This is a genomic window from Serratia sp. BIGb0163 (assembly GCF_024809935.1).
GTDB lineage: Bacteria > Pseudomonadota > Gammaproteobacteria > Enterobacterales > Enterobacteriaceae > Serratia > Serratia quinivorans.
The window spans coordinates 57,672-115,342 of the sequence record NZ_JANUDZ010000007.1 but is presented as its reverse complement, the minus strand read 5'-3'; the positions used below and the strand labels follow the sequence as shown (position 1 = coordinate 115,342).

Sequence of the window (57,671 nt, the reverse complement as noted above, 5' to 3'; positions counted from 1 at the left end):
CCGGATCCAGATAACAGCAAACTGCTGGCTCTGAGCGGCACCGCAACCGGCGCTGGCATCATGATCTATGACAACCTGCACTCCAAAGACGTTGAGCTGGGCACCGCGACCGATGGTCAGGGCCTGACCGAAGGCAATAACTCCCTGAAATTCGCCGCCTATCTGCAAGGCAGCAGCGCTTCTGGCGCCGTGGTTCCAGGCGAATTCACCAGCGTTGCAAACTTCACTCTGGCCTACCTGTAATCCCTCGCTGGGGATATCACTGCGGTATCCCCGCTTTACCTGCACGGATATTGGGTAACGGCACCAACGGCAACAGGGAGAGCCAGCATGACCAAGCGGATTTGGGGCGTAGTGCTTATCGCGCTCAGCGTTTGCAGCGCCGAAGCGACGGCAAAAAATCAGGGCCACGGCACGCTCAACCTGGGCGGCGAGATCGTCGAAACCCCCTGTGGGATTGCCAGCGAAAGCCTGGACCAGACCGTTGATTTCGGGTTGATATCCATGACTGATGCCGCGTTGGATACGCAGCCGGTGCTGATTGGCAGTCGCCGCAACTTTGAAATCAAGCTGGTGAATTGCGAATTGGCCAGCCAGGTAAAACCCGACTTTATCTACCGCGCAGCCACCGTCACCTTCGACGGCACGGCTGACAGCCGGGATCCCGAGTTATTGGCCGTTTACGGCGAAGCGCAAGGCGTGGCCATTGAGCTGCTGACCGCTGCCGGTATCCCGATCCCGCTGGGTAGCACCACGGCGGATTATCAGATTGTCGCCGGCGACAATACGCTGCGCTTTAGCGCTCAGCTACGTATTCACCCTGACAGGGCCCGAGCCGGCGGATTCAGCTCTCTGGCGAAATTCACCCTGTCTTATCTGTAACGCCTCGTTAGGCGGGTGCCTGCATAGGGCACTGAATGACATCACGTATTACGTATTCAGGTCGTACAGGATGACCTGCTATTGGGCGCGGATTTGCCATGAGTGATTATTCTATGACGTCATTACTGACACGGAAAAAAATACCCCTCACCGTCATTCTATCTTTCCTCTGGGTGCATTCGGCTTTTTCCGCCACGGAATTTAATACCGACGTATTAGATATTGGCGATCGCAGCAAAGTGGATTTATCGCGTTTTTCCGACGCCGATTACGTCATGCCCGGTGCCTATCTGCTGGATATCAAGATCAACCAGAAAACCCTGCCGCAGCGCAGCATCCAGTATTACCCGTCGCCGGACCAAAAGGATCGTTCCCGTGTCTGTCTGCCGCCGGATCTGATAGAGAAAATGGCGCTGAAAGAAGAAGTCGTCAAAAAAATCACCCTGTGGCACGACAACAGCTGCGCCGATATCAGCGGCATCAAAGGAGCGACCATTTCCGACCGCATCGGCGGGGGCGTGCTGGCGATCACTATTCCACAGGCCTGGATGAAATATTCCGATCCGGACTGGACGCCACCGGAACAGTGGGATGACGGCATCCCTGGTTTGTTGCTGGACTACAGCATCAGCGGCCAGGTCGGTAAGCAAAGCCACAATAACAACACCGCAGAAAACCTCAGCAGCTACGGGACGGTCGGCGCCAACCTGGGAGCCTGGCGTCTGCGCGCCGATTATCAGGCCACCTACAATCAGCAGGCCGGTCAGCGCGACAGCAATTTCGACTGGAACCAGATTTACGCCTATCGCGCGCTGCCAATGCAGGCTGCCAAGCTGACGCTCGGCGAAATCTTCCTCGACTCGGGCGTGTTCGACTCCTACCGCTTCACCGGCCTTAACCTGGCCAGCGACGAGCGTATGCTGCCGCCAAACCTGCAGGGTTATGCACCGGAAGTGCGCGGCATTGCCAAAAGCAACGCCAAGATCACCGTGTCGCAAGAAGGCCGCACGCTGTACGAAACCACCGTGCCCGCCGGGCCGTTCGCCATTCAGGATCTCAACAGTTCGGTACGCGGTCGGCTGGATGTGAAGGTAGAAGAGCAGGACGGCAGCGTATCGACCTTCCAGGTAGACACTGCCACCATTCCTTACCTGACGCGCCCCGGCTATGTCCGCTACAACGTCGCCGTGGGCAAGCCCTCGGCTTACGATCACCGAACGCAAGGGCCGCTATTCTCCGCCAGTGATTTCTCCTGGGGATTAACCAGCGCCTGGTCGCTGTACGGCGGCGCGTTGCTTGGCGGCGATTACAACGCCTGGGCACTCGGCCTGGGTCGTGACCTGAACGTGTTTGGCGCCATGTCGGTGGACGTGACGCAGTCTATCGCTCGTTTGCCCAATGAGCCGACCGCCAGCGGCCTGTCGTTCAAGGTCAACTATGCCAAGCGGTTTGATGAGATGAACAGCCAGATCACCTTTGCCGGCTACCGCTTCTCACAGCGTAAGTTCATGAACATGTCGCAATATCTGCAGGAACGCTACAACGATTACGACGAGCGCTACGACGGACGGCAAAAAGAGCTGTACACCATTACCGCCAGCAAAACCTTTATGGCGGAAGACAGCGCCAAGGCGATCACCGCTTACCTGACCTATTCGCACCAAACCTATTGGGATGCCAGGGCGCAGGATCGTTACGGGTTGTCTGCCAGTAAACTGTTCAACGTCGGCAATGTCAGCAACATCACCGCCTCGTTGTCGGCCTATCGCACCACTTATCACGGCCGCACCGACGACAGTGTGATGGTGAATTTCAGCGTGCCGATTGGCGATCGCCGTCGGGTAGGCTACTCGTTGCAAACCAGCAACAGCGACGTGACGCAGATGGCGTCCTACAACGACTACACCGATCCGAACAACACCTGGCAGGTCAGCGGTGGCTTTAACCAGTCAGGCAAATCACTGGCCCGTGGTTACTACAGCCATAACGCTTCGTTTGGTTCGCTCAACGCCAGCGCCTCTTATCAACAGGACAGTTATTCGTCGATCGGCGGTACCTTCCGCAGTGGCATTACCGCCACCCGACACGGCATAGCCGCACACCAAAACTCCAGCAACGGCGGCAGCCGGATGATGCTCGATACCGACGGCATTGCCGGGGTGCCAATCAACAACGGCCGCGCCTACAGCAACCGTTTCGGCCTGGCGGTGATCTCCGACATCACCAGCTACTACAACACCGACACCCGCATCGACGTCAATACGTTGGCGGACGACGTGGAGGCCACCCGCGCCGTAGTACAGGGCACGCTGACCGAAGGTGCCATCGGCTACCGCCACTTTGAGGTGGTGAAAGGCAGCAAGCTGCTGGCCACCATCAAACTGGCCGACGGCAGTGAACCGCCGTTTGGTGCCACGGTGCTGAGCGAAAAAGGCCGCGAAGTGGCCGTAGTGAACGACGGTGGCTCGGTCTACCTGACCGGCGTACAGCCGCAAGAGCAACTCGACGTCGCCTGGGAAGGCCAGCGTCAGTGCCGCATTGTCATACCGGGCGCCGCCAAGCCGCTGGATCAGCTCTTGCTGCCGTGCGCCAAACTGTAATCCGTAACGCAGAGAATTGAAGATGATGAACCACTTTCCGTTAGCAAAAATGGCCTCGCTGGGCCTGGCATTGGCCGCCGCAGCCCCCGTCGCCAACGCGGCGATATCGCTGGATCGCACCCGCGCCGTTTACCTCAGCGACGCGAAATCGATCAGCCTGAATATCGTCAATGAAAATAAGGAACTGCCCTTCCTGGCGCAGTCCTGGCTGGAAAACGAGCAGCACCAGAAAGTCACCTCACCGCTGGTGGTGTTGCCGCCATTGCAACGGGTTGAGGCCAGCGAACGCAGCGTGGTGCGTATCACCAAGACGCCGGAGGCCGATCGCCTGCCACAGGATCGCGAATCGGTGTTCTATTTCAACCTGCGAGAGATCCCGCCGAAAAGCAGCAAAACCAATGTGATGCAGTTGGCGTTGCAAACCCAGATCAAACTGTTTTATCGCCCGAAGGCCATCGTCGCGCCTAAAGGCGAAGTGTGGCAGGAGAAGCTGGTGTTTCACAAAAACGCCGGCGGTTTCACCGTTGAGAACCCAACGCCGTTTTATATCACCCTGACCGGTATGACCCGTCAGACGCAGAAACAGGGCGGCGGTGCACTGGCTGGCTTCCAGCCGGTGATGCTGAAGCCGAAATCCAGCGAGCCCCTCAGGCTGAGCGACACTGGCCTCAGCGGCTTTGTCGTCAGCTATATCAATGATTACGGCGGCCATCCGGAGCTGCGCTTCGCCTGCAACGGCAGCGTCTGCAACGCCGTGCCCGATAGCAAAAAATAAGGAGATAGCGCATGGCTGAATTCACCGGCGGCCGCCTGCGGCCCCTGCTGCTCGGCGCGTTGCTGTTCACCGGCAGCGCAACGGCGGCGACGCCACTGGGCGTGATCCAAGGCACCACCGGCACCGTCAGCTTTCATGGCGGCCTGCTCAGTTCCCCCTGCAGCCTGACGCCGGACAGCCAGGATCAGGCGATTGATCTGGGTGATGTTAACGCGCGTGACTTCCAGAATGCCGGCGACCAAAGCACGCCGGTGCGCTTTCGCCTCTCTTTCCGCAACTGCCTGCTGGGTGCCAAAGCGCTGGCGGATAACCCGGCAGGGCAGCGCAACGGCGATGCCGCGCAGCTTTATTTACAGGGTGAGCAGGCTGCCACGCTGGTGTTTCTCGGCGACAGCGATGTCAACAACCCGGAGCTGCTGAAACTTAACGGCGGCGTACAGGGCATCGGCCTGCGGTTGAAGGATCAACAAGGCCGTGCGCTGGCGCTCAACCAACAGAGTCGGCCTTACATTCTGCAGCCCGGCAGCAATACGCTGTGGTTCAGTGCCAGCGTGGAATCCACCCAGCGGGCGGTAATGGCGGCCGGTTTTTCCGGCGTGGCACATATTCAGGTGATTTACCTGTGAGGTTCACAAACACGATGAAAAAAACCTACCTGAGCCACTGCTTGCCACTGGCGTTGCTGCTGTCAGCCCCTGCCGTCTGGGCCAACGGTTATGTAACCCCGGATGGTGGCCCGAAGCAGTTTTATATCGACCTGAATGAAAGCAACATTACCAATACCGTCGGCTTTACCAAGCAGTTTCTCTATGATCTCGGCGGTACCTATACCGGCAAAGTCTATTGCGATACGCCAATTCCTACCAGCCCGCACTTTTATAAATCGGATTCGGCGTTACCGCCTTCCGAATACGGTAACGGTTATTTAAAACTTAATGATTTCCTGGATTTAAAAGCCGAGGTTTGGATCGCCGGTAATAAAAACGCCTATATCACGGTGCCGTTTTATAACGAGTCCAACCTGTTAAGCCAACATTCCTGTCGGCCACCCTATTTGCAGGTCAATAACTACGGCAGCGGATCTAAAGGCAAGATCACCTTCCGGGTGCGCAAAAAAATCATCAACGGCGTACAGATTAATGACCGCCAAATCATCGAGATGTATGGCCGCTTAGGGTCGACCGACGGCGGTTTCGGCCCCAACCCTATGGCGCAGGTATTTATTCAGTCCGCCATCCTCTACGTACCGGACAAATGCGTGGTGAACGAAGGGCAGTTGATCAACGTTGAGTTCGGTGAAATCAGCGGCAGCAACCTGGACGGCAAAAGTTATCCGCAAAGCATTCCGGTGCGCTTCCAGTGTGAAGGCGGCAGCTTTGAGGACGGCACGCTGAATATCAAACTGGCGGTCTCCGGCACCCCGGCGCCCTTCACCAATAACGCGTTTAAGACCGATAAAACCGATCTCGGCATCGAGATCAAACATAACGGCCAGTTGGTTATCCCGAATGAGTTTTACCCGGTGCCGAATATCGGTAACGGCGGCAGTTGGAACCTGGTTGCCGCCCCCTTGGCCAACGGTAGCAAGGAAATCGCAGAAGGGGAATTTAACGCCTCGGCCACCATTGTGGCGGCCTTCGAGTAATTCAGGGAGAAACAGACGATGCGTTTACGCGCTTTAGCGATGCTCAGTTGCACGCCCTTTTGGTTTACAACATTGCCGACTCTGGCGGATACCGAGTTGGTCGGGTCTCCGCTGCAGTTCCACGGCACCGTGGTGAGCCGGCCGTGCAACATTGAGCCGCAATCGGCCGATCAGGTGGTGGAAATGGACACGGTGATCGTCAAAACCCTGTACCGCTATGGGCATAGCAACCCGGTACCGTTCAACATCAAGCTGACCGACTGTAAAACGTCGGTATTCAAATCCGTCAACGTTACCTTCAGCGGTACCGAAGACAGTGAACTGCCGGGCAAGCTGGCGATCAATAACGGCACCAACGGCGCCGCTATCGCCCTGTTTGACAGCAAGGGGGCCGATATTGATTTGAACCAGGCCACCAGCGCGGTGGCATTGCAGGATGGCGCCAACATTCTGAACTTTACCGCCTATGTGCAGGGCCACCCCAGCGCGATACAGAATAAAACCATTACCGAGGGTGAGTTCAGCTCGGTGGCCAATTTCGTGCTGGCCTATCAATAAGCCCGGCATCTGCAGGAAGAAGTGATGATATCCAAATCCAAAACAGCCTGGTTATTCGGGCTGGCGGCGTTTTATTGCCTGATTGCCATGCATATTTACTGGCCCAATCGCGGCGGCAGCGGTTTTTATCTGCCGTGGAATCTGGTTGGTGGGATATTTATCGCCCTGACGATCCTCGGCACCCTGCTGTTTTGCCGACCGCCGCTGGCGGTCTCCGGCTTTTTTAACCGGCTGGCGCTGGGGGGCCTGATTTTATTTTTGCCGCTGCTGTGGGCGCAACAACCCTGGCTAAGCGAAGCCCTACCGCGCCTGATGGGTCTGGCACTGGGCATCATGGCCTACTTCGCACTGCTGCAGATCCCGCTCAGCCGCCAAGGGCGGCGCAGGCTGCTGACTCTGTTATTGGCGGCAACGGTGATCGAGGCCCTGTTCGGCCTGGTGCAATACAGCCTGCTGCAGCCGGGCAACTGGATCGGCTATAACAGCCTGAAAAACCGCCCTTACGGCATCTTCCAGCAGTGGAACCTGATGGCCAGCTTTATGGCGACCGGTCTGGCGCTGGCGCTGTATTTGCTCAGCAGTCGTCGCCCCTTGTCGCGTAGCCTGCAATGGTTGAGCGCCACCATGTTGGTACTGGCACCGCTGTTGCTGGTGGTTATTGCTTCGCGCGTCGGGCTGCTGGCTGCTCTGCTGCTGTCACCACTGCAACTGTGGATGCTATATCGCCTTAATCGCCGCCGCGCCACCCTCTCCCTGTTGCTACTGCTAGCCGGGGTAGCCGCCGGGGTACTGTTGGTGCTGCTCAACGGTGCGACACGGGCGGTCACAGTGACAGAACCGATTTTCTACCGGTTGGCTTACTGGCAAGAAGCACTGCGCATGATCGCCGAACGCCCGTGGTTTGGCTGGGGTTACGGCCATTTTCAGCACGATTTCCTGCATCATTTCTACACCACCCATAGCAGTGGAATGGAAAGCGTCGCCATCAGCCACCCACACAACGAAATTTTGCTGTGGGGCATCGAAGGTGGCCTGCTCGGCCTGAGCGGCATTGTCATGGTCGGTTGGGGATTATGGTGTTTGCTGCGGCGCACTCGAGTACTGCCACTGCGCCCTGCCCCCTGGATGGCTGCGCTGCCAATCTTGTTGCATATGATGGTGGAGTACCCACTTTATCTTTCCGCCGCCCACGCCGTGCTGCTGCTGGCAATCTTGCGCGCGGGTGACGTACGCCGCCGCTGGCGGTTACCTCGCTGGCCGCAACAGACACTGCGTCTGCTTATCGGTGCCGCTGCCTTACTGATCCTGCCCTATCTGTTCAACGGCCTGCACAGCGCACTGATCGTTACCGCAGTGGAGAAGAGCGGCCTGCGGCAGTTTGGCCCCATGAGCCGGGTGATAACGCCGACGCCCTGGCAGGTACGTTATGACTACGACGTCCAGTTGCAGCGGCTGCTGCAATATCCGCAAACCCGCGATACCGCCACGCTGTTGAGCTACCGGCAGTGGGCAGAAAACGAAATCCGCGTGCGGCCGGACGCCAATATCTACATCAACCTGATAGCGGTCAGCCGCTTACTGCAACAGCCCCAGCGGGCCGCCGAACTGCAACATCAGGCTCGTCGACTGTTCCCGCACGATATGCGTTTTGAGGAGTAATCATGCTTAATATTCGGTTCACCCTACTGGGCAGCGATAACTTTTATCAATTCGGCTTACGGCTGCTGCTGGAAGAGTATCTGCATGACCTGAACACCAGCAGCCGTAGATATCAGGTCGATCTGCAAAATCTGGAGCCGATAGAAATCGTGTTTCGTACTCTGGAAGATGCTTGCGGCTGTGCACGATGCTATCAAAGCCCGCACCAGACGCCGCGCCACCGGCAAATGACCGTGTTGATCCTCGACGATCGCGACACCCGTTATTCGCACGCCCATCCGGCGTTGTTCAGTATTAATCGCCGCGACGCCACCGCGACTGTCCGCAACAAGTTGCAGATGGCGCTGGAACAGTTTTGCCAGCAGCCCTGGGTGGCACTGCACGCCAGCGGCATCTGGAAATGCCGGCAGTGCCGCATCGCCGCCCTGAGCAGTTGCGAAAAGAAGGTGCTGAAACTGATGAGCACCGGCATGTCCGCCTGCACCATCGCCGGTATGTTGCACCGCAGCCAGAAGACCATCAGTGCCCATAAACGCTCGGCGATGCGCAAACTGAACGTGCATAAAAGCACCGAGCTGAACAAAATGCTGTTAAATCAGATGGGATTAAATTGACAGCGGTTTCTTTTGCAGGAAGATCTCCGCCAGCATGCAGCGTGCGCCACCACCGCCAAGATCTTCAATAATGTCGATCGATCCTAGCGCCAGCCGGGCATAATCGCCGATCAGCGCCTGCTGCTGCGGGGTGAAACTGGCCCAGGCGCGGGTCGACATGGCATAGACCGGGCTGCCGTCCCCGGCTCGCAGTTCCAATACGTTGCAGGCGAAAGCTTCCATCTGAGCGAAACTGACGTCAATAATGGTTTTTCCGCTGCGTTCCAGCGTGGCGATCAACCTGCTTTTTTGCGCCTCGTTGCGGATGCTTTCAAGGCAAATAATGGCGTATTGCACTCCGACGCTCATCATCACATTGGTGTGATAGATCGGCTGATTATTAGCATCTACGGCGTCAAACCAGACAATCTGATAACCCGAATGGCGCTCAAATTCGCCACCTACCTCCGGCGAGCTGCGGGACGACTGGCAGCAGTAAGCCAGCTGGTGTTGACGATCCAGGATCAGCGAGCCGGTACCTTCCAGAAAGCGCCCGGCCAGTTCGTGGGCTGAAAGATCGACACATCGTTCAACCACAAAGTCATTGGCGAGCTGCGCGATAATGTCCTGTCGGCGTTCCCGTCGTCGGTTGACGGCTTCCATCGGAAAGGTGAACAGGGTGCCGTCCCCCAACAGGGCAATCCAGTTATTGGGAAATAACGCGTCCGGCGTTTCCTGCCCGTCAATCTCATCAATCACCCTGACGTCGACACCGGCCTGCCGTAATGCATCGACGTAGCCGTTAAAGGCAATGACGGCCCCAGCCTTGTGATCCTCATTCTTCTCGGTGATTTTCTGGAAAAAATTGCTGTGCCGGGTTTCCGGATTAGCGGTAAAGCCAGACGGCCTGATCATAAAAACGGACTGGGTGGTTTGCATGTTATTTTTCACCGGTTCAGGATTAGCCAGGGGCTGGCGCGACACCATTATGGATAATCAATTTGAAACCTGTCAGTGTGAAAAATGATTAAATTGCTCTATATTTTGACAAATCGCCACAAATCAGTGACACATTGACAACATGAATGATACCGATCGCCAGATCCTCGCGCTGCTGCGCGAAAACGCCCGTGCCTCCATCACCGAGATCGCCAACAAGGTGCGGGTTTCACGCGCTACTGTACAAAAAAGAATTGAGGCGCTGGAAGCACAGGGGATCATTACCGGCTATACCATCCGCATCAAACCGGGCGTGGAGCATAACCGCATCCGCGCCTGGATGTGTGTGGCGGTAGAAGGCACCAAGGCGCCCAGCGTGTTGCAGCAACTGCGTGGCGAACCTTCGGTCTTCACCCTGCACACCACCAACGGCAAGTGGGATATTCTGGTGGAGATACGCACCGACAGCCTGGAGAGCTTCGATAAAATTTTGGGCCGCATCCGGCGTATTGCCGGCATTGCCGGCACCGAGACCAGCATCCTGCTGTCGACGCACAAGGCTTAACGGCTCACGGGAGGTTTGAGTAGCCCAAATTTTGCACAGGCAATATCGCAGACGAAGTTATGACGAAAACGAGGCGCCAAGTGATGGCCGTTATTTAAACTCTTTATCATTACACCAATAGTATAAAGCGAAGATACTCATCCACAGGGTATAAAACCCGACAAAAGAAAGAACTGCGACAATAACGTCAATCAGCTGCCCACAGGGCTGGACAATCTGCAATGATGACTTATTGATTAACCATAGATTAAAAAAACTGGCAGCCGCAGCTAGCGGCCTACAGGATTTTCTGCTTGCCATGTCACTCTCCCTTTTCGAGTTATATTAAAACGAAACGGTAATTGATAGCTGTTACTTAAACTCTTCCCCCTTATGCCAAAAGTACAAAGCAAATACATTCATCGACAAGGTATAAAACCCGACAAAAGAAAGAACCGCGACAATGATATCCAAGACACCCCCACAAAACTGGGCGATCTGCAATGATGATTGATTGACAATCCATAGATTAAATATACAAGAACCTACAGCGGACGGCATCCAGGATTTCCTACTTGCCATGTTATCCCTATTTTTATTTCATACATTTTCAACTCAAATTATTTTTAACCCGCAAAGTACTTAAAATCAATCCAATACCCATAAAATAAAAACACGGAGATCACATATTTTCAACGCCATATCTAAATCCATATAATTTTTTAATCATTAAGCAATGAGTCATCAATGCAGCAAGGGGAGTATTGATTGAAATTTTTTCAGTTTGATCACACGTGAAAATACTTTTTCACTTACCGATTCATTTAAATCTTATAACTGATATATAACGCACGCGGCCACTGCCGGGGAAAGCAGTGGCCGCAATTATTTTTATACTAGCGAAAGATTCAAAACTTAAACTACATGGTTACCTGCGGTGATACCACCGTCGATAAACAGGGTTTGCCCGGTCACGAAGCGGCTGCCTTCACCGGCCAACATATCTACCCAGGCAATAATGTCTGATATTTTGCCCAGTTTGCGTAGTGGATGCAGGTTAGCCAGCGCGCGGAACGCCTCTTTATCCATCAGGTCGTCGTACAACGGGGTTTCAATGACGCCCGGTGCGACAGTGTTAACCCGGATATTGTCTTTGGCAAACTCGATGGCCAGATGACGGGTCAGGGTATGCATGCCGCCTTTGGCCACCTGCGAAGCGGAACTCGGTGTCGCTTCCAGCGGGTGCTCTACCCACATTGAACCGATATTGATAATGGAACCACCACCCTGCTTGATCATGGTGGGGATCACCGCCTGTGACGCAAAGAACGGCCCCTTGACGCCACTGGCGTAATAGCGATCCAGATTTTCTTCGGTCTCGGCGAGAAATGGCTTAGGCACAAAGATACCGGCGTTATTGATCAGCACGTCCATGCTGCCGAATTTATCCAGCGCGGCCTGGGCCATACGATCACTGGTGGCTTTCAGGCCAATATCCCCGGCAACCAACGCAATGCGATCTTTATCGGCAAGGTGTTCTGCAAGAAATTTGTCTAACTTCGACGCGGTCAGGCCATTAATAACAATATTGGCACCTTTAGCCAAAAAGTGTTCGGCCATCGCTTTTCCCAAACCGGAGGAAGCGCCAGTGATCAATATCGTTTTTTCTGCAAACATAGTATTTCCTTACTCAAGAAACCGAACTTATTAAGCGATTTATCGCGGAATATCATCTCTGAAATATAAATAATGAAATGGGCCGCTGACTTTATGCGGCCCCGATTAAATTCAAATTACGCGAATAACTCTGTTATACGCGCTGCGGTGCAACCTGCGGTTGACAGAAAGGAGGTGACATTGGGTAAGCCGAAGGCGCGCCATGCAAATGACGTGACAGCGGTAACCACATCGTCAGGATCGGCGTAGTGCGTTCAAATACTTTCTGCACGTTCAGCTCTAACGGCAGCAATGGCTCTGCTGACGGAATTAACGCCAGACGATCGATAGAACGTGTCGCAACCTCCAGCGGCTGGTCTCCTTCCACCTTGTCGGCAACGGACAAAATGGCTATTTGCTTTTCATCCGGCTGGTACATTAACCAAACCGCCGCCAGCCCATGCTTTGCGGCGTGCTTACGCACGGTTGGCCAGATGCGAGTCAGCAGCTGCTCCGGGTTGTCGCCATTAAATGTCCAGCGCTCAAAGCGATTCACATGGTGAGTGGTCGCTAATGGCGTAAAGTCGTGGGCGCCGATCACTTTCCAAATGTGACGATCCACCGGGCCAAAAATATCGCGATCCCAGAATTTAACGCCCGGTTCGAACTCCAGCTCTTCGCTGGTAAAACGTGCGTAGTCAGAAACATTTTCCCAGGTATCAAACAGGTATCGCCCGCCGTTGGTCTGAACACCCGTGGCGGCGTGGTAACCCAGCGGTGAATACTTACGGTTCATGCCAGGACGAATATCCATGCTGCGACGTTCTATTTCCATCTGATCAACCAGCACCTGGTTTGGAATATCACCCACTAATTCAAAATCGGAAGTCATTGCCGCTTTGGCGAGGATCTCGCCCGTTTCATAACCCAAAATAGTCATCAGTTCTCTCCGTTAAATATCCCGTGCTTCCTAAGAGAAAGCCACTGTACTTCCCGACGGTGGGATGATAAATAAGGTGGAGAACACATGGCTTATTACATGGAGTAATAGATTGCAGAGAAAATTTGACGATCTCCAATTAGGCACGCTGGAGCTATTTTGCCTGGTTGCAGAGGTGGGCAGTTTTTCGGCCGCCGCCGTCTCTTCGGGTATTACCCCCGCAGCGGTCAGCCGTTCCATCGCCCGGCTGGAGGATCGGTTAGGGGTCCGGCTGTTTGTCCGTTCCACCCGTCATATTCATCTGACTGATGCAGGTAAGAGCTTTGCCGAGCAATGTCGGGAGGCGATCGCCCTCATTGATAATGCGGAGCGTCAAATACAAGGCCAGCAGTTGGAGCCTGCCGGGATGCTGCGCATCAGCATTCCCACCCCCTACGCCCACTACCGCCTGTTGCCGGTCCTGGCCGCCTTTAGCCAACGCTATCCTAAAATTCAATTGGCGCTGAATCTCAATAACGCTAACGTTGACCTCACTGATGGGGGATACGACCTGGCCATTCGCGGTTACCACCCTGCAGACTCAAACTTGATTGCCCGCAAGCTGGAGGATGCCGAATTGGTGGTGGTTGCCGCACCGGATTACCTGACGCGAGCGGGTACCCCCGTTCACCCGGAAGATCTGGCCCAGCATAACTGCATTCAGTTTGAGCTACCCAGCACCGGCAAAAGCGCCCCATGGACGCTTAGGCACCATAACAAATCGATAGATGTCACCACGCGCGGCAACGTGAGCTGCAACGGGGATTTTTTGGGGGGGTTAACGCTGGCAAAACATGGCATGGGCGTCTTTCAAACTTATCGCTTTACCGTAGCGGACTTACTGGCGAGCGGTGAACTGGTGGAGGTTCTGACAGAATATGGCGGCACCACGCGGCCCTTTATTATGGTCTATCCGCATCAGCGGCATAAGTCACTGGCGCTGCGCAGCCTGATGGACTTTTTAGTCGCCACGTTGCAGCCGGCTGCGCCACAATAACCTTCGGCCGTGAAGCCGGCTCCCATGGCCGTTGAGGAGAGCCGGCACGCTGCCGAGAATAAAGCCTGACGTTAAAGAGTGAGCAATATTGAAACGATCCTCAGAGCATTTTTCATACTCCATAGCCGGCAAGATAGCCTTCGTGCATGGCAGCCAGGCCGTTGCGCACCTGTTTGGCATCACCAATCACCTGGGTTAACAGCCCCGCCTCGCGCAGTGGGGTTTCCAGCAGGTTGATAGAGCGGGAGCCTGCCGCGACCACCAGGGTATCGACCTCATCGAGAGTGATCTGTTTACCGTTTTTCTCGATAATCACATGATCCTCACCAATACCCACCACTTTTGCGGACTTTATAACGTTCATACGGTAATGACGAATCGCCTCTTTGAGGCCGATTTTCGTTTCTCGCTCCAGGCCCGGTAGAATTTCATTTCTCATTTCCACCAGGGTAATAGAACTACCGCAAAAGGCCATATACTCAGCCGTTTCTACACCTACAGATCCACCGCCGATAACCACAACGTTTTCCCCGAATGGCGCATCCTGCGTTAATATTTTATTGGCCTGCACGACAATTTTACTCTCAATCCCTTTAATCGGCGGTAAAATAGGCTGGCTGCCGGTAGCAATAATTACCTTATCCGGGCAAGACGCCACAATTTCCTCCACCGTAGGGGAAGAATTAACGCATAGATGAATATTCAGCCGTTTCATTTCACTGATTTGCCATTTAACCAGAGAAACCAATTCCCCTTTAGATAAAGGCAAGCTGGCTATTAACCAGGTGCCCCCCAGCCGATCTGATTTTTCGTGCAAGGTGACATTATGGCCTTTGCGTGCGGCGGCAATAGCGGCTTCACAACCGGCAATGCCTCCGCCAATAATGGTGACGTTCTTTTTCTCTACGGCGGGATTCAGATCCAGCAGATATTCGCGATTGATCTCCGGATTAACCATACAACGGCAAACCTCCCCGCGCATGTTGTTACCGATACATCCCTGATTACAGCCGATACAGTGCCGAATTTCATCCCAGCGCCCTGCCAACACTTTTTTCGGCAGATCAGGATCCGCAAGTGAGGCCCGCGCCATGCCAATAAAATCACTTTTCCCTGCCAATAGGGTTGTTTCAGCAAGGTCCGCATCGTTAATTCGCCCGGTCGTGATCACCGGGATGCTGACGATTTTCTTGATTTCCTCAGCAATATCCACAAAAGGCGCATTCCCCACCTGGAAGGGTTCAACGATATTATTGGAGACGGTGACAATGCCTTGAGAGCAATTAATGGCATCTATGCCGAGCTCTTCCATCCTTTTGACGATGACCCGGGTCTCTGCCAGCGATAGTCCCCCAGGCACGAACTCCTTGGTGGATAGTCTTACCAATACGGGGAAATCGGCGCCCACTTTGCTTCTGACGTCCTTAACGATCTCCTCCAGAAACCGCATGCGATCTCTCAAACTGCCGCCATACTCGTCAGTTCTATGGTTAGTATATTTCGATAAAAAATTTGAAATAAGGAAACCATGCGCCGCATAAATTTCCACCGCGTCAAAATTGGCCTTTTTAAGATTTTTGGCCGTATCGCCATACTGCGAGACGATTTTCTTGATTTCTGGCAGGGTTATTTCTCGCGGTCTGAACTCGCCGTAGACGTCTTTCAGCGCCGAGGAACTGACGGCATTTTCTCTTGGGTGATCGCGATAAATCTCCCTGCCGGCATGGGATATCTGTGCGGCAATTTTCGCCCCGGCACCGTGTACTCGCCGAGTCAATTCACTATGATTTTTTATCAGATCATCATTCCAAATCCCTAACGCCCGGGGGAAAAAACCGACATGAGGCGCTATGGCGTAATATTCCGTAATGATCATTGCCCATCCCCCCTGGGCCTTGCGTTCCAAATATGCCATCAGCTGCTCAGTCGCATAACCTTCATCAGTCGCCGTCAAGGTAGAAATAGACGTCACAATCATCCTATTCTCTAACGTGAGCTTTCCAATACGCCCAGGTGTAAATAGTTTCTTGAACATAAGATATCTTCTTAATTTAATTATTCTTGCCGACATTTAACCATAATGGGTTATTTTTATTTTTGATTATCTGTGCCTGTTCTTAAATGTGTTATTTTGGCTTTTATTGGTTTTATTTTGTTAACGAACTGATGGAGATGGGTATTATTGAAAGGAGTGACGAATATAATCTGTTATGACTCTTGTGAAATAATAGGCAGGCACCCCATAAACAGGGATAAATAGTTCCAAGAATAAATATAACCAGCATGAAATTATTTTAAACGCGCGCTAGTTGTCACCATAGCGCGCTTTATGAAGAGATCAGGCTGTCTTCACCGTGACCATATCGAACACGGTCAAAGCATAGAACGGATCCCAATACTCGCAAAAATGTGAAATTTTGCCGTGCGTTATTTCCACAAATGCGTGTATATCCTGATGATAAGGCTTGTTCCCCGGCACCGTAGTGGCATCCCCGGTATACTCGAAGAGATAGGTTTTTGTACCGCTCAAGGTGTAGCGACCCCAATCGCTCAGGGGGTTTATTTTGTAATCGCGCAAGGATAGCCCTAAGCTTTTGGCATAGGTTAAAATAGCGGCTCTCCCAGTCAATTTTTTAGGGAAACCTAACGCTTCTCCCGGGGCATAAGGAAACTCAACCACAGCATCCTCGGAAAACAGATCGATGATTTTTTCCGGATTATTAGCAAAATTGTCCAACATTTTTTTCATCAGCTCAGAAGCATGATTTAAATCTTGATGGTGCATGATTCGCTCTCTCTATGATTGAAAAGAAGAGTTATCTAAAAGTTTCCAGGTATGACTTCACGCTGCACACCGAGAAATTTCAGATACGTTCCCTGTAGTTCACAGCAGCAAAGCTATATTTTAAAAAAAACGTTGTAAACGCCCTCGTGGTAAAATAAGAAATTACATCATGTAATCCATTCCATCAGTATCAATTCACTTTTTTTGCGGTATATCATATTGACATGGGTTATTGATTATCTCGTCAAAGAATATGTGCATAATCGCCCCATAGCGTTGTTGAGCGAAGCCTATTTATAATATGCAATAGGTTTCCATTGATTAGGAAGGTTAACCATGGGCTCTGATGGATTAGTCTATTCGGACGAAAAAGAATTACAGCTATCTTCCTGTTGCTGGGACTATGGTCGGGTCGATCGCGTGCGAGTCAGCGGCCCCCATCAGGCGCGTCTGGTTCGTCCGGCGCACACGCTAATCGTCTATGACGGTTACCACTCGGCCGATGGCAACACCACCATCAACGGGGATGTCTGGTTTGACCAAAAACGCACGCCGGCAACCCGAGTGATAGGCCAGGTTGCCGATATCATTCCATCCGGATGCGATTTTGACGCCATCAGCTATGCCGAAGGTACCCTGAGTTATACGGCAATCTCCATTTCCCCGCGGCTGATTGAACAAATGCCGGGTGGGAAGGCCGGCCTGATTATCGAACCCGGAGCAAATCTGCGTAATCCGCTACTTAAACAACTGTGTCTTGGCCTGCAGGAAAGTGACAGCGAGTTGCATGCTTCATCACTGATGATGGCGATGCTGGCAGAAGCGGCGCGTTATCAGCACGCGGCAACGCCTGATGGGTTACACCGGGAAACGCTTTCCCGGCCAGTGCGCGAACGGTTGGCCAGTTATATCGAGGACAGTCTGGGGGAGAATATTACCTTGCAGGCGATGGCGCAGATTGCCGAACTGAGCATCTTTCATTTTTCGCGTGCTTTCCGGCAACACTTTGGTTTACCGCCCTATCAATACGTCTTATCGCGGCGCCTGGAACGGGCCAGGCAGCAAGTGACCCAAACGACGCTCACGCTGACCGCCATCGCGCTGCAATGCGGATTTAGTTCACCGGGGCAATTCAGTACCCAATTTCGTCGCTATTTTGGCCTGACGCCGTCCGCCATGCGGCTGACTCTCGGGAGATAGCGGCTTAGTCTTCGGCTGCCAGCGCCTGAGCACAGGCCCAGGCCGAGCTCCAGGCCCACTGGAAGTTATAGCCCCCCAGCCACCCTGTCACATCCACCACTTCGCCGATAAAGTACAGGCCCGGCACCTTGGCGGCCTCCATGGTCTTGGAGGACAACTCTTTGGTGTCGACCCCGCCGAGCGTCACTTCCGCCGTGCGATAGCCTTCGGTGCCGTTCGGCAGTACCCGCCAATTTTGCAATGTTTCGACCAGCGCAGCCTGCTGTGTCGGGTTCAACTGCTTCAAGGTAACTTCCGGCAATTGCCCCAGCGTCTGTAAACATTCCACCAGACGCTTTGGCAGGTGCAGCGCCAGGGTGTTTTTCAGGCTTTGATTCGGATGAGCCTGGCGTTGCTCATTGAGGAAGCCCGCCAGATCGAGCGCAGGAAGTAAGTTAACGCTTACAAACTCACCGGGTTGCCAGTAGCTGGAAAGCTGCAATACCGCCGGGCCGGACAGGCCACGGTGGGTGAAAAGCAGGCTCTCACGGAAGCTAACGCCGTTTTCGGCAGTGATCACCGCCGGTACAGAGACGCCAGACAGGGTTTGCAGGTGTTCCAGCAACGGTTTATGCAGCGTGAAAGGCACCAGCGCGGCGCGCGTCGGCAGAACCTTCAGGCCAAACTGCTCCGCCAGCTTGTAACCGAACGGGGAAGCGCCCAGCCCCGGCATTGACAGACCGCCGCTGGCCACCACAAGTGAGCGAGTGCTCACTTTCTCGCCATTCAGCACCAGCTCGAAGCCTTCGTCCGTTTTTTCCACCGCCAGCACTTCGCTGCGCAGACGTGTCGTCACCTGGCCCAGCTCGCACTCTTTAACCAACAGTTCGACCACCTGCTGCGCCGAGTCGTCGCAAAACAGCTGCCCGAGCGTTTTCTCGTGATAGGCAATACCGTGGCGATTGATCAGATCGATAAAATCCCACTGGGTGTAACGCGCCAGTGCAGATTTACAAAAATGCGGGTTATTCGACAGGTAAGCGGCCGGTTCGGTGTACATATTGGTAAAGTTACAGCGTCCGCCGCCGGACATCAGGATTTTGCGGCCCGGTTTTTTGCCGTTGTCGAGCAGTAGCACCCGGCGACCGAGTTGCCCTGCCTGCGCCGCGCAAAACATACCCGCTGCGCCCGCACCTATTACCACGACATCAAACTGTTCCACCTGCGCCTCTCTATAAAAACCACAATCGCGACAAAAGGCCGCCATATTACGCCGAATCGCTACCGGTAACCGGCAACTTTACGGCGGCAGATTGTAAAGCCATGACGCTGACAACGCCATAGTAAGAAAATATTACAACGGACCAGGCAGCATAACGCGCTGATATTTCATATCTTTGTCATGCCATCGCCATCATTTCGTCATGTCCAAATCAAAAAAACGTCATATTTTCCTTTTCCCCGGGCCCGGTTGTCACGGATAATGCGCGGCGTTCATGTCCACAAACTGGCGTAACGCTTATGCTGCATTTGTTCGCTGGCCTGGATTTCCATACCGGCCTGATGTTAATTCTCGCATTGTTGTTCGTGTTGTTTTATGAAGCCATTAATGGTTTTCATGATACGGCCAATGCGGTTGCTACAGTAATTTATACCCGTGCCATGCGCTCGCAACTTGCGGTCGTGATGGCTGGTTTGTTCAACTTTCTTGGCGTGATGCTCGGTGGTTTGAGTGTTGCTTACGCCATTGTTCACCTGTTGCCAACAGATCTGTTGTTGAACGTCAGTTCAGCACACGGATTAGCCATGGTCTTTTCCATGCTGCTGGCGGCTATCATCTGGAACCTCGGCACCTGGTATTTCGGTCTGCCGGCCTCCAGTTCTCATACGCTGATTGGCGCAATTATTGGTGTGGGTTTGACCAACGCACTGATGACCCACACTTCGGTGGTGGATGCGCTTAACGTCCCGAAAATGATTGGTATTTTCCTGTCATTGCTCATCTCGCCACTGGTTGGCATGATGGTCGCCGGGTTGATGGTGTTTGCCTTGCGCCGCTATTGGAGTGGCACCAAGAAACGCCAGCGTATCCACATGACCCCTGCTGAACGTGAAAAGGTCGACGGCAAACGCAAGCCGCCGTTCTGGACCCGTATCGCTCTGATCCTGTCGGCTATCGGCGTTAGCTTCTCGCACGGCGCCAACGACGGCCAGAAAGGTATCGGCTTGATTATGCTGGTGCTGATCGGCGTTGCGCCGGCCGGCTTCGTGCTCAATATGAATGCAACCGGTTATGACATCACCCGTACTCGTGATGCCGTGGCCCACCTGCAGCAATATTATGAGCAGCACAGCGATGCCCTGTCGCACGTGGTCGCTCTCACTCCGTTGGTGCCAAGCCCGGATGAGGACGTCTCGCCGGATAAACCCGTCGAGTTCCACTGTGACAGTGCCCGCGCCATGCCGGCAATTCAGCTTGCCTCCGGGTTGCTGAACAATCTGCAAAGTTACGATCAACTGTCGGTAGATCAGCGCAGCCACCTGCGCCGCCTGCTGATGTGCGTAACAGACACCGCAGACAAGATTGCCAAGCTGCCGGAAACCTCAAGCCAGGACCAACGTTTCCTGAAAAACCTGCGTCAGGATCTGCTGCAAACCGTTGAGTATGCACCGATCTGGATTATCGTCGCGGTTGCTCTGGCGTTGTCACTCGGCACCATGGTCGGCTGGCAGCGTGTAGCCACCACCATTGGCGAGAAGATCGGTAAGAAGGGCATGACCTACGCTCAGGGCGTGTCGGCTCAGATGACCGCAGCCTTGTCGATTGGTGTCGCCAGTTATACCGGTATGCCGGTTTCCACCACCCACGTGCTTTCTTCGGCAGTAGCCGGGACCATGATCGTGGACGGCGGCGGCGTACAAAGCAAAACCGTGAAGAATATCCTGTTAGCCTGGTTGTTAACCCTGCCGATTTCGATTCTGCTTTCCGGTTCGCTGTACTGGTTGGCGCTTAAGGTGATCTAAGCAGTTTGCTCCATATGAAAGGCGGCCCTGGTGGCCGCCTTTTCTTTATCTGTTACAGGGCAAACAGGCCAGGCTTAATACCAGATCATCAACGCCAGCAGGCTGATCACCACCAGCCCGCACAGGGCGGAAGTCAGCATAAACTGCCCGCGCACCCGTTCGCAGCGGCGGATAAACTCCGGATCGTGATGCTCGATATAGCGCTGTGAGAAGATATAACGCACCAGCCGTATCTGCTTGCTCGGCTGACCATGGGCGGTAAAGAAACCACCACCGTCAACATACTGGTACAGCAGCGGGTCACAGCCGCGCAAAACCACCAACAGCGCGCGCAGAGAAGAGTAATACCGCACCATGTTTAACACACACACCACACACAGAGCCCAAAACAGCGCGACGGTACTGATCATGATTGCCTCCTCAAGGCGTTGTAATCCACGGCGCTCCGCCGGGTCCAACTGCCCTACCTCTATTACCCATTACTGCGGGAGCCTACCGCTCCGATCCCCTTGGCACCGCACAGGCCGCGCATAACCCACCGCCACTGAAAGCAAACCCTCGCCACGCAGAGACTCAACGCAGGGTTTCACTCAGTGGAGTAATGATAAGGCCCATATTCATTATTGTAGGTTAATGAAACGCAAACTGGCCTGAGCAGTAGATAAAATTTACCGCATCCCGCCGATTTGTCAGCGACTCATTAGTTATAACTGATTACCGCGCTGAATAGCCCACCGGGGCTTTTCTCCTGTCCGATGGGACATTTGGGACTATACTCTGTTTAAGAATGCTTATATTTCAAGCGGTCAACACGCCAATAGCACCACGAGCGATAGGATTTTCCGGCTGGCGGGTGTAAAACTGACCGGGTTGAAATAAAGAGATTTTTTGATGCGATGCAGTGTGATCGCCTCAACATATCATTGCGTTAACTGAATGATAAAATGAAACCTAAAGCGCCAGGCTGGTACGCTGAATGCCTGCTAACCTTTTAATCGGCATTATATGGAAGGAGTATTCTCATGGCTTACAAACACATTCTGATCGCGGTAGACCTGTCCCCGGAAAGTAAAATCCTGGTGGAGAAAGCCGTATCTATGGCGCGTCCGTACAACGCCAAAGTTTCCCTGATCCACGTAGATGTTAACTATTCCGACCTGTATACCGGCCTGATCGACGTTAATCTCGGCGATATGCAAAAACGTATCTCGGAAGAAACCCACCATGCACTGACCGAGCTGTCACAAAATGCCGGCTATCCGATTACCGAAACCCTCAGTGGCAGCGGCGATTTAGCGCAGGTGCTGGTCGACGCCATCAAGAAGTACGATATGGACCTGGTTCTGTGCGGCCACCACCAGGATTTCTGGAGCAAGTTGATGTCCTCCGCGCGTCAGTTGATCAACACCGTGCACATCGACATGCTGATCGTACCGCTGCGCGATGAAGACGAAAAAGCTGAAGACTAAGTAAGCGCCTACCAACTAAATTCCCCAACGCCCGCTACTGCGGGCGTTTTTCATTCTGCCGCCATCATTAATCGCTTGATAATCAACCGCCCTCCGATGATATAGTCGCTAAAGACACAACATCATTCCCCACGCTTTACCTAAACCTATAGCTATAAAAATGGTGGGGGAAATTCAATGCTACAAGGAGTTATCCATGGAATCGGTAGAATCATTTTTGTCCTCACTACAACAGCATAATCCTCATCAGCCGGAGTTTCTGCAGGCGGTTAGAGAAGTTTTCACCTCGCTGTGGCCGTTTATCGAGCGTAACCCGCGCTACCGTGAATATGCCCTGCTGGAACGCCTGGTGGAACCGGAACGCACCATCCAGTTCCGTGTCAGTTGGGTCGACGATCGTGGCCAGGTGCAGGTTAACCGTGCCTGGCGCGTGCAGTTCAACTCCGCGATTGGGCCTTATAAAGGCGGCATGCGTTTTCATCCGTCGGTCAATTTGTCGATTCTGAAATTCCTCGGCTTCGAGCAGACCTTCAAAAATGCGCTGACTACGCTGCCAATGGGCGGCGGCAAAGGCGGTTCGGACTTTGATCCGAAAGGTAAAAGCCAGGCGGAGATCATGCGTTTCTGCCAGTCGCTGATGACCGAGCTGTACCGCCATCTGGGGCCAGACACCGACGTGCCTGCCGGGGATATTGGCGTTGGCGGCCGTGAGGTCGGCTTTATGAGCGGCATGATGAAGAAGCTGTCCAACAACACCGCCTGCGTGTTTACCGGCAAGGGTCTGTCATTCGGCGGCAGTCTGATCCGCCCCGAAGCCACCGGCTATGGCCTGGTGTACTTCACCGATGCCATGCTGCAACGTCACGGGTTGGGTTTTGAAGGCATGCGGGTGGCGGTTTCCGGGTCAGGTAACGTGGCGCAGTACACCATTGAAAAGGCGCTGGAACTGGATGCACGGGTGATCACCGTCTCTGACTCTGGCGGTACGCTGGTGGATGAGGCAGGTTTCACCACCGAAAAACTGGCCCATTTGGCAGAGATCAAAAACCAGCGTTATGGCCGGGTAGAAGACTATGCCCGTGAACGCGGCCTGACCTATCTGGCCGGCCAGCAGCCCTGGAGCATCCCGGTAGATATCGCCCTGCCGTGCGCCACCCAAAACGAGCTGGATCTGGAAGCGGCACAAACGCTGATCCGCAACGGCGTCAAAGCCGTGGCCGAGGGTGCCAATATGCCCACCACCATTCAGGCGACCGATGCGTTCCTGGATGCCGGCGTGCTGTTCGCGCCGGGCAAAGCCGCCAACGCCGGTGGGGTGGCAACCTCCGGGCTGGAGATGGCGCAGAATGCCGCGCGCATCGGCTGGCGAGCGGAAAAGGTGGATGTACGTTTACAACATATCATGGCGGATATTCATCAAGCCTGCGTGGAATACGGCGGTGAGGGCAAGCAAACCCACTACGTACAGGGTGCCAATATCGCTGGATTCGTCAAGGTTGCCGACGCCATGCTGGCACAGGGCGTGCTGTAACCGCCGCATAAGGTGATCTTGTTCACACATCGATAAAATGCTTCCATGCCGGCGCTCAAGCCGGCATTTTTTCCGCCGAAAGCCCTCGTCCTCCCATTCTGATTGTTTATGTATTGTTAATAACTGTGATTTATTATGTTAATTTAATGATGTTTTTAGGTGGTAAAATTACCACCACCGAATTATTAAACATTTAATTAACATTAAAACCGTCGTAATTTTACTTCAATGTGCACAGATCACAATTTCTCTACTCTCGTTACGCTCCCTCTTCCTTTCCTTTGTAATCTGCTCAGGTGGAAAAACAACCACCCCTACAGATAAAAAAGGTACAGCGAAATGAAATTTAACCTCGCATTATTAAATGCATGTGTGGTTTCTGCGTGCATGTTATCGACAACACCTGTTCTGGCTGCTGAAAAGTACGAAATTGCCGTGGTCGCTAAAGTGACCGGCATTCCCTGGTTCAACCGTATGGAAGTCGGCGTCAACGAAGCGGCGAAAAAGCTCGACGTTAATGCCTATCAGACCGGGCCTGCGACCCCAGATCCCGCGGCACAGGTCAAAGTGATTGAAGACCTGATCGCCAAGAACGTTAACGCCATCATCGTGGTGCCTAACGACGCCAAGGTGCTGGAGCCGGTGCTGAAGAAGGCGCGTGATAAAGGCATCGTGGTGCTGACCCATGAATCGCCGGACCAGCAGATTGGTCAGTGGGACATTGAAACCATCGACAGCGAGAAGTATGCACAGGCCAACGTCGATGAACTGGCAAAAGACATGGGCGGCAAAGGGGGCTACGCCATTTACGTTGGCTCGCTGACCGTGCCGTTGCATAACGCCTGGGCGGATTCCGCCATCAAGTACCAGAAAGCCAAATATCCGGATATGTTCGAAGTGACGTCACGTCTGCCGGTGGCCGAAAGCATTGATAAATCCTACGCCACCACGCTGGATTTGATGAAAACCTACCCGCAGATGAAAGGCATTATCGGTTTTGGCTCCCTCGGCCCAATTGGTGCCGGTCAGGCGGTCGCCAAGAAACGCGCCAAGGACAAAATTGCCGTGGTCGGTATCGCCATGCCGGGGCAGGCCGCCCCTTACCTGATGCGCGGCGACATCAAGAAAGCGCTGCTGTGGGATCCGAAAGACGCCGGTTACGCGCTGGTGACGGTGGCCGATCAGCTCTTGCAGGGCAAAGAAGTGACCAAAGACTTGTCGATCGAAGGTTTGGGTAAGGCCGACGTCGATATGGATAAGAAAGTGATTCGGTTTAATAAAATTCTTGAAGTGACCAAAGATAATGCCAAATCGCTAGGCTTCTAACCTTAAGTAATATTGCTCCACACCGGGAAAATCATTAAATAACGTCGGCGCGCAGCTTACCGCGCCCGACGATAATAAGAACCTGCACAGGTTACCGCTATGACCACATCCACCGCATTTATCAGCCTGGAAAATATCAGTAAAAAATTTCCGGGCGTGCTGGCACTGGACCAGATCAACCTGACCCTGAATATTGGCGAAGTGCACTGCCTGGCCGGACAAAATGGCTGTGGCAAAAGCACCATAATTAAAATTATTTCCGGCGTTTATCAGCCGGAAAAAGGCGCCAATATTTCGCTGGAAGGCAAACTCTTTCATTCACTGACGCCGCAGCTGTCCGGTTATTACGGCATTCAGGTGATTTATCAGGATCTGTCGTTATTCCCCAATCTGACGGTGGCGGAAAATATTGCCATTCACCGCTACCTGCCCGGCGGTCATTTCTGGGTACGCAAACGGGTGATGCGTCAGACGGCGCTGGCTGCCATGGCGCGCGTCGGCGTGCATATCGATCCCGACAAGAAAGTTGAAAAACTGTCGATTGCCGATCGCCAACTGGTGGCGATTTGCCGCGCCATCGCTGCCGAAGCGCGTCTGGTGATTATGGATGAACCTACCGCCTCGCTGACGCGTCAGGAGGTCGACGGCCTGCTGCGGGTGGTTAACGAGCTGAAAGCGGCCGGCATCTGCGTGGTGTTTGTCAGCCACCGGCTGGACGAGGTGATGGAAGTCGCCGACCGTATCAGCGTGATGCGCGACGGCAAGCTGGTCGGTACTTACCCGGCAAGTGAACTCGACAGCCATGAGCTGGCGTTCCTGATGACCGGCCAACGCTTCCACTACAGCCAGTTACCCCCACGGCCCGCCGCCGAGAGTGCGCCGCTGCTCGAAGTGCGCAATCTCAACCGACGCGGGAAATATCAGGACATCAATCTTTCACTGCACGGCGGCGAGATCGTCTCGATCGTCGGCTTACTGGGCGCAGGCCGCACCGAGCTGTGCCTCAGCCTGTTCGGCATGACCCGTCCGGACAGCGGTGAAATCAGGATCGACGGCCAACCGGTGCGGCTGCATAACAACCGCGAAGCGGTGCGCCAGGGCATCGGCTATGTGTCGGAAGATCGTCTGACGCAGGGATTGATCATGGAGCAGTCGATCTACGACAACACCATTGTCACGGTGTTTGATCAACTGCATACCCCGTTCGGGCTACTGGATCACGCCAAAGCGACCGCGTTGGTGAACCGGCTGATCCGCGATCTGAACATTAAGGTTTCCGACAGCGCGCTACCGGTCAAAACCCTGTCCGGCGGCAACGCGCAGCGCATCGCTATCGCCAAGTGGGTGGCCACGCAGCCGAAGATCCTGATCCTCGACTCGCCGACCGTCGGGGTAGATATCGCCAACAAAGAGGGGATCTACCAGATCGCCAAAGATCTGGCGGCGCTCGGCATGGCGGTGTTGATGATCTGCGACGAGATCCCGGAAGCCTATTACAACAGCCATCGGGTGTTGGTGATGCGCAAGGGCGAGCTGATCGCCGAGTTTTCGCCGCACCAGAGTACCGAACAACAGATCGCCGAGGTGGTGAATGGATAAGTCATTACTGGCCCGCCTGGCCGGGCGGCACGAATTTTACCTTGGCCTGCTGGTGTTGCTGCTGGCCATCGGCCTGAGCGTTAGCACCAGCGAGTTTCTGACGCTGGGCAACCTGACCGACGTCGCCACCAGCTATGCCATTCTCGGCATTCTTGCCTGCGGCCTGTTCGTGGTGCTGATTGCCGGTGGCATCGACATTTCGTTCCCGGCGATCACCGCTATCGCCCAGTACGTGATGGCCAGTTGGGTGATCCAGCACGGCGGCGGTTTCCCGCTGGCGTTCGCTCTGGCGATAGGCGTCGGTCTGCTGCTCGGGCTGGTGAACGGTTTTCTGGTCTACTGGCTGAAAGTACCGGCAATCATCATCACCATCGCCACGCTGAACCTGTTCTACGGCCTGCTGGTGTACGCCACCAACGGCACCTGGCTGTACGGTTTCCCCGACTGGTTTATGGACGGCATCAGTTGGTTCTCGTTCCAGGGCGCCGACGGCTACGACTACGGCCTGACGCTGCCGCTATTGTGCCTGCTGGCGGTGATTATCGTCACCGGCGTGCTGATGAACTTCACCCGTCTTGGCCGGCAGATTTTCGCCATGGGCGGCAACCGCGATGCGGCATCGCGTCTGGGGTTGAACCTGCTGCGTCTGCACTTCTACGTTTACGGTTACATGGGCATTCTGGCGGGTATCGCCGCCGTGGTGCAGGCGCAGATCACCCAGTCGGTAGCGCCCAACTCCCTGCTCGGCTTCGAACTGACGGTGCTGGCGGCGGTGGTACTGGGCGGCACCAGCATGACCGGCGGCCGCGGCTCGCTGACCGGTACGCTGCTGGGCGTGGTGCTGCTAGCGTTCCTGCAGAACGGTCTGACGCTGCTCAGCGTATCGGCCTATTGGCACCAGGTGTTCAGCGGCGCGATCATTTTGATCAGCATCAGCAGCACCGCCTGGAATGAAAAACGCAAGCTGGCCAAGGAGCTATGAGATGACCCAGTTAACCCGTCTGATCCCAAGCGATCGGATCATCCGCCTGCAAAGCGCGATCATTATCGTCGTGGCGCTGCTGTTCGCCGGGCTGCTTGGATCGCGCTTCTTCAGCCTGGGTAATTTCCAGTCGATCGCCTCGCAGTTGCCGATCCTCGGCATGTTGGCGCTCGGCATGGGTATTACCATGCTGACCGGCGGTATCAATCTGTCGATTATCGCCGGGGCCAACGCCTGCTCGCTGGTGATGGCGGCAATTATCGTCAGCCACCCGGACCAACCGCTGTTTCTGGTACTGGCGCTGCTGGCCGGATTGCTGGTCGCCGTCGCCATTGGCGCGCTTAACGGCGTGCTGGTCGCCTGGGTCGGCGTTTCGCCGATCCTTGCCTCTCTCGGCACCATGACGCTGATCACCGGCCTGAATATTCTGTTGTCCAACGGCGCGGTGATCTCCGGCTTCCCGGCGGCGATTCAGTATCTCGGCAACGGCAGCCTGCTCGGCATTCCGGTGGCGCTGCTGCTGTTCCTGCTGGTCGCCGTGGGCCTGTGGCTGTTGCTGGAGCACACCACGCTGGGGCGCAGCCTGTATTTAATCGGCTCCAACGAGCAGGCTACCCGTTTCAGCGGGGTGAATACCGCCCGGGTGCAAATCGCGGTGTATGTGCTGTCCGCCCTGCTCGGCTGGGGTGCGGCGTTGCTGATGATGGCCAAGTTCAACTCGGCCAAGGCCGGCTACGGCGAATCCTATTTGCTGGTGACCATTCTGGCCTCGGTGCTGGGTGGGATTAACCCGGACGGCGGATTTGGCCGGGTGCTTGGCCTGGTGCTGGCACTGATTGTGCTGCAAATGCTGGAAAGCGGCCTCAACCTGCTGGGCGTCAGCAGCTATCTGACCATGGCCCTGTGGGGTGCGGTGTTGATCTTGTTTATCGCGTTACAGAATCGAAAAGCCTAGGAGAAAAATAATGGCGAGCTATTTTATTGGCGTAGATGTAGGCACCGGAAGTGCGCGCGCTGGGGTATTCGATCTCAACGGCCATATGGTCGGGCAGGCCAGCCGGGCTATCGACCTGTATCGTCCAAAGGCAGACTTTGTTGAACAGTCCTCGGACAATATCTGGCAGGCGGTGTGCAACGCGGTGCGCGATGCGGTTAATCAGGCCGATATCAACCCGATTCAGGTCAAGGGGCTGGGTTTCGACGCTACCTGCTCGCTGGTGGTGCTGGACAAAGAGGGGAAGCCGCTGACCATCAGCCCTTCCGGCCGTACCGAACAGAACATTATCGTGTGGATGGATCACCGGGCCATCACCCAGGCCGAGCGTATTAACGCCACCAAACACCGGGTGCTGGATTTCGTCGGCGGCATCATCTCGCCGGAAATGCAGACCCCCAAAATGCTGTGGCTCAAGCAGCATATGCCGACCACCTGGGCCAACGCCGGTTACCTGTTTGATCTGCCGGACTTCCTCACCTGGCGCGCCACCCAGGACGCCACCCGTTCGCTGTGTTCGACGGTGTGCAAATGGACTTATCTCGGCCATGAACAGCGCTGGGACAAAAGCTATTTCAAACAGATTGGCCTGGAAGACGTACTGGAACACGATGCCGCCAAAATTGGCAGCGACGTCAAAATGATGGGTGAACCGCTGGGCCACGGCCTGACCCAGCGCGCCGCCAGTGAGATGGGGTTGATTGCCGGCACCGCGGTCAGCGTGTCGATCATTGATGCCCACGCCGGTACTCTCGGCACGCTGGGGGCTACCGGGGCTTCCGGTGAAGTGGCAGACTTTAATCGCCGTGTCGCACTGATCGGCGGCACCTCGACCGGGCATATGGCGATGTCGCGCACTGCACGTTTTATCCCCGGCGTGTGGGGGCCTTATTACTCGGCCATTCTGCCGGAATACTGGCTGAACGAAGGCGGCCAGTCCGCCACCGGCGCGCTGATTGACCACATCATCCAGTCACATCCTTGTTATCAGGAGCTGCTGGCGCAGGCAAAAACCCAGGGGCAGACCATCTATGAGGTGCTGAATGCCCTGCTGCGCCGGATGGCGGGCGAGCCGGAGGATATTGCCTATCTGACCAAAGACATTCATATGCTGCCGTATTTCCACGGCAACCGTTCGCCGCGTGCCAACCCGACGCTAACCGGCACCCTGACCGGGCTGAAGCTGTCACGCACCCCGGAAGACATGGCGTTGCACTATCTGGCCACCATCCAGGCCATCGCCCTCGGTACCCGTCATATTATCGAAACCATGAATCAAAGCGGTTACAGCATCGACACCATCATGGCCAGCGGCGGCGGCACCAAGAACCCGATTTTCGTGCAGGAACATGCCAACGCCACCGGCTGTGCCATGCTGCTACCGGAAGAGAGCGAGGCGATGCTGCTGGGCGGCGCGATGATGGGCACCGTGGCGGCCGGGGTATTCGACAGCCTGCCGGAAGCGATGAGCGCCATGAGCCGCATCGGCAAAACCGTGACGCCGCAGACCAACAAGATCAAACGCTATTACGATCGTAAATACCGCGTTTTCCATGAGCTGTATAACGACCATATGAAATACCGCCAACTGATGCAGGAGGACGCCTGATGCAGCAGGAATGGCAACGGGCAACGCAGGCCTGGGCAATTTACAGCCGGGAGCTGGCGCAGTTGGGCCAGCGCATCGACCCACAAACCTGGCAACGGCTGTTGACCCTGCTGGCGGCGTGTCGGGGTAAAATTGTGGTCACCGGCGTTGGCACTTCCGGCATCGCGGCACGCAAGATTGCCCATATGCTGGCCTGCGTGGAGCGACCGGCTATTTACCTGAACGCCACCGATGCGGCGCACGGCGATCTGGGTTTTCTGCGTGGTGATGATCTGATGATTCTGATTTCACGCGGCGGCAATTCCGACGAGTTGACCCGCCTGCTGCCGACGCTGCAGGCCAAGGGCGTAACCGTGATTGGCGTGACGGAAAACCCGGATTCGGCGATCGCTCAGGCGGCTCAGTTAACGGTCCGCACCGGGGTTGAAAATGAGATAGATCCGCTGAACATGCTGGCAACTACGTCTATCGTGCTGGTATTGGCGATTTTCGACGCGGCCTGCGCCTGTCTGATGGAGCGCAGTGGCTACGACAAGGAAACGCTGCTGGCGGTACACCCGGGCGGGGACGTCGGCAAGCGTTTACGGCAGGGGAATTAGTGCCGATAGGGCTCAGCATTCACATGCCGAGCCCGTTATCACCCTCAGGCTTTGTTAATCGCCTCGATAATCACCAACTGGTCACTCAAACGCTTTTTCACCAGCGGATCGCTGGCGGCGCTCAACTGTGCCTGCAACGCCGCCTGTTGCTGCTGACGGACCTGCGGTTCGCCGATCAGCAACACTTTCACGTTGAATGACGCGACATTGCCGTAACGCCCATCTTCACTGGTGGGTACGCTGATTTTGCCGTCGTTCAGCAGTTTTTCGACGATTTTGCGCTCACGTTCGTAGCCTTCCAGCCCGACCAACTGCCAGCGCTGCACCGCCTGCCCCTGATACTGGCCCTTTTTCACCTCGGTCAGATAGCGAATGGTCAGATTGCGGATGGTACCGGCCTCTTCACCGTATTCCACCTTGCTGTCAGACAGCACCGGGAACTGCATGCCTTCCAGCGCGCCGCCTTTTTGCGTCAGGTGCCCCATGCGGTAGCTGTTCATTCCCAGACGGATTGGCGTGCTGTCCGTCACCGGCGTGCCGTCGGCCATTTTCAGGTCACGGATGCGCTGCCCGGCCGGTTGGCGCAGGTCGATTTTGTAGGTCACGCCATCGAAGAAATCATTGGTGGAATATTTGGACGCGCGACGCTGCGGGTTAAAACTGTAGGTCACGTCACCGTCATGCAGCTGATTGAAGTAGCCCGCCGACCATTCCATATACTTCTTCAATTCTTTGCCGCTGAGCTGATAAACGGTGATCTCACCACCGGCATATTGGTAGTTGAAGGCAATGTCTTTGGCGGTGATGGTACCGACGTTCAGCTTCGGGCGGTCGTTATCAATCTGCAACGCGATCACCTGCGCCTGCGGTGCATAGTAATGCCCGGCTTCCTGATACAGCTTGCTGATACCGGTATCCTGCACGTGCACCTGCGGAATGCCCTTCACCGCATCCGGCGGAACCAGATCCTGGCCGCTGAGCTGGGCAATCGGTCGGTTGGCGTTTGCACGCAAAATCTTGTGGTACGGCTGATAAATCTCTTCGAGTTTTTTATCCGAGGCGATGCCTTTAATCGGGTAGGTGTAACTGTCTTTGTTGATCAGCACGTACTTGCCGTTGTGCTGCTCAAACTGCAGATCGATGCGTGACAGCGCGCGGCCATATTTGTCCGGTTCGGTGACGATCACGCCGTTAATCACTTCTTTATCGACTTTTACGTGCATATGCCCGCCGACGATCGCCGCCAGTTCCGGGTTGGCCCTGGCAATATCGCCCACGCCGGTCCCCGGCCGCTGGTTCTCGTTGTCGATACCCATGTGTGCCACCAGCACGATGGCGTCCACTTGCCCCTGGATCTGCTGGATCACCTGCTTCACCGCCTCGACGGGATTGGTAAAGTTCAGTCCTTTCACCCGGTCGGTGCCTTTGGCGAATTCGGCAGTCATCGGCGTATCCATGCCGATAATGCCGATTTTCACTCCCTGGCGTTCAATGATTTTATACGCCGGCAGGTAGGGCTTACCGCTGTCCCAGAGAATGTTGCCGGCCAGTGCCGTGCCTTTGAATTGATTGAGTGAAGTGGAAAGCGGTTTGAGGCCGAAGTCGAATTCGTGATTACCCATCACCCAGACGTCATAGTCCAGCGCGTTAAAGCCGAGGATCATCGGGCTGGTTTTGTCGTTTTTAAAGGTCTCGACAAAGTTGCCCTGAATGGTGTCACCGGCATCGACCAGGATCACGTTCGGCTGCTGGGCGCGCACCTGATGCACCTGAGTGGCAATTTGGCTCAGGCTGCCGGCCAGATTGGCGGTGTCGGTAGAATAATCCCATGGCACAAAGGTGCCGTGCAGATCGGAAGTGCCAAGAATGGTGATATTGACAGGTTCAGAGGCCATCACAGAGGTACCCAGGCAAAGCAAAACGGCAAGGAGTGTCTTCTTCATTATCATCTAATTATAGGAGTGGAAATGAACAGGAATCATGCGATCTGGTTGGCATTTTTGCCAGAGGGATTTCAAGCGGATTCAGAGAATTGGGAGGTAGATCAGATTGAACCGCGAACTCAGCACTCTGAGCCCGCGGGCATAAATATTTACACGGGCATGTAGATATCGAAACGGTGACTTTTTGTCGTCGACGCCGCATGCGCCTGCACATTCGCCAACGGCGGGGCATAATCCGGGCGTTTCACCACCACGCGCTTGGTCGCCAGACGACGTGCCGGTTCCAGCAGGCCATCGGCGTCATCATCGCTGCCCACCAGCGACTGGAATACCCGCATCTCCTTTTTCACCAACGCACTTTTCTGCTTATGCGGGTACATCGGATCGAGATAAACCACCTCCGGCCGTGGATCAATATCCCCCAACGCCGTCAGGCTGGAGGCATGCAACAGCGTCATGCGTTCGCGCAACCATGGGCCGATTTCCGCATCCTGATAGCCACGCTGCAGGCCGTCATCCAGCAATGCCGCCACCACCGGATTACGCTCCAGCATCCGCACCCGGCAACCCAGAGAGGCCAGCACAAAGGCATCGCGCCCCAGGCCGGCAGTGGCGTCTACCACGTCAGGCCGGTAACTGCCCTTGATGCCAACCGCCTTCGCCACCGCTTCACCGCGCCCGCCGCCAAATTTGCGCCGATGCGCCATGGCGCCAGAGACAAAATCGACGTAGATCGCTCCGAGTTTGGGTTCGTCACGCTTGCGCAGCTCCAGCCGTTCGGGCGTCAATACCAGCGCCATCAGCGCCTCGTCGTCCGAAGTTAACTGCCAGCGCTGCGCCAGAATAGGCAAGGCGCCGGGGTCGGCGCCTTCTTCACACAATAAACACACGCTCACCGGTGGGGTTATCCTTTAATGCCGTAATGGCGCAGCATAGCATCCAGCTGCGGCTCACGGCCACGGAAGCGTTTGAACAGTTCCATCGGCTCTTCCGAACCGCCGCGCGACAGGATGTTGTCGAGGAAGGATTTACCGGTTTCGGCGTTGAAAATCCCCTCTTCCTCAAAGCGCGAATAGGCATCGGCCGACAGCACTTCCGCCCACAGGTAGCTGTAGTAGCCCGCCGCGTAGCCGCCAGCGAAGATATGGCTGAAAGCATGTGGGAAACGGCCCCAGCTTGGTGAAGGTACCACCGCCACCATTTTCTTCACTTCCGCCAAGGTTGGCAGGATCTGCGCGCCGCTTGAAGGGCTGTATTCGGCGTGCATGCGGAAGTCGAACAGGCCGAATTCCAACTGACGCAGAATAAATAGCGCCGCCTGGTAATTTTTGGCGGCCAGCAGCTTGTCGAGCATCTCTTTCGGCAGCGGTTCACCGCTCTGATAATGGCCGGAGATAAACGCCAGCGCTTCCGGCTCCCAGCACCAGTTTTCCATAAACTGGCTTGGCAGTTCGACCGCATCCCATGGCACACCGCTGATACCGGAAACGCCGGCGGTGTCGATCTGGGTCAGCATATGGTGCAGACCGTGGCCGAACTCGTGGAACAAGGTGGTCACTTCGTTATGGGTGAACAGCGCCGGCTTGTCGCCCAACGGACGGTTAAAGTTACAGGTCAGGTAGGCGACCGGTTTTTGCAGTTCGCCGTTGGCCTTGCGCAGGCTGCCGACGCAGTCGTCCATCCACGCCCCGCCGCGTTTGTTTTCACGCGCATACAGGTCAAGGTAGAAGCTGCCGCGCAGCTCGCCGTTAGCATCGAACAGATCAAAGAAGCGCACCTCTGGATGCCAGGTATCCACGTCCTTGCGCTCTTTGGCGGTGATGCCGTAAATGCGTTTGACCACTTCGAACAGACCTTCCACCACCCGCTGTTCCGGGAAGTACGGGCGCAGTTGCTCGTCGCTGATCGAGAACAGGTGTTGTTTCTGTTTTTCGCCGTAATAGGTAATGTCCCAGGCTTCCAGTTCATCTACGCCGTAATGCTGTTTGGCGAAGGCGCGCAGCTGCGCCAATTCCTGCTCGGCCTGTGGACGGGCACGTTTGGCCAGATCGCTGAGGAAACCGAGCACCTGCTCCGGGTTTTCCGCCATTTTGGTCGCCAGCGATTTGTCGGCGTAGCTGTCAAAGCCCAGCAGTTGGGCCAGTTCATGGCGCAGCGCCAGCGTTTCCGCCATCACTTCGCTGTTGTCCCACTTACCGGCATTCGGCCCCTGATCGGAAGCGCGGGTAGCGAAGGCGCGATACATCTCTTCACGCAGTGCGCGGTTGTCGCCGTAGGTCAGTACCGGCAGATAGCTCGGCATATCCAGCGTCAGCAGCCAGCCGTCCTGCTCTTTGGCCTGCGCCATCGCCTGAGCCTGGGCCAACGCGCTTTCCGGCAGGCCGCTCAGCTCGGTTTCATTGGTAATCAACTTGCTCCAACCCATGGTGGCGTCGAGCACGTTGTTGCTGTAGGTAGAACCCAGCTCGGAAAGACGCGCGACGATTTCACCATAGCGACGCTGTTTTTCCGGCGACAGGCCGATGCCCGACAGTTCAAAATCACGCAGCGCATTTTCTACCGACTTGCGCTGTGGTGCGGTCAGTTGATTGAAGGCTTCGCCTTCTTTCAGGCTGCGGTACGCCTGATACAAACCTTCGTGTTGCCCAACCCAGGTGCCGTATTCAGACAGCAACGGCAGCGCCTGCTCATAGGCGGCACGCAGTTCCGGGCTGTTTTTCACCGAGTTCAAATGCCCCACCGGCGACCAGATGCGCGACAGGCGATCGTCAGACTCCGCCAGCGGCTGACACAGATTATCCCAGGTGAACGGTCCCGGCTGCGCGACAACGCGCTCTACCGCAGCGCGGCAATCGGCCAAGGCGGATTGCACTGCAGGCACGATATCTTCTGGGCGAATGGCGGAAAACGGTGGCAGGGAAAACGGGGTCAGCAACGGATTTGTCATAGGGCAGTCCTGATTAGCGTTGGGGCCCGCCGCAGCGGGCAGGCCTTAAAATGCGTATGAATATCTAACATGGAGCCAAGCGGCAGGAAAATCAATGATCGCGGCTAAGGTATTCCGGTGCGATCTGTTTCAAATCATCAAACACTGACCAAACATGGGCTTTAATCAGTTCCCGCGCGGGTTGCACCTGCCCACTGACGATCAACTGCAGCAGTTGCTGATGTTGTTCTATGGAGCGGCGAATACCTGCCACATTCACCGGTGAACACTGGCGAGCGCGATCCAGATGGGCACGATTGGCATACAGATTATCCCACAGCGAATCCAGCGCCAGTTGGTCGACCAACCGGTGGTGGAACTCCAGATCAAAACGAAACACGCTGGCGTAGTCCCTCTTGTCAAAAGCGCCAAGCTGGCTATCGATCAGTTTTTGGCAGGCTTTTTCCACCGTTTTACTGATACCGCTTAATGCCAATTGCTCGACGACCGCGCCTTCCAGTGCCGCACGGATAAAAGCGTTCTCTTCTACCCGTTTGACTTCTATCAGTTTTACCCGTGTATGCAGGTTCGGCACCATATCGATGAAGTTGTCATGCTTCAACAAAATCAAAGCCTCTCGCAATGGCGTGGGCGATACATTCAATTGATGCGCGAGTTCGTTTTTTTCCAGAATCATTCCCGGCGCAAACTCACCATAAATAATGCGTTCTTTCAGCCAATGGTAAATTTGCATCTTGACGGGTTTTTCCCGATCCAACAGCAGCCGACTCATAACGGATCTCATAAGTGGTATTTCTGAAATAGTATTCTCCCACTGTTTACAAAGCTATAGCCCAGGTAAAAAGGTCGAAATCGCCGGTACCAGCGTCACCAACAGCAATACCGTCAGCAATGCCAGTAACAGCGGCCAGACCTCTTTGATAAAGGCAGAAACCTGGGTACCGGTAATCGAATTGGCAATAAACATAATGGTGCCCATCGGCGGTGTCAGGCTGCCAATCGCCAGGTTAAGAATGATCAGAATGCCAAATTGGATCGGATCGATCCCCAGAGCCTTCACCGTTGGCATCAGCAGCGGTACCAACACGATAATTGCCGCATTACCTTCAATAAACATCCCCAGGACCAGTAAAAACAGGTTGAGCGCCAACAGGAACATCAGCGGGTTATCCGACAGTGACGTAATCATCTCCGCGACCGTCTGGGCAGTTCGTTCCCAACTCAATATCCAGGCGAATGCTGAGCAGGCCATGATAATGAGCATAATACCCGCCGTAGAAGCGGCCGTATCCAACAGGGCCTCACCGATATCGGCCACCTTCATTTCACGGGTGAAAAACAGGCCGATGCCAATGGCAAACACCACCGCAATCGCCCCCGCTTCGGTCGGTGTGAAAGCACCGATGCGGATCCCGCCGATAATCACCAGCACCAGAACAAGCGCTGGCATCGCCTGCCACAGCGCTTGCCCAAGCTCGCGACAGTTCGGTGCATCGGTATTACTGGCCTGGTAATTGCGCCGCCGGGAAAGATGGCGAATAGTCAGCATCAGCGCCGCACAGCACAATATTCCCGGCACGATACCCGCCAGAAACATTTTGCCGATCGACACATCCGCCACATAGCCGTAAATAATCAGGGCAATACCCGGCGGGATGATTGGCGTGATCAACGACCCCGCCGCCGTCACCACCGTAGCGAAGGCCTTGCTGTAGCCTTTGCGCGTCATTTCCGGCACCAGCATTTTGCACAGCATGGCGCAGTCCGCCAAACTGGAGGCCGAAAGGCCGCCCATCAAGGTACTGAGTAGCACATTGGCCTGCGCCAGTCCGCCGTAGAATTTGCGCGTCAGTAATTCCGCCAGCGTCAGCATTCTTCGGGTAATACCGGTGTAATTCAACAAATTGCCCAGCAAGATAAAGAAGGGGATCGCAAGCAGCGTGGTGTTCTCACTGGCTCCAACGATCCTTTGTGCTGCAATGAGCGGCGAGGGATCGCCCGCGAGGAAAAACCAACTCAATACCGCCAGGATAACACTGATAAATATCGGTAATCTGCTGATAAAACCCAGCAGTAAAATAATGCAGGAGATCGCTACCGTCATGATGATTCTCCCATGCGTTTGTCGCGGTAACACAGGTTGACGACCAATTGCAGCACCATCAGCAATGACCCCACCGGGATCGCCATATCGATCCAGCGGTAACGAATACCGAGGATCGGGGTGATCTTTTCTCCCGCACCTTCCGCCAGCATCAAACCAAGCCAGGCAAACGACAGCAAGACAACTATGCTCAAGGCATCGTTCCAATAAAGCACCAGCCGGCGCGCACTTGCGGGCAACAGATTGACAAAAACATCAATGCCGACATGCTTGCGCCGCTTCATTGCGCTGACCGCCCCCAGCATGATGGCCCACAGATAGAGCGCTAATTGCAGCTCTTCCACCCAGGGCAACGGCGCATGCACCAGGTAACGCATCACTACCGCCAGTACCGTTATCGCCACAATCGCAGTCAACACCAGGCAGGCGAGAATATCGTCAAGATTAACCAATAACTTTCGGATCATGATTATCACTCCCCCGGTGCGATGCAGCGGAAGTTGTCGAAAAATGGCAGTCAATTATTCTAAATAGCCCTGAAGCTTGTCATATAATCCCGGCGTCCATTCCGGGAATTGCTGATAGGCCGACTTTGACGCCTGTCGGAATAATTCACGGTCAACCTCAATCACCGTCACGCCCGCCGCTTTCATTTTTTCCCGATCTTGCTTATCAGCCTGGATAATTAACCTGGTCATATAATTACCGGCTTCCTCACAGGATAGCGTTAACGCTTTTTTAATCTCATCAGGAAGTTGGCTGTAATATTTCTGACCAATAATCAGTTGGGTCACATTATCAATATGCCCGGTCATGATCAGGTACCTGGCCGGCTCAAAAAGCTTTTGGCCGTACAGTACCGGGATCGGGTTTTCCGCACCGTCGATCACTCCGGTAGTCAACGCGGTATACACTTCGCCCAATGGCATGGGGGTTGGGGTTGCCCCCATCGCCTTGATGGCTTCAATAAAGATACGGCTGTTGGCGACGCGGATTTTTACGCCTTTCAGGTCCGCCGGGGTATGGATGGGTTTGTTCACCACCATCTGGCGGATACCGTACAGCCAGTTAGCCGCCAGGATATGAAACCCCTTGTCGTCCAGTTGGCGTGACAGGTCGGTAAACCAGGGCGTTTTGGTCAAGGTGAAAATATCGTTGTAATCGCGCCCCAGATACGGCCCCATCATAATGCCGAAATCGGGTATATAGTCGGCAAAAAAGGCCCCATCTGCCAGGGTGATCATCGCACTCCCCAGCTTGATTTGCTCCATCACGTCTTTTTTTGATCCTAATGAAGAACTCGGGAACAAAATAAGTTCGCCTTGGCCGTTAGTTTTTTCTTTAAAGAGTTCAGCCCACTTTCTTACCGCCAGATCAAAAGGCTCACCCGGGTTATTTTCATAAGAAACCCGTATAGTATATTTTGCTGAAATTGATTCCGCGCTGAAAACAAGTAAAGAAAATAATGCGCAGGTCAATATGACCCAGCGCTTAAGTTGTCCTTTCATAATAATAATCTCCAGTTCAATTATTCAGGTAACCGACTGCGGATGCTTAAAATAGAATGACCGACTTCACATTGCCTGGCTGATTGAGTTGTTCAAATTGATATTGATCTAATTCAGAGAAAGGTATTTCCCGGGTGCACAGTTTTTCCGGGCTGATTTTTCCCTGCTGCAGTAAAGTGATTACCTTGATGAAGTCTTCGCGATCCGCTGCACGGCTACCGAGCAGTTCCAATTCCCTTTTATGGAAAGCCAGGTCATTGAAGCTCACTTCACCGGTATGCAGGCCGACAAACACCAACGTCCCGCCTGCGGCGATCCGTTCTACCTGACTGTTCATAGAAGCCGGGTTGCCCGTCGCATCAATAATCACCTGTGGGCCATCGCCGTGGGTCAACACCCGCAATTGTTGCTCAAAATCGGCATCTAATGGGTTCAATACGTCGGTAAAACCATATTGCTCGCCAGCAAATGCCTGACGCTGCGGATCGGCTTCTGCCACTATCACTTCGGCCCCCAGGCTACGCCCGATATCCGCAATGCCTAATCCGATAGCTCCCGCCCCCACCACCAACAGGCTCACTCCGTGGGTCACCCCACTGCGCCGTACTGCATGGGCAGCAATGGCATAAGGCTCAATTAACGCTGCCTGAAGATGAGGGATCCCCGTGACCGCCAGCAGAGCATCTTCAGCCACCGTCACATATTCCTGCATCGCTCCGGTTCGATGAATTCCCATCACCGACAAAGCAGTGCAACAAGTGGTGCGTCCACGCCGACAGGCCGCACACCGCCCACAATGACGATAGGGGATCACCACCACCTGTTGACCGGGTTGATACAGCGCGGCATCTTGCCCGCAGGCCACCACTTCGGCGCTGATTTCATGCCCCAGCACCGCCGGGTACTGCATCATCGGTTGGCGTCCGTGGAAAGCGTGAATATCCGAACCGCAGACTCCCAAAGCGCACATTTTCAGCAGGACTTCTCCAGTCCCCGGCAGCGGTATTGGCCGCCGCTGTTGGCTCAGTTGGCCCGGTTTGATGCACACTAATACCTTCATTTCAGAAGCCATAGCTCAGCGCCCCCCCGTCCACGGCAAAATCCTGCCCGGTGATGTAACGCGAGGCCTCACTGACCAAAAACCACACCATGGCACCCAGTTCTTCACGCGGATGGCCGTAACGGTGCAGCGGCATCCGGTTAATAATACGTTCCAACCGCTGCGGATCGGCGACCACCTGCGTCATATTGGTCTGGATCCAACCCGGCGCCACCGAATTGACGCGGATGTTTTCCTGCGCCCATTCCACAGCCAACCCACGGGTCATGCCAGTGACCGCTGCCTTGGTCGAGCAATAGGGCACCACCTCGCTAAAACCCAGATGCGCCGCCATTGAGGAAATATTGACGATACGGCCGATATACGCCGAGCGGGTCAAATGCGGGAAACAAAGTTGCGACAGGAAGAATACGGCATCAACGTTAATCTGGTGAATTTTTCGCCACCATGCTTCATCAACCTGTTCGGCGCGCACACGCTTGGTAATGCCTGCGTTGTTAATGAGGAAGTCGATCGCCCCATCAGCCGCGACCCTATCGACTGCGGCCTGTAATTGTTCGCGATCGGTAATATCCACTTGTATATCAACCACTCCAGGGTTCAATGCATAATCAATGCCGGTAGTCTGCGTGGCTTCCAGACTGAAGTTGAATACCCGTGCCCCGGCATCTGCCAGCAAATGAGCAATGCCGCGCCCAATACCGGATGATGCGCCGGTAACAATGCCGGTCCGGCCCTGTAATGAAAAATACTGAGTTAAAACGTCCTGTTTCATCGCCCTGTCCCTATTTGATTTCTGTCAGAGATGCCGGGTTGAAATTAAAGCCCCAGCCTGCACCCGAGCGCGGAAAGGCGTAGCCGCCATCAATGGTCATCGGGTTATCGATAATGCTGTCGATCCAGTCGAAAGATTCCGCTCCGTAAGGGTTGGGGATAGTGCACAGCAGCGGCACGTCATAATCTTTGTAGTAATGCGGTAATACCGGCAGGTGATGGGCATGTGCCAGCATCGCCGACTCACGCCAGGGTTCAACGCCGCCGATGCGGATCAGATCCGGCTGCCATAAATCCAGCGCATTACGGGCGATCAAGGCCTTGAGCGGTTCCATGTCATATTCCCGCTCGCCCATCGCCAGTGCGATGCCGGTTTTCTGGCGCAACTGCTGATAGCCGTCAAAATCGGTATGCACCAAGGGTTCTTCGAACCAGTGGATGCCAATTTCTGCCGCCTGCGTCGATAACTTCAGCGCATCCGGCAGGGTCATCCCCTGATTGGCATCCATCATGATTTTCATCCCGGGGCCAACCGCTTCCCGCACTTTGCGCAAACGCATGATGTCTTGCTCTACCTCCGGCGAACCCACTTTTATCTTCACGGCCTGCAAGCCACGCGCCTGGTATTCCAGCACTTCTTCCAGCAGTTCGGCCTCGCTGTATGACAACCAACCGCCACTGCCATACACCGGCACGCGATCGACGGTGTTGCCCAACATCTTCCAGATCGGCTGTTGCAGGGTCTTACCCCATGCGTCCCACATCGCGACATTGAGCGTTGCCGCCGCCCACTTCTGCAAACCGTTGTGGCCAAAGTATTCGTGCTCTGCCGCCACGTCCCGCAGGAATTTACCGGTCTGCCAACAGTGATAACCCACGGCAAACTGTTGGAGATCTTTCATTGCTCCGGCAATGGCCTCGGGCGAATAGTGGAAAGAAAGCAAATACCCTTCGCCAGTGACGCCACTGGCCAGCACCACTTCGGCAACCACAAAGGAAATTTCATTGATGTAATGAGTGGAATCCGCGATAGGGCGAGATAAAGGCGATACGGCTCGATAGAGATTGACCTGTTTTATTTTGTCCATTGGCATACTCCAAAGTCGGCACAGGAATTAAAAACCTATTAAAACAAACGACTAAGTGACCTCACTGTCTGTAACCCTCGATGCAAAGCAACGATACACCGATATATCGGTTGATGCAAAAACAAACAACCCTAAAGGAGATCTCGTTAACAAAAACTATTGGCAGACAGGGTGAGGGTTTGGCATGAACAATCGTATCTGGATCCAACCCACAGCGGGTTGCACTAGCAGTGCACGAAATTTTCTGCCGAATGGCGGAAACCGGCGCAGGAAAATCAATGGCCGGTGTTGATGGATAGTGCCTTAAACCGCACTCTGACGGATCTGCGCCGCCAGGGCGGCCAGACGATCGTCGTCGGCACGGGCAGCGTCGTGGGAAGACAGGTAACCTTCGTAGCGGTCGAAGAACTTCGTCGATTTCGACTCAATCGGCTGCCATTGTTCCAGTGCGGCGGTGCCGTGCATCGGGATCAGCTTGGCGTGCAGGTGATCGACGCCAAAGCCTTCGAACACCATGCCGCAGCGGCCCACATCGTCAAACGCCCGGTCGAGCAACTGCGCCACCCGTTTGGTCGCCAGCATCAGTTCGCTCAGCACGTCGTCCGCTACGGCAAAAGCGTAACTCTCGTAGTGCGCCTTGGGGATCACCACGCTGAAACCCTCGGTATTCGGAAAGATGGAAAGGAACGCCATGTGACCGTCGTCTTCCCAAATTTTATGGCACGGCACCCGGCCTGCCACCATTTCACAAAATATGCAGCTCATCACGCCTCCTGAATGCAGCGACGAGCCACCCGGCCCGCCGCAAAAAACCTTTTAGCAACATAGCCGATATTTTGCCTTTTGACTGCTACGGCCGTGCATTTCCCGCCCAAATCGCAGGACGTCGCTGCTGCCAGGGTGCCGCCCGCTCCAGTTGGCCGGCCAGTTGCAGCAGCAAATCTTCTCGGCCAAAACCGGCGACGAATTGCATGCCAATCGGCAGGTTATGCTGCGCATCATGCGCCAACGGCACCGACATCGCCGGCACGCCCGCCACGTTAAAGACCGGCGTAAACGGCGAGTGATCGAATAAATGCGCCGTCCACTCCAGGCCGCTCATCTCCGCCGCTCCTGTGCCGTAACGGCCAATCCGCCAGGGCAAGTCGGGCAGAGTTGGGGTCAGCAGCAGGTCATACTGCTGAAAATAAGCCGCGACGCCGCGGGTCACCCGATTACGCACCTCAAGCGCAGCAACCATATCCACCGCCCTGGCAGCCAAACCGTAGCGGTAACAGGCCAGCGTTTCCGGCTCCAGCGTTTCGGTTGAAATCGGCCGCCCGGTCGCCTGGCTCAGGCCATCTAGCCAACCGACCAGATTGGCACACCAGATTTGCGCATTGGCGAACACCAGCTCCTGCCAACTGACGCCGATCGCCATATCCACTTCGCTAACCTGATGGCCCAACTCACTCAGCAGCACGCCAGTGTCGGCCGTGGCCTGAGCGATTTGCGGATCGGTTTTGCCGCCGTTCCACGCCTGAGTCATCATGCCGATGCGCAGTCGGCCGGGTTCTGACGTGACCTGTGACAGCCAACTCTGTGCCGGAGGCGTGGTGTAATAGGGTTCGCCGGGATGTGGATGCTGCAAGGCATCCAGCAAGGCCGCGCTGTCACGTACCGAACGGCTTAGCCCCAGTTGGACGCCAAAACCGTTGAACACTTCATCCATCGCCGGGCCATGCGATACCCGGCCACGCGTCGGTTTGAGGCCAAATAGCCCATTCGACGAAGCGGGTACGCGGATCGAGCCGGCGGCGTCCGTAGCGTGAGCAATCGGCACGATCCCGGCAGCCACCGCCGCACCGGCTCCGCCGCTGGAACCGCCGGCGCTGAAATCCGGGTTCCAAGGATTGCGCGTCGCGCCGTAAAGCACCGCTTCGGTGGTGGTGCTGAACGCCATTTCCGGCGTGGTAGTGCGACCGAAAGTGACCAGCCCTGCTCGACGAATATTGCTCATCAGATAACTGTCTGTAGTGGCAATATTACCCTGCGCCAACCGGCTGCCCAGTTCCGAGAGCTTACCGGCCATGCTGATGGCGATATCCTTAATCAGGAAAGGCACGCCAGACAGTGGGCCATCCCCCTCCGATAGCGGCTGCGTCCAATGTTCCACCACTGCGTTAATCGCCGGGTTCACCGCCTCAACCGCGGCCTGCGCCGCCTGCTGCAATTCTTGCGCACTGACTTCGCTGCGCTGTACCAGTTCGGCCAACCCCAGCGCATCGTAGCTAACGTACTCGCTCAATTTCATCGTTTCGTCCTTATCCGTAGCAGTTTCGTCGGCTTTTCCGCCGTCCGTTCCACGGTAGGGGGATTAACGCTATAGTTGAAATTGATAGATTTAATATGAGGAATAGTTATCAACAATTTAAAGCGGGTCGATCTCAATTTATTGGTCACGCTGGAAGCGCTGCTCACTGAGCGCAGCGTAACCCGGGCGGCCGCACGCCTTAACCTGAGCCAACCCTCGGTCAGTATCCAGCTCGCCAAACTGCGCGAGATTTACCATGATCCCCTGCTATTACCCGGCTCACGCGGCATGTTGCCCACGGCACGCGCACTCGGCCTGCTGACGCCGCTGCGCCAGACGCTGGCCGATCTCGGCCGCCTGGTGGCACCGGAACAGCCGTTTGATCCGCTACAGGCCAAAATGACCTGGCAACTGGCCGCCGCCGACGCGGCCGAATATGCCATCCTGCTGCCGATGCTGCCCAAACTGCGGCTGGCGGCACCCCATTCCCGTCTGGCGATCCGCGAAGCTTCACCCAAAAACATGAGTCGCGATCTGGCGGACGGCGTGATCGACCTGGGTTTTCTGGCCCGAGAAGAGGCGCCCGCCGAGCTACGTCATCGCCCGTTGTTTCACGAGAATTACCTGCTGGTAGGCCGTCGTGACCACCCGTTATTGCAGACACCGCCTACGCTCGAGCAGTTCTGTCAGTTGGAGTTTGTTATGGTTTCACAGGACGGGGGCGGTTTCCGTACCCTGACCGACACGCTGCTGGAAGCACAGGGATTAGCGCGGCGGGTGGTGATGTCGCTGCCGCACTTCCTGTTCATTCCCGCGCTGCTGGCAAAATCCGATATGGTCGCCATGCTGCCTTCACGCATGCTGGGGGAAATGCTCGGCAGTCTGCGCACCTGCCCGGTGCCGCTGGAACTACCCGGCTATGACATGGTGATGGTCTGGCATGAGCGATCGCACCTGGATCCGGCCCATAGCTGGCTGCGCGAGCAGGTGGTTGCCGCCCTGGAGTCATCAGCTGCGTAACTAGAGGACATCGACCAGGTCAAACTCTTCAAATACCAGCCACATTTGCGGCGAAAAAGTGCCTTCTCGGGTAAAAAACGCCTGATGTCCCTCACGCCAGAAGGCCAGGCTCTTATCCCCCTCGCCTTCCAGCGCGGCCATCTCGGCGGTGACATCACAGTAACGAGTCAGCTTCAGTGAAAGCGTTCTGATGACACAGGCGGGTTCACCCCGGCCATTAAGGATCACGTTATAATCCCCGACCATCGGTGATTTCTCTTGTTGATAGGCGACATAGGAACCACAGGTTGCGGTTTTGTCGCCGTCGAGCACCAACTGCAACAACTCGTCCGCCAGCGCCGGGCTGTCGCCGAATTGCCAGCGCGATGCGCCGGGATACTTAGCCAGAATAGTCGATTCGGTCATTGTCCTGCTCCTTGATAGAGGGTCTGCGGTAACGCATTCCGGTTTTTCCCGCCCAGACAGTTTATACTGTGCAGAATATAAGCCTTTATTCTGTTCAGCACGCTCCGTCGGGAGCACAAGGAATTACCACAAGCCATGTTAAGTTACCGCCACAGTTTCCACGCCGGCAACCACGCCGACGTGCTCAAGCACACCGTTCAGAGCCTGATCATTGAATCGCTGAAAGAAAAAGACAAACCCTTCCTGTACCTGGATACCCATTCCGGCGCAGGGCGCTATCAGCTGAGCGGTGAGCACGCCGAACGCACCGGGGAATACCTGGAAGGCATAGGTCTGCTGTGGCAACGTGACGATCTGCCGGAAGAACTGGCGGCCTACATGGGTGTAGTGCACCACTTTAACCGTACCGAAAAGCTGCGCTACTACCCTGGCTCACCGCTGATTGCCCGCCAGCTGCTGCGCCCGCAGGATAAAATCCACCTGACCGAGCTGCACCCGAGCGACTTCCCACTGCTGCGCAGCGAATTTCAGAAGGACGAACGCGCCAAGGTGCAACGCGCCGATGGCTACCAACAGTTGAAATCCCAGTTGCCGCCACTGTCACGCCGTGGGCTGATCCTGATGGATCCGCCGTACGAGATGAAGACCGATTATCAGGACGTGATCAAAGGCCTGCAGGAAGGCTACAAGCGCTTTGCCACCGGCACTTACGCGCTGTGGTATCCGGTGGTGATGCGCCAGCAGATCAAACGTATGCTCAAAGAGCTGGAAGCCACCGGCATCCGAAATATTCTGCAGATCGAACTGGCGGTAAAACCCGACAGCGACCAGCGCGGCATGACTGCCTCCGGCATGATCGTGATTAACCCGCCGTGGAAGCTGGAACAACAAATGAAAAACGTGCTGCCATGGCTGCACAAAATATTGGTGCCGTCGGGCCATGGTCACCATTTGGTGAACTGGGTGGTGCCGGAATAAGCTTCCGGGGCGCGGCCTGCCGCGCCTTTATACCCTATAGCTTTCAAGTTGCAGCTAGGCGGCCAACTCGCTCATCCCCAGGCGCTTACTTAAGTAAGTAACTGAGGTGAGCGAGTGCAGATAACAACGCTGCAACTTGAAAGATGACGGGTATACCCCACCTATCGCAACCATCGACGCAATCTTTGCGACAAACCTGCATCAGGCGTTAAACTCTTACGCTCTTCGATTCACACAATTCATGGAAATCCCAGATGACCAAACATTACGATTATCTAGCAATTGGCGGCGGCAGCGGCGGCATCGCATCGATCAACCGGGCAGCCATGTATGGCCAGAAATGCGCACTGATTGAAGCCAAAGAACTGGGCGGCACCTGCGTCAACGTGGGTTGTGTACCGAAAAAAGTTATGTGGCATGCGGCGCAAATCGCCGAGGCCATTCATATGTACGGCCCGGATTACGGTTTCGATACCACCGTCAACGCGTTTGACTGGAAAAAGCTGGTGGCTAACCGCACCGCTTATATCGACCGCATCCATAATTCCTACGACAACGTGCTGGGCAAAAACAAAGTCGACGTGATCAAAGGCTTTGCGCGCTTTATCGACGCTAACACGGTGGAAGTCAACGGTGAGAAAATCACCGCCGATCATATTCTGATCGCCACTGGCGGACGCCCAAGCCACCCAGACATTCCGGGCGCAGAATACGGCATCGACTCCGACGGTTTCTTCGAGCTGGACGCGATGCCAAAACGCGTTGCGGTCGTGGGCGCGGGCTATATCGCGGTGGAAATCGCCGGCGTGATGAACGCGCTGGGTGCCGAGACGCACCTGTTCGTGCGTAAACACGCGCCGCTGCGCAGCTTCGATCCGATGATTGTCGAAACCCTGGTGGAAGTGATGAACACCGAAGGGCCAAGCCTGCACACCGAATCGGTGCCGAAGGCCATCGTCAAGAACGCCGACGGCAGCCTGACGCTACAGTTGGAAAACGGCAAAGAATTCATCGTCGACAGCCTGGTGTGGGCGATTGGCCGCGAACCGGCGACCGATAACCTGAACCTGGCCGTGACCGGGGTGAAAACCAACGAAAATGGCTATATCGACGTCGATAAATACCAGAACACCAACGTAAAAGGCATTTACGCGGTGGGCGACAACACCGGTGCCGTTGAACTGACTCCGGTTGCCGTGGCCGCAGGCCGCCGTCTGTCCGAGCGTTTGTTTAACAACAAGCCGGAAGAACACCTGGATTACAGCAACATCGCCACCGTGGTGTTCAGCCACCCGCCGATCGGAACTATCGGCCTGACCGAACCGGAAGCAATCGAGAAATTCGGTGCGGACAGCGTGAAAGTGTATAAATCTTCATTTACCGCCATGTACAGCGCCGTAACGCAACACCGCCAACCGTGCCGCATGAAGCTGGTGTGCGTGGGTAAAGAAGAGAAGATTGTTGGCCTGCACGGCATTGGCTTCGGCATGGACGAGATCCTGCAGGGCTTCGCCGTCGCCATCAAGATGGGCGCCACCAAGAAAGACTTCGACAACACCGTCGCGATCCACCCGACCGCAGCGGAAGAGTTCGTTACCATGCGTTGATTTGCCTGCCCGGCGTGCAATGCCGCTGGGTAAACGGCAACAAAAAGGTCAGGTGCCTCAGGACCCTGACCTTTTTTTATATTGGACAAACACTAAGAAAATACTCTGATGATTATTTGATGAAAATTTTCATTTTCAATTCAATTAGAAATACCATGGGATTAAAATCGGTCAATTCACAATAGAAAATCATGGAGTCTAAACAACCCACCATGGCATCATGAAACAATAACCCATTAAATCAATACCCCCGCCGCTATCTAACTCTTTTTATGTTTTTACTTCGTATGGCACAAATATTTTTTTTCTTCACCAAAGAGAAATGTTTGAAAAAAGAAAATACGCTTATAAACAAAAGAATAACAGTAATAAAATATAACATAAAAATACATTTTAAATGTCAAGGAATAGCTCTAGAAATTCAAACTTTCAATAACCAACTAAAAAGTTCATTTCTGCCTCTGAAATCAAGTTTACGCATCACCGACTGTTTATAGGTATGCACCGTTTTAACACTCAGCTGCATATACTTCGCTGCTTGCGTTTGATTAACCCCTAACCGCAGATAAAAAATGACCTCTTTCTCTCTGCCACTGAGCCTTTTGCCGATGCAAAACACACAGGCCCCTGTTGCCATACTGATTGATGCTATGCGCCTTAGAGCCACGTCGAGCAGATGAAATAGGTCCTCGATACTGGCACGCCTCTCCAACGTCCCCGCCTCTCTGGAACATACATTTTTTCTCGGTACCCCATCACGCGTTGTTTTTTCTATGGAAATATACAGCGACCGGGAATCTGACTCTATCGGCATCCGATCACAATAAGCCCTGCCCCCGGCTTCCGATCGCGCCACAAAAACCAGATCGGCAGAGGGCTGTTCAACGTCTCCGGGCAGGATCTCAAGAGCCCTTCCCTTTACCTGAAAATATTCCAGCAAAGCATATTTTAACCCCTCACCGAAATGGCGGTTAGTATCTATGATTGATATTCTTATGGATCTCTCCACTTTCACTCCTTTTTAATCGCGCTCCTGGTTATTTAAACCTACTGTCGTCCGGGAAAAATACTATGGCTTCCCGGCGTAAATTATCCGCCGGAATATCTTTCCCCTGATGCTTCAATATCAAATACAAAGTGGCATAGATATTTCTATCAATATGTTTCTTCAAATACTCATTAGCCCAAAGCGCATAAGCGGACAAAAGCTTTTCATCCTGCGTTTGATTGAATAACAGCAGCGCGTAGACCTGTTGGTCAAATGCCCAACGTTCCGCATGGAGCCAACGAACAGCAGGTGGCATAGCCTCTGCGGCATGCATATCAGTAAATTGGCTCTGTTCTGCGCGCGTTAGCGTAAGCCCGCCCGGTAACCCGACCAGCATCACGATCAGGGCGATCAGAGATCCGATCGGCGCCAGAATAACGAGAGCTCTCCGGCCAACCCCGCTTAACGCGTTACGCTCATGAACTACAGCGGCCTGACGATCCAACAGCGCCAACAGCAGCAGGAAAATGATCCAATGCAGCGTCGATAAATAAAACGGATACTCAGTCTGGGTATGTAAAGCTATCGGCAACAAGGCAAAACAAAGCGCCAGCGCCACACCTCGGTCAGGCAAGTCAGCCCGCTGGCTGTAACGTCGCCAGGCTTTACCCGCCAACCGCAACCCGGCAAGCAAAAACAGCAACATGCCAATCAGCCCAAGCCCACCCCCTTCAACCCACCACAACAAAATTTCGTTATGGGGATGAGTAGCCACCCCCACCCCCAGCGTCGATTCCCCTAATGCGGCGCGAAAGTGCTGGAAACTGTACTCAAAACCGCCATACCCCCATCCGGCCAACGGTTTTTCTGCGATCATCGCCAACGTCGCGTTCAACATGATGCCGCGCGCGCTGTCTGATCCCGCATGACTCACCGCGCCAACCTGACCACTCCAGGCCACCACCATGCCCGTCACCAGACCAAGCAACATCAGGAACGCCGCAACACCGCTGCGCTGCGGGTATTTCTTGGCATATGCCGCAATGAACAACAGGGCAACCGCACCGCCGCTCAACCAGCCTATACGCGAATGCAACCAAACCAGCAAGGCAGGAAGAACCGTCAATAGCAGGCACAATACGCCCAGTCGCCACTTTTCATGGCACCGCGCCCGCAGGTTAAAACCGGGCAATAAAAACAACGTCAGCGCCAACGCCAGCCCGGTAGCCATAAAACTGGCCAACAGATTCACCTGCTGGAATACTCCATAAGGGCGACCGGCAATCAGCGGATACGGGACCCAGCCTCCAAAGCCAAACAGCTGCGCTAATGCCATGAATGCCTGTGCCGTCACCGCCAGCAAAATGGTGCAAAGCAGCCAATAACGCGCTCGTGGTGATAGCTCAGCTTGCAGCCACGAAAAATAGAAAACCCATCCGGCGAATAACCCTGCCCAACGCCAAAGCGCTGCCTCCCGCCATTCAGGACGGGTATAAAGCAATGGAACAGCCAACAGCATCAGGGCGACAAAAAATAATTTTGTCGTCGGTGTGGTTATGATTTTCCGTTGGTTGAACAAAATGCCCAACCAGATCATCAGGCTAAGCAGTGCCATCATGCTCCAGCCGAGAATATTTTGCGGCAGTGCTAAACCCATCCCTCCCATATTGGGCAGGTAAAGGTGCATAGCTAATCCGAACCCTAGTCCAGAAATAATAATCAGAAAATAATTTTTCACTGCACGTATTGTTTTCATCGGTATAACCAAAGAATATTGTTAATCTATGATTTTATTTTTGATAAAAGTTAAAAAAATTGAATATCCATTACCTGCATCGTCGACGCTGAAAAAACCTGAGATATAAAAATTAATGGTAAATTACAGTATCGCTACCACCGCCACGGCAGAAGCAGAGAAATCACCGGCAGCCACATTGCCATTACTGCTTAACGTCGATGAAAAAATAACTGAGGTGCCATTGCTGCCCGGCACCCGTACCGTCGCCCCGGTCGCGCCTGCAATATTATTCACCTGCAGTTTTGTTTTCAGGCTGCCGTCCGCGCGCAATGTCACGACATCACCGCCATCGTTCGCCAATGCGGTTATTTTTACAGTCACCTCACGATTGCAGCTAACCTGTGCGTAAACGCTCTTGGTATTACCATTGACATTATCTTGATTTAATATGCCGTGCGCCAAATCAATATTCCCTTTAACCGCACATGACAACGGCGGCAAAGGGGGCTCAATGGGTGGCGGTGTTATACTACCGCTGCAAGAGTTGCCGAACATATTCAAGCCACCATTAATATCACTGCTGGTGAATAAATATATACATTTTCGCCCATTGGCAACATGATCAAACCAGTTGCGAATAACGCCGCTTCTCGGCAATGAATTATAGCTCCACTCTTTGATAATCGATGTGGCGGTCTGATCACCCCATAAAGCATATTGATAATCTTTCCATTGCGTATATTTCTCAATCCCAAAAGCTGCGTCTAAAGTTAAAAATACATAGCACTTACCACTTTGGAATTTGTTGCCACATTTATAATATCTTGAATTACCGCCTAGGCTGTCCGCAGAGGTAATTACGTAATATAAATCGTCACCCCGTAAATCCCATTCAATATTGGTTTGATATGCTTTAGAATTCTTTGACAAAAGCATCAAAGAAAGCACGAATAGAAAGCCCAATATAGTCCGTAAGCCACTGCCAACACTTATCTTGTTACTCATATCAATTCACTCATAGTACAATGCAAAAGTCGCCACTGCAGAAAATGTCCCCAGTTGAAGAGTTTTATTGGCTATAGCGGCAGGTTCGGCCTGTACATAGGCCTGCATGGCGACAATATTATTGCCGCTGGTCAATGTGCTGTCCTGACTCCAGCGGTTTAACGGCAGCGGTTGGCCCTGCGGCGTTTCAAAACCGACAGCGACGCCCTGTGCCTGGCTGCCGACGTCCAGCGCCAACAGGCCGGGTAATGCCACACTTTCAGCACCACCGAAACTGACCTTCACCGTTTTGCCCAAGCTGGTGTCACAATCCGCCAGCCGTAACTGAATAGTCTTGCTGTGCGTTCGCTGATTTTTATATAAATATTTATCCACCAGAGTGCCAAAATCCAGTTCGATACTTTCATCCCCAGGTTGTAACGTGCAGGGCTCCGCCACCAGGGCGCCGTGCAGTTTCAGGTTATTACTTGCCGCAGCAGCAAGCTGTATGCTCACAGCAATCATCCAGCCGGCCAGCAGGCTGGGGGACAGGTTTCTGATGATCCGCATGACTCCTCCTATTGATAGTCGGCCAAGAGCGTTGCCGTCACTTCAAATACGCCCTCCGGCAACCCAACGCCGGCCTTTTTTACCGGCACCGCCTGCAAGTGCGGCGGGTTCTTTGGATCGATAACGATGCGATGATTCACCTGCAACGGTTGCCCATTTTGCAGCAGCCGAATACCCAAATCAGCCACATTGGTTTGCAATGCCGCACCGTCAAAAGCCGTTGGCGGCCCAACGACGCTTAGGCCCAACTCCAGGGTGGTCGCCCCCGGCTGGCAGGTGACCCGATAATCAATGGTTTGCAAATAATTGACGCCATCCACCTTGCTGACCCCCACCCGCTCGCCAAAATTAACGTCAATCGCGCGGCCATCGTTGATCTCACAGGCTGGGGCCTGAACTAAACGACCGTTAAAAAGTATCTCTATCGCCTGAATGGGCAGCGTTACCGATAAAGTCGATACGGCAGCCAGCAAGGCGAATATCGCGTATTTTTTATTCACTGATAGTCCACCTTTAAGGTCGCTCCGGCGAAAAATCCGCCCGTCGGCAGATCCGCGCCAGGTTTTTTCACCGGTACCGCCTGCAATACGGGTTGTGCCGGGTAATTAAAATTCATCCACTGGTTGACCCGGAGCGGCTGGCCATTTTGTTTCAGCGCAATTCCCAGATCTGTTCGAAAAGTCTGTATAAGATCACTGTTAAATCCCGCTGCGGTACCGGCAATCATCAGCTTCATGGCATTTTTTGTCTGCTCTTTGCACTCGAGCGTGTACTTGATGGTTGTCAGGTAATTACTGCCATCAATGCGTGAAATCACCACATTTTCACCAAAATCCACCATAATGGTTTTTTCGCCGTTAATTACGCAGGGCGGTGGCGCCATAATAGTGCCAGAAATATTGATGGGCGTAGCAGCACGGCTACCCATACTGAACGCGGCGAAAAAGCAAACGGCCGCTAAAATAATACAAAAATCAAGAATAGAATATTTCATCTTATCCATTTTATTTTCCACCCTACCCTTCAGCACTTATGCATTATCTTAATCCGGAAGTACCCTTTCATTTATCCTAATGAAGTGGCTCCCTGTCTGGCATCAAATCGGCTCTATAACAAGCACGCTAGCACCATAGAATGAGCCTGGTTTTATTTCACCGCTCAGTTTGTCGCTCATATTGACCGTGTTATTTCCAGTCTGGAGTTTTAGATTAACGGTCGGGGGTTTCCCTTCTATAAAGATATCGCCTCGAAGACCATTTTTCAGATCTATAAAGGATTCATTATTTAACAGGCGAAGTTTAACGGTGGTGCCTACGGTGCAGTTAATACTTACCTGCGTTGAACGACTGTGCCCCGCCGCATCACTGAAGCTCAGTACGCCGTGATTAAAGGTTATCTCCGGCGTAATGATTTTGCACCAGTCCTGGCCCGGAGGGGCGTAAATGCAACTTCCCGGCGGCATGATTGCCCCCCCCCAATGAGAACTATTGGGTGTGGCCGAGGCTAAAAAACCTATACATTCCCCGCCATTTCCTTCCCCGGAATGATCTATCGAAAAGCTATTAACTCCCCATTTTCGATATGCCGACATTGCCGCTTGCCCCAACGTCATATTGCTTTGTGCAATGATAGAGCATCCATAAGAATCGCAAGCATCGGAAGCCCCCTTCATTCTCACCACATCAATGCCGCCAGGAAAAGCGTCGTGACGATGGGCTATACCCACCGTCCAACCCGCCGGTACCGGAACATCAGCCGCCGCACCAATATCCATTACGCTAAAGGTGCCTGTATAGTTGGCCGTCTTTGATGACATTATTTTCGTTTGGACCGAAGTAACAATCGGATATTGCGATGCAGAGGTAACGCCACTAACAAGAGAAAATACCAACAGGTAGTAGTTCATCACTCTATTCCTCCCTGAAATAAAATCGCCATAACACCATCAGTCATAACTCAACCGAAAATCTACCGAAGCCGAATAAGCGCCCGCCACCAGCGGCGTGCGGGTGCGTTCCGGCGCCACATGGTACGCCAGCGTGTTCTGCCCCGGCGTCAGCAGCAGCGGTTGTCCGCGGCTACCCAGCCGCACATCCTGCCCCAACGGATCGGTCATTCGCAATGCCAGCCCGGAGACGCCCTGCACCTTCACCAGTTGCGGATTGTTAACGTCCGCCGGGGCGCTGAAGCTTACCGTCACCGCCGGCTGCTGCGCCGCCCAGGTCAGCGCACCGGTGCGGCTGTCGCGGCTGCCCGCCGGGCTGCGCAGACAATCCTGCAAACGCAGTTCAAAACCCACCGGCGTGCCCCGGTCACCAACGTTTTGCAGCCGGCCGGTGCCGGTCTCGCCCAGTTGAATATCCTGGCGCGCACTGCTCATCTCCAGCCGACAGGCGCTCTCGGTCAATGCACCGCGTACCTGCAGCACGCCGTTAGCGCCGTCGGTATACCAATTATCCACCGCCTGCCCGTGAGCATTCGGCAGCAACAGCAGCAGCGTGCCAAGTGTGATCGGGGCCATCAGCGCCAATGCACCCAGGGTGCCGTAGTACTGCCAGTCGCGGTAACCCGGCAGGTGTTGACTCCATTTTTTGCTTATTCGTTGCATAGCCTTTCCTCCTGTTCACCTGCCCCTGACTTACGGCTTTATGACTTGTCTTTCTCCGGCACCACCTGACAACTGCCGCCGCTGCAGTTAAAGGTCAGCGGCGGACGGCCGCCGTAGTCGTTGATGTAGGTCAGCACCGGGCTACTACCGAGCGCGGTGGCGCTGACGCCCAGCGATATATTGCCCTTTGGCGGCACCATCAGCGGCTCAAACCCCTTCACCCCTTCCGCGCCTTTCTTGCTGCTGGCATCGACTATCGTGATGTAATACGGCGTCGGGTTATTTACCTGGTACTTGTCGCCCTGCTTGCTCAGCGTCAGCTTCTCCTGCCAGGGCGCTGCGTTCTGCTGCGGTGCGATCGCCGCCGGGCGGTAGAACAGCTTGATGCGCGTCTGCAACGCTATCTGCAGGGTGTTCGGCTTGTCGCTCTTCGGCGGGATTTCCCGCAGGTTGAAGTAGTACAGCGTCTCGCGGTCCTGCGGCAGCTGTTTGGCCGCCGGCAGCGCCTGGATTTTCACCTGGCTCGGCTTGCCCGGCTCAACGCGCTGTACCGGTGGCAGCACCACCAGCGGACTCTGAATTTTGGTGCCCTGCTCGTCTTCCAGCCAAGCCTGCGCCAGGTACGGCAGCTGTTTGTTCTGGTTGCTGATGTTCAGGCTGACCGAGTTCTGGCCGCCGTCAAAAATCACCCGAGTGCGGTCCAGCGCTATCGCTGCCTGCGCCTGCGGGGCCAACAATGCGCCCAGCAGGGTGGCGGTGGTCAGGCACTGTTTGTTGATGACAAAATGCGTTTTCATAAAAAATCTCTCTTGCTGATTCAAATAGGGTGTCTGCGCTTAGGTTGCGTCTGACTCATCCGCCGGCAGCGTCTGGCACGGCAACAGCAGGTTGCTCAGCGTACTTTCCGGCAGCACTTTCGGCAGGTTGATGGCGCACTGCGCCGCACCGCTCCAGTGCACCGTCATACGGTCACCGGCCCGAATGCCGCTCAGATAAACGCTACCGCCGTCGTTCACTATCCCTGTTTCTTGTTTGCTGGCGTTCAGCACCGTGGCGCCGAACGGCGGCGTACTGCCATCTGCCAGGGTGATCACCGCCATCGCCTTTTCCCCGGCGATCACGTCAAATTTGCGGTAACCGATCGCGCCCTCGGTCAGGGTGGCCTGCACCACCGATTTGGTGGCCTCGGCGTTATCGCCCAGCTTGTTCAGATCAATGCTGGCCTGGTTGCGGTAGTAGTTGCTCACGTCCGTCACCACCGCCTTGCCGAACCTGTTGGTGTCGCTGGTGCTGCCGTAGCCACGCACCGGCACCCCGGCCACGCCGCCGGTGTCCAGCAGCAGGCGAGTCGCACCCGGCATGCCGATGCGGTGCAGTGCGCCGCCTTGAGTCGTCAACGTCGCGCCGCCCTGAGCAGAGAAGCCCAGCGCACTGTAACTGCCTTCCTGGTAGCTGGCGTTGGCGCTCATCTGAGCAAGATCACCCTCGTGGTTGTAATAACCGCTCAGATTGGCGCCGCCGCGCGAACTGCCCACGCTCAGCTGGTAGTTGTTGTGTTCGTCAACCCGGTCGTAATATCCCACCCGATGAGTGGTGTCGTTACGGTTCACCGCGGTGTTGTAGCTGATGTTGGCACCGCTGCCCCACGGCATCGTCAACGACAGGTACATACCGTCGTCGTTGCTGCCGTTGTATTTGTTACGGTAACCGGACAGCGACAGGCTCAGGTTCTTGAACCGGCCGATGTCGAAGTAACGCGACATCATCAGGTTATAGCGGTCATTCACCGGCCGGTCCCAGTAGGTCTGGTGGTCGTAGTTCAGATATAAACTGACCCCGGCATCGCGGAACTGCTTGCTAAAGGTGATGGTGTACATCTCCTTGTTATTGCCCATCCGGCGGCCCTCATGGCGTGCATCCAGGTACTCGCTCATGCTCATAAAGTCTTGTTCCGAGAAGCGGTAACCGGCGAAGGTCACCTGGCTGTCCAACTCGTCAAAGCTCTTCGAATAGCTCAGGCGGTATGAGCCGCCGCTCAGCGTGCCGTCCTGCTGCGGCAAACGCGCCCGCGACTGGGTGGCGTCAAACGACAACGCTCCCAGCGCCATCAGGTCGCGGCCGATACCCAACGA

General features: G+C 54.8%; 55 protein-coding genes (2 of these 55 cut by a window edge). 24 read left to right on the top strand and 31 right to left on the bottom strand.

Annotation, left to right across the window (positions count from 1 at the left end):
- The 9 genes from M2406_RS20835 to M2406_RS20795 all read left to right on the top strand — a co-directional run.
- Positions 1 to 243 carry the final stretch of a fimbrial protein gene (locus M2406_RS20835; RefSeq protein ID WP_006317526.1) on the top strand. The gene continues 288 nt to the left of window position 1, outside the view, so 243 of the gene's 531 nt are visible here — the last part of the coding sequence; its start codon lies off the left edge, out of view; it ends in the stop codon at positions 241 to 243.
- 87 nt (positions 244 to 330) lie between these two features.
- Positions 331 to 882 (top strand): fimbrial protein, encoded by a 552-nt coding sequence (locus tag M2406_RS20830; protein WP_012147346.1) that lies wholly within the window; start codon positions 331 to 333, stop codon positions 880 to 882.
- A 98-nt stretch (positions 883 to 980) separates the two neighbouring features.
- Positions 981 to 3,482 carry a PapC/FimD family outer membrane usher protein gene (locus M2406_RS20825; protein ID WP_017894333.1) on the top strand — a complete coding sequence of 834 codons (2,502 nt, stop codon included), beginning with the start codon at positions 981 to 983 and terminating at the stop codon, positions 3,480 to 3,482.
- A gap of 49 nt (positions 3,483 to 3,531) precedes the next feature.
- Positions 3,532 to 4,257 carry a molecular chaperone gene (locus M2406_RS20820; protein WP_259191340.1) on the top strand — a complete coding sequence of 242 codons (726 nt, stop codon included), beginning with the start codon at positions 3,532 to 3,534 and terminating at the stop codon, positions 4,255 to 4,257.
- An 11-nt stretch (positions 4,258 to 4,268) separates the two neighbouring features.
- A complete protein-coding gene (locus M2406_RS20815; RefSeq protein ID WP_017894335.1) occupies positions 4,269 to 4,883 on the top strand; it encodes a fimbrial protein in 615 nt (204 codons plus the stop codon).
- A 14-nt stretch (positions 4,884 to 4,897) separates the two neighbouring features.
- Positions 4,898 to 5,902 carry a fimbrial protein gene (locus M2406_RS20810; RefSeq protein ID WP_012147350.1) on the top strand — a complete coding sequence of 335 codons (1,005 nt, stop codon included), beginning with the start codon at positions 4,898 to 4,900 and terminating at the stop codon, positions 5,900 to 5,902.
- A gap of 18 nt (positions 5,903 to 5,920) precedes the next feature.
- Entirely contained in the window at positions 5,921 to 6,460 is a 540-nt protein-coding gene (locus M2406_RS20805) for a fimbrial protein (RefSeq protein WP_012147351.1), read from the top strand.
- A gap of 24 nt (positions 6,461 to 6,484) precedes the next feature.
- Positions 6,485 to 8,119, top strand: a complete 1,635-nt coding sequence (locus M2406_RS20800; RefSeq protein ID WP_259191250.1) for a PglL family O-oligosaccharyltransferase — start codon at positions 6,485 to 6,487, stop codon at positions 8,117 to 8,119.
- A 2-nt stretch (positions 8,120 to 8,121) separates the two neighbouring features.
- Positions 8,122 to 8,733, top strand: coding sequence for a LuxR family transcriptional regulator (locus M2406_RS20795; RefSeq protein ID WP_115183583.1), 612 nt, complete (start codon positions 8,122 to 8,124; stop codon positions 8,731 to 8,733).
- On the opposite strand, the gene ctlX is transcribed toward M2406_RS20795, so the two are convergent.
- Entirely contained in the window at positions 8,725 to 9,651 is a 927-nt protein-coding gene (gene ctlX, locus M2406_RS20790; RefSeq protein ID WP_259191249.1) for a citrulline utilization hydrolase CtlX, read from the bottom strand. The genes M2406_RS20795 and ctlX overlap by 9 nt on opposite strands.
- 142 nt (positions 9,652 to 9,793) lie before the next feature.
- Here ctlX and M2406_RS20785 point away from each other — a divergent pair, with 142 nt between their 5' ends.
- Positions 9,794 to 10,216, top strand: a complete 423-nt coding sequence (locus M2406_RS20785; RefSeq protein WP_174355088.1) for an Lrp/AsnC family transcriptional regulator — start codon at positions 9,794 to 9,796, stop codon at positions 10,214 to 10,216.
- Between the two features lie 90 nt (positions 10,217 to 10,306).
- Here the strand turns inward: M2406_RS20785 and M2406_RS20780 are convergent, their stop codons facing one another.
- The 3 genes from M2406_RS20780 to M2406_RS20770 form a co-directional block, all read right to left on the bottom strand.
- On the bottom strand, positions 10,307 to 10,516 hold the full coding sequence (locus tag M2406_RS20780) for a hypothetical protein (RefSeq protein WP_259191248.1): 210 nt from the start codon (positions 10,514 to 10,516) through the stop codon (positions 10,307 to 10,309).
- Positions 10,517 to 11,110: 594 nt separating this feature from the next.
- Positions 11,111 to 11,872, bottom strand: a complete 762-nt coding sequence (locus tag M2406_RS20775; protein ID WP_259191247.1) for an SDR family NAD(P)-dependent oxidoreductase — start codon at positions 11,870 to 11,872, stop codon at positions 11,111 to 11,113.
- 133 nt (positions 11,873 to 12,005) lie between these two features.
- On the bottom strand, positions 12,006 to 12,791 hold the full coding sequence (locus tag M2406_RS20770) for a hypothetical protein (RefSeq protein ID WP_259191246.1): 786 nt from the start codon (positions 12,789 to 12,791) through the stop codon (positions 12,006 to 12,008).
- A gap of 112 nt (positions 12,792 to 12,903) precedes the next feature.
- On the opposite strand from M2406_RS20770, the gene M2406_RS20765 reads away from it, so the two are divergent.
- Positions 12,904 to 13,827 (top strand): LysR family transcriptional regulator, encoded by a 924-nt coding sequence (locus M2406_RS20765; protein ID WP_259191245.1) that lies wholly within the window; start codon positions 12,904 to 12,906, stop codon positions 13,825 to 13,827.
- Between the two features lie 112 nt (positions 13,828 to 13,939).
- On the opposite strand, the gene M2406_RS20760 is transcribed toward M2406_RS20765, so the two are convergent.
- Both M2406_RS20760 and M2406_RS20755 read right to left on the bottom strand, forming a co-directional pair.
- Positions 13,940 to 15,862, bottom strand: a complete 1,923-nt coding sequence (locus M2406_RS20760; RefSeq protein ID WP_259191244.1) for an NAD(P)/FAD-dependent oxidoreductase — start codon at positions 15,860 to 15,862, stop codon at positions 13,940 to 13,942.
- A 303-nt stretch (positions 15,863 to 16,165) separates the two neighbouring features.
- Positions 16,166 to 16,612 carry a nuclear transport factor 2 family protein gene (locus M2406_RS20755; RefSeq protein ID WP_259191243.1) on the bottom strand — a complete coding sequence of 149 codons (447 nt, stop codon included), beginning with the start codon at positions 16,610 to 16,612 and terminating at the stop codon, positions 16,166 to 16,168.
- A gap of 336 nt (positions 16,613 to 16,948) precedes the next feature.
- On the opposite strand from M2406_RS20755, the gene M2406_RS20750 reads away from it, so the two are divergent.
- A complete protein-coding gene (locus M2406_RS20750; RefSeq protein WP_115183578.1) occupies positions 16,949 to 17,812 on the top strand; it encodes a helix-turn-helix domain-containing protein in 864 nt (287 codons plus the stop codon).
- A gap of 4 nt (positions 17,813 to 17,816) precedes the next feature.
- Here M2406_RS20750 and M2406_RS20745 read toward each other — a convergent pair whose 3' ends face one another.
- Positions 17,817 to 19,013: an NAD(P)/FAD-dependent oxidoreductase gene (locus M2406_RS20745; RefSeq protein ID WP_259191241.1), complete on the bottom strand. Its 1,197-nt coding sequence runs from the start codon at positions 19,011 to 19,013 to the stop codon at positions 17,817 to 17,819.
- Between the two features lie 299 nt (positions 19,014 to 19,312).
- Between M2406_RS20745 and pitA the strand changes: the two genes are divergently transcribed.
- Complete coding sequence (pitA, locus tag M2406_RS20740; protein ID WP_115183577.1) at positions 19,313 to 20,815, top strand: inorganic phosphate transporter PitA; 1,503 nt, start codon at positions 19,313 to 19,315, stop codon at positions 20,813 to 20,815.
- A 74-nt stretch (positions 20,816 to 20,889) separates the two neighbouring features.
- Here pitA and uspB read toward each other — a convergent pair whose 3' ends face one another.
- The gene (gene uspB / locus M2406_RS20735) at positions 20,890 to 21,225 is read right to left on the bottom strand and encodes a universal stress protein UspB (RefSeq protein ID WP_026142575.1); all 336 of its coding nucleotides are present in this window, start codon (positions 21,223 to 21,225) and stop codon (positions 20,890 to 20,892) included.
- Between the two features lie 612 nt (positions 21,226 to 21,837).
- On the opposite strand from uspB, the gene uspA reads away from it, so the two are divergent.
- The 8 genes from uspA to M2406_RS20695 all read left to right on the top strand — a co-directional run bounded on the left by uspA (position 21,838) and on the right by M2406_RS20695 (position 30,924).
- Positions 21,838 to 22,284 carry a universal stress protein UspA gene (gene uspA / locus M2406_RS20730; RefSeq protein ID WP_012147365.1) on the top strand — a complete coding sequence of 149 codons (447 nt, stop codon included), beginning with the start codon at positions 21,838 to 21,840 and terminating at the stop codon, positions 22,282 to 22,284.
- Positions 22,285 to 22,480: 196 nt separating this feature from the next.
- Positions 22,481 to 23,815 carry an NADP-specific glutamate dehydrogenase gene (gene gdhA, locus M2406_RS20725; RefSeq protein ID WP_259191235.1) on the top strand — a complete coding sequence of 445 codons (1,335 nt, stop codon included), beginning with the start codon at positions 22,481 to 22,483 and terminating at the stop codon, positions 23,813 to 23,815.
- A gap of 339 nt (positions 23,816 to 24,154) precedes the next feature.
- Positions 24,155 to 25,141: an autoinducer 2 ABC transporter substrate-binding protein gene (locus M2406_RS20720; protein ID WP_115183576.1), complete on the top strand. Its 987-nt coding sequence runs from the start codon at positions 24,155 to 24,157 to the stop codon at positions 25,139 to 25,141.
- Positions 25,142 to 25,240: 99 nt separating this feature from the next.
- Positions 25,241 to 26,740, top strand: a complete 1,500-nt coding sequence (locus tag M2406_RS20715) for a sugar ABC transporter ATP-binding protein (RefSeq protein WP_259191234.1) — start codon at positions 25,241 to 25,243, stop codon at positions 26,738 to 26,740.
- Positions 26,733 to 27,722 (top strand): ABC transporter permease, encoded by a 990-nt coding sequence (locus tag M2406_RS20710; protein WP_012147369.1) that lies wholly within the window; start codon positions 26,733 to 26,735, stop codon positions 27,720 to 27,722. The genes M2406_RS20715 and M2406_RS20710 overlap by 8 nt, the downstream gene beginning before the upstream one ends.
- Position 27,723: 1 nt before the next feature.
- Positions 27,724 to 28,677 carry an ABC transporter permease gene (locus M2406_RS20705; RefSeq protein ID WP_012147370.1) on the top strand — a complete coding sequence of 318 codons (954 nt, stop codon included), beginning with the start codon at positions 27,724 to 27,726 and terminating at the stop codon, positions 28,675 to 28,677.
- Between the two features lie 10 nt (positions 28,678 to 28,687).
- The gene (locus M2406_RS20700; protein ID WP_012147371.1) at positions 28,688 to 30,325 is read left to right on the top strand and encodes an FGGY-family carbohydrate kinase; all 1,638 of its coding nucleotides are present in this window, start codon (positions 28,688 to 28,690) and stop codon (positions 30,323 to 30,325) included.
- Positions 30,325 to 30,924: an SIS domain-containing protein gene (locus M2406_RS20695; RefSeq protein WP_012147372.1), complete on the top strand. Its 600-nt coding sequence runs from the start codon at positions 30,325 to 30,327 to the stop codon at positions 30,922 to 30,924. The genes M2406_RS20700 and M2406_RS20695 overlap by 1 nt, the downstream gene beginning before the upstream one ends.
- 44 nt (positions 30,925 to 30,968) lie before the next feature.
- On the opposite strand, the gene M2406_RS20690 is transcribed toward M2406_RS20695, so the two are convergent.
- The 12 genes from M2406_RS20690 to M2406_RS20635 all read right to left on the bottom strand — a co-directional run bounded on the left by M2406_RS20690 (position 30,969) and on the right by M2406_RS20635 (position 44,641).
- On the bottom strand, positions 30,969 to 32,867 hold the full coding sequence (locus M2406_RS20690; protein ID WP_259191232.1) for a bifunctional UDP-sugar hydrolase/5'-nucleotidase: 1,899 nt from the start codon (positions 32,865 to 32,867) through the stop codon (positions 30,969 to 30,971).
- A 149-nt stretch (positions 32,868 to 33,016) separates the two neighbouring features.
- The gene (gene rsmJ / locus M2406_RS20685) at positions 33,017 to 33,763 is read right to left on the bottom strand and encodes a 16S rRNA (guanine(1516)-N(2))-methyltransferase RsmJ (RefSeq protein WP_259191231.1); all 747 of its coding nucleotides are present in this window, start codon (positions 33,761 to 33,763) and stop codon (positions 33,017 to 33,019) included.
- Positions 33,764 to 33,771: 8 nt separating this feature from the next.
- Positions 33,772 to 35,814, bottom strand: coding sequence for an oligopeptidase A (prlC, locus tag M2406_RS20680; RefSeq protein WP_259191230.1), 2,043 nt, complete (start codon positions 35,812 to 35,814; stop codon positions 33,772 to 33,774).
- A 91-nt stretch (positions 35,815 to 35,905) separates the two neighbouring features.
- Positions 35,906 to 36,598 carry a GntR family transcriptional regulator gene (locus M2406_RS20675; protein ID WP_259191229.1) on the bottom strand — a complete coding sequence of 231 codons (693 nt, stop codon included), beginning with the start codon at positions 36,596 to 36,598 and terminating at the stop codon, positions 35,906 to 35,908.
- Positions 36,599 to 36,640: 42 nt separating this feature from the next.
- Positions 36,641 to 37,918: a TRAP transporter large permease gene (locus M2406_RS20670; protein WP_115183572.1), complete on the bottom strand. Its 1,278-nt coding sequence runs from the start codon at positions 37,916 to 37,918 to the stop codon at positions 36,641 to 36,643.
- The gene (locus M2406_RS20665; RefSeq protein ID WP_012147378.1) at positions 37,915 to 38,385 is read right to left on the bottom strand and encodes a TRAP transporter small permease; all 471 of its coding nucleotides are present in this window, start codon (positions 38,383 to 38,385) and stop codon (positions 37,915 to 37,917) included. Before M2406_RS20665 ends, M2406_RS20670 begins: the two co-directional genes overlap by 4 nt.
- A gap of 54 nt (positions 38,386 to 38,439) precedes the next feature.
- Positions 38,440 to 39,426, bottom strand: a complete 987-nt coding sequence (locus M2406_RS20660; RefSeq protein WP_112363542.1) for a C4-dicarboxylate TRAP transporter substrate-binding protein — start codon at positions 39,424 to 39,426, stop codon at positions 38,440 to 38,442.
- A 46-nt stretch (positions 39,427 to 39,472) separates the two neighbouring features.
- On the bottom strand, positions 39,473 to 40,498 hold the full coding sequence (locus tag M2406_RS20655; RefSeq protein ID WP_259191228.1) for a zinc-binding alcohol dehydrogenase family protein: 1,026 nt from the start codon (positions 40,496 to 40,498) through the stop codon (positions 39,473 to 39,475).
- Positions 40,488 to 41,261, bottom strand: coding sequence for an SDR family NAD(P)-dependent oxidoreductase (locus tag M2406_RS20650; protein ID WP_017894362.1), 774 nt, complete (start codon positions 41,259 to 41,261; stop codon positions 40,488 to 40,490). Before M2406_RS20650 ends, M2406_RS20655 begins: the two co-directional genes overlap by 11 nt.
- 10 nt (positions 41,262 to 41,271) lie before the next feature.
- Positions 41,272 to 42,348 carry a mandelate racemase/muconate lactonizing enzyme family protein gene (locus M2406_RS20645; RefSeq protein WP_115183569.1) on the bottom strand — a complete coding sequence of 359 codons (1,077 nt, stop codon included), beginning with the start codon at positions 42,346 to 42,348 and terminating at the stop codon, positions 41,272 to 41,274.
- Positions 42,349 to 42,651: 303 nt separating this feature from the next.
- Positions 42,652 to 43,113 (bottom strand): HIT family protein, encoded by a 462-nt coding sequence (locus M2406_RS20640; RefSeq protein WP_112363545.1) that lies wholly within the window; start codon positions 43,111 to 43,113, stop codon positions 42,652 to 42,654.
- An 85-nt stretch (positions 43,114 to 43,198) separates the two neighbouring features.
- Positions 43,199 to 44,641, bottom strand: coding sequence for an amidase (locus M2406_RS20635; RefSeq protein WP_259191222.1), 1,443 nt, complete (start codon positions 44,639 to 44,641; stop codon positions 43,199 to 43,201).
- A gap of 108 nt (positions 44,642 to 44,749) precedes the next feature.
- Here M2406_RS20635 and M2406_RS20630 point away from each other — a divergent pair, with 108 nt between their 5' ends.
- A complete protein-coding gene (locus M2406_RS20630) occupies positions 44,750 to 45,661 on the top strand; it encodes a LysR family transcriptional regulator (protein ID WP_259191339.1) in 912 nt (303 codons plus the stop codon).
- Here the strand turns inward: M2406_RS20630 and M2406_RS20625 are convergent, their stop codons facing one another.
- Positions 45,662 to 46,066 (bottom strand): ASCH domain-containing protein, encoded by a 405-nt coding sequence (locus M2406_RS20625; protein WP_115183566.1) that lies wholly within the window; start codon positions 46,064 to 46,066, stop codon positions 45,662 to 45,664. It abuts the gene before it with no gap.
- A 135-nt stretch (positions 46,067 to 46,201) separates the two neighbouring features.
- Here M2406_RS20625 and M2406_RS20620 point away from each other — a divergent pair, with 135 nt between their 5' ends.
- Entirely contained in the window at positions 46,202 to 47,044 is an 843-nt protein-coding gene (locus M2406_RS20620) for a 23S rRNA (adenine(2030)-N(6))-methyltransferase RlmJ (RefSeq protein WP_012147387.1), read from the top strand.
- Positions 47,045 to 47,298: 254 nt separating this feature from the next.
- Positions 47,299 to 48,651: a glutathione-disulfide reductase gene (gene gorA / locus M2406_RS20615; RefSeq protein ID WP_012147388.1), complete on the top strand. Its 1,353-nt coding sequence runs from the start codon at positions 47,299 to 47,301 to the stop codon at positions 48,649 to 48,651.
- 421 nt (positions 48,652 to 49,072) lie between these two features.
- Here the strand turns inward: gorA and M2406_RS20610 are convergent, their stop codons facing one another.
- From M2406_RS20610 to M2406_RS20565, 10 genes are all read right to left on the bottom strand, one after another.
- Positions 49,073 to 49,660 (bottom strand): LuxR family transcriptional regulator, encoded by a 588-nt coding sequence (locus M2406_RS20610; RefSeq protein WP_041418809.1) that lies wholly within the window; start codon positions 49,658 to 49,660, stop codon positions 49,073 to 49,075.
- Between the two features lie 28 nt (positions 49,661 to 49,688).
- Positions 49,689 to 51,326 (bottom strand): PglL family O-oligosaccharyltransferase, encoded by a 1,638-nt coding sequence (locus M2406_RS20605; protein WP_012147389.1) that lies wholly within the window; start codon positions 51,324 to 51,326, stop codon positions 49,689 to 49,691.
- 192 nt (positions 51,327 to 51,518) lie between these two features.
- Positions 51,519 to 52,382 (bottom strand): hypothetical protein, encoded by an 864-nt coding sequence (locus M2406_RS20600; protein WP_259191216.1) that lies wholly within the window; start codon positions 52,380 to 52,382, stop codon positions 51,519 to 51,521.
- A 6-nt stretch (positions 52,383 to 52,388) separates the two neighbouring features.
- Positions 52,389 to 52,931 (bottom strand): fimbrial protein, encoded by a 543-nt coding sequence (locus M2406_RS20595; protein ID WP_012147391.1) that lies wholly within the window; start codon positions 52,929 to 52,931, stop codon positions 52,389 to 52,391.
- 8 nt (positions 52,932 to 52,939) lie between these two features.
- A complete protein-coding gene (locus tag M2406_RS20590; protein WP_012147392.1) occupies positions 52,940 to 53,431 on the bottom strand; it encodes a fimbrial protein in 492 nt (163 codons plus the stop codon).
- Entirely contained in the window at positions 53,428 to 53,934 is a 507-nt protein-coding gene (locus tag M2406_RS20585) for a fimbrial protein (RefSeq protein WP_259191213.1), read from the bottom strand. Before M2406_RS20585 ends, M2406_RS20590 begins: the two co-directional genes overlap by 4 nt.
- Before the next feature lie 93 nt (positions 53,935 to 54,027).
- Complete coding sequence (locus M2406_RS20580) at positions 54,028 to 54,837, bottom strand: PapG chaperone-binding domain-containing protein (protein WP_259191212.1); 810 nt, start codon at positions 54,835 to 54,837, stop codon at positions 54,028 to 54,030.
- 39 nt (positions 54,838 to 54,876) lie between these two features.
- Positions 54,877 to 55,539 carry a fimbrial protein gene (locus tag M2406_RS20575; protein WP_012147395.1) on the bottom strand — a complete coding sequence of 221 codons (663 nt, stop codon included), beginning with the start codon at positions 55,537 to 55,539 and terminating at the stop codon, positions 54,877 to 54,879.
- Between the two features lie 38 nt (positions 55,540 to 55,577).
- Positions 55,578 to 56,336, bottom strand: coding sequence for a fimbria/pilus periplasmic chaperone (locus tag M2406_RS20570; protein WP_115183560.1), 759 nt, complete (start codon positions 56,334 to 56,336; stop codon positions 55,578 to 55,580).
- Between the two features lie 39 nt (positions 56,337 to 56,375).
- Positions 56,376 to 57,671: the 3' portion of an outer membrane usher protein gene (locus M2406_RS20565; RefSeq protein ID WP_012147397.1), read on the bottom strand. The gene runs 1,239 nt beyond the window's last position; only the last 1,296 of its 2,535 coding nucleotides appear in the window; the start codon falls outside the window, past its right edge; the stop codon is at positions 56,376 to 56,378.

Excerpts from the sequence above, each read along its gene's own strand:
- M2406_RS20830 (WP_012147346.1), top strand. The coding sequence starts at position 331 with ATGACCAAGCGGATTTGGGGCGTAGTGCTTATCGCGCTCAGCGTTTGC.
- M2406_RS20825 (WP_017894333.1), top strand. The coding sequence starts at position 981 with ATGAGTGATTATTCTATGACGTCATTACTGACACGGAAAAAAATACCC.
- M2406_RS20820 (WP_259191340.1), top strand. The coding sequence starts at position 3,532 with ATGGCCTCGCTGGGCCTGGCATTGGCCGCCGCAGCCCCCGTCGCCAAC.
- M2406_RS20815 (WP_017894335.1), top strand. The coding sequence starts at position 4,269 with ATGGCTGAATTCACCGGCGGCCGCCTGCGGCCCCTGCTGCTCGGCGCG.
- M2406_RS20810 (WP_012147350.1), top strand. The coding sequence starts at position 4,898 with ATGAAAAAAACCTACCTGAGCCACTGCTTGCCACTGGCGTTGCTGCTG.
- M2406_RS20805 (WP_012147351.1), top strand. The coding sequence starts at position 5,921 with ATGCGTTTACGCGCTTTAGCGATGCTCAGTTGCACGCCCTTTTGGTTT.
- M2406_RS20800 (WP_259191250.1), top strand. The coding sequence starts at position 6,485 with ATGATATCCAAATCCAAAACAGCCTGGTTATTCGGGCTGGCGGCGTTT.
- M2406_RS20795 (WP_115183583.1), top strand. The coding sequence starts at position 8,122 with ATGCTTAATATTCGGTTCACCCTACTGGGCAGCGATAACTTTTATCAA.
- ctlX (WP_259191249.1), bottom strand. The coding sequence starts at position 9,651 with ATGCAAACCACCCAGTCCGTTTTTATGATCAGGCCGTCTGGCTTTACC.
- M2406_RS20785 (WP_174355088.1), top strand. The coding sequence starts at position 9,794 with ATGAATGATACCGATCGCCAGATCCTCGCGCTGCTGCGCGAAAACGCC.
- M2406_RS20780 (WP_259191248.1), bottom strand. The coding sequence starts at position 10,516 with ATGGCAAGCAGAAAATCCTGTAGGCCGCTAGCTGCGGCTGCCAGTTTT.
- M2406_RS20775 (WP_259191247.1), bottom strand. The coding sequence starts at position 11,872 with ATGTTTGCAGAAAAAACGATATTGATCACTGGCGCTTCCTCCGGTTTG.
- M2406_RS20770 (WP_259191246.1), bottom strand. The coding sequence starts at position 12,791 with ATGACTATTTTGGGTTATGAAACGGGCGAGATCCTCGCCAAAGCGGCA.
- M2406_RS20760 (WP_259191244.1), bottom strand. The coding sequence starts at position 15,862 with ATGTTCAAGAAACTATTTACACCTGGGCGTATTGGAAAGCTCACGTTA.
- M2406_RS20755 (WP_259191243.1), bottom strand. The coding sequence starts at position 16,612 with ATGCACCATCAAGATTTAAATCATGCTTCTGAGCTGATGAAAAAAATG.
- M2406_RS20750 (WP_115183578.1), top strand. The coding sequence starts at position 16,949 with ATGGGCTCTGATGGATTAGTCTATTCGGACGAAAAAGAATTACAGCTA.
- pitA (WP_115183577.1), top strand. The coding sequence starts at position 19,313 with ATGCTGCATTTGTTCGCTGGCCTGGATTTCCATACCGGCCTGATGTTA.
- uspB (WP_026142575.1), bottom strand. The coding sequence starts at position 21,225 with ATGATCAGTACCGTCGCGCTGTTTTGGGCTCTGTGTGTGGTGTGTGTG.
- uspA (WP_012147365.1), top strand. The coding sequence starts at position 21,838 with ATGGCTTACAAACACATTCTGATCGCGGTAGACCTGTCCCCGGAAAGT.
- gdhA (WP_259191235.1), top strand. The coding sequence starts at position 22,481 with ATGGAATCGGTAGAATCATTTTTGTCCTCACTACAACAGCATAATCCT.
- M2406_RS20720 (WP_115183576.1), top strand. The coding sequence starts at position 24,155 with ATGAAATTTAACCTCGCATTATTAAATGCATGTGTGGTTTCTGCGTGC.
- M2406_RS20715 (WP_259191234.1), top strand. The coding sequence starts at position 25,241 with ATGACCACATCCACCGCATTTATCAGCCTGGAAAATATCAGTAAAAAA.
- M2406_RS20710 (WP_012147369.1), top strand. The coding sequence starts at position 26,733 with ATGGATAAGTCATTACTGGCCCGCCTGGCCGGGCGGCACGAATTTTAC.
- M2406_RS20705 (WP_012147370.1), top strand. The coding sequence starts at position 27,724 with ATGACCCAGTTAACCCGTCTGATCCCAAGCGATCGGATCATCCGCCTG.
- M2406_RS20700 (WP_012147371.1), top strand. The coding sequence starts at position 28,688 with ATGGCGAGCTATTTTATTGGCGTAGATGTAGGCACCGGAAGTGCGCGC.
- M2406_RS20695 (WP_012147372.1), top strand. The coding sequence starts at position 30,325 with ATGCAGCAGGAATGGCAACGGGCAACGCAGGCCTGGGCAATTTACAGC.
- M2406_RS20690 (WP_259191232.1), bottom strand. The coding sequence starts at position 32,867 with ATGAAGAAGACACTCCTTGCCGTTTTGCTTTGCCTGGGTACCTCTGTG.
- prlC (WP_259191230.1), bottom strand. The coding sequence starts at position 35,814 with ATGACAAATCCGTTGCTGACCCCGTTTTCCCTGCCACCGTTTTCCGCC.
- M2406_RS20675 (WP_259191229.1), bottom strand. The coding sequence starts at position 36,598 with ATGAGATCCGTTATGAGTCGGCTGCTGTTGGATCGGGAAAAACCCGTC.
- M2406_RS20670 (WP_115183572.1), bottom strand. The coding sequence starts at position 37,918 with ATGACGGTAGCGATCTCCTGCATTATTTTACTGCTGGGTTTTATCAGC.
- M2406_RS20665 (WP_012147378.1), bottom strand. The coding sequence starts at position 38,385 with ATGATCCGAAAGTTATTGGTTAATCTTGACGATATTCTCGCCTGCCTG.
- M2406_RS20660 (WP_112363542.1), bottom strand. The coding sequence starts at position 39,426 with ATGAAAGGACAACTTAAGCGCTGGGTCATATTGACCTGCGCATTATTT.
- M2406_RS20655 (WP_259191228.1), bottom strand. The coding sequence starts at position 40,498 with ATGGCTTCTGAAATGAAGGTATTAGTGTGCATCAAACCGGGCCAACTG.
- M2406_RS20650 (WP_017894362.1), bottom strand. The coding sequence starts at position 41,261 with ATGAAACAGGACGTTTTAACTCAGTATTTTTCATTACAGGGCCGGACC.
- M2406_RS20645 (WP_115183569.1), bottom strand. The coding sequence starts at position 42,348 with ATGGACAAAATAAAACAGGTCAATCTCTATCGAGCCGTATCGCCTTTA.
- M2406_RS20640 (WP_112363545.1), bottom strand. The coding sequence starts at position 43,113 with ATGAGCTGCATATTTTGTGAAATGGTGGCAGGCCGGGTGCCGTGCCAT.
- M2406_RS20635 (WP_259191222.1), bottom strand. The coding sequence starts at position 44,641 with ATGAAATTGAGCGAGTACGTTAGCTACGATGCGCTGGGGTTGGCCGAA.
- M2406_RS20625 (WP_115183566.1), bottom strand. The coding sequence starts at position 46,066 with ATGACCGAATCGACTATTCTGGCTAAGTATCCCGGCGCATCGCGCTGG.
- M2406_RS20620 (WP_012147387.1), top strand. The coding sequence starts at position 46,202 with ATGTTAAGTTACCGCCACAGTTTCCACGCCGGCAACCACGCCGACGTG.
- gorA (WP_012147388.1), top strand. The coding sequence starts at position 47,299 with ATGACCAAACATTACGATTATCTAGCAATTGGCGGCGGCAGCGGCGGC.
- M2406_RS20605 (WP_012147389.1), bottom strand. The coding sequence starts at position 51,326 with ATGCACCTTTACCTGCCCAATATGGGAGGGATGGGTTTAGCACTGCCG.
- M2406_RS20600 (WP_259191216.1), bottom strand. The coding sequence starts at position 52,382 with ATGAGTAACAAGATAAGTGTTGGCAGTGGCTTACGGACTATATTGGGC.
- M2406_RS20595 (WP_012147391.1), bottom strand. The coding sequence starts at position 52,931 with ATGCGGATCATCAGAAACCTGTCCCCCAGCCTGCTGGCCGGCTGGATG.
- M2406_RS20585 (WP_259191213.1), bottom strand. The coding sequence starts at position 53,934 with ATGGATAAGATGAAATATTCTATTCTTGATTTTTGTATTATTTTAGCG.
- M2406_RS20580 (WP_259191212.1), bottom strand. The coding sequence starts at position 54,837 with ATGAACTACTACCTGTTGGTATTTTCTCTTGTTAGTGGCGTTACCTCT.
- M2406_RS20575 (WP_012147395.1), bottom strand. The coding sequence starts at position 55,539 with ATGCAACGAATAAGCAAAAAATGGAGTCAACACCTGCCGGGTTACCGC.
- M2406_RS20570 (WP_115183560.1), bottom strand. The coding sequence starts at position 56,336 with ATGAAAACGCATTTTGTCATCAACAAACAGTGCCTGACCACCGCCACC.